Annotated in this window: 39 protein-coding genes and 16 pseudogenes (2 of these 55 cut by a window edge); 33 read left to right on the forward strand and 22 right to left on the reverse strand. The window is 58.9% G+C overall.

Annotation, left to right across the window (positions count from 1 at the left end):
* Both mddA and A7X65_RS26260 read left to right on the forward strand, forming a co-directional pair.
* Positions 1 to 153, forward strand: partial view of a methanethiol S-methyltransferase gene (gene mddA / locus A7X65_RS26255; RefSeq protein WP_347336391.1) — the 3' portion only. It extends 756 nt beyond the left edge of the window; only the last 153 of its 909 coding nucleotides appear in the window; its start codon lies beyond the left edge, outside the window; its stop codon occupies positions 151 to 153.
* Between the two features lie 513 nt (positions 154 to 666).
* Positions 667 to 1,407, forward strand: coding sequence for an outer membrane protein (locus A7X65_RS26260; protein ID WP_063690840.1), 741 nt, complete (start codon positions 667 to 669; stop codon positions 1,405 to 1,407).
* A gap of 600 nt (positions 1,408 to 2,007) precedes the next feature.
* Here the strand turns inward: A7X65_RS26260 and A7X65_RS43730 are convergent.
* Both A7X65_RS43730 and A7X65_RS43735 read right to left on the reverse strand, forming a co-directional pair.
* The gene (locus A7X65_RS43730) at positions 2,008 to 2,199 is read right to left on the reverse strand and encodes a LuxR C-terminal-related transcriptional regulator (RefSeq protein WP_347336392.1); all 192 of its coding nucleotides are present in this window, start codon (positions 2,197 to 2,199) and stop codon (positions 2,008 to 2,010) included.
* A gap of 166 nt (positions 2,200 to 2,365) precedes the next feature.
* Entirely contained in the window at positions 2,366 to 2,791 is a 426-nt protein-coding gene (locus A7X65_RS43735) for an autoinducer binding domain-containing protein (RefSeq protein ID WP_347336393.1), read from the reverse strand.
* Positions 2,792 to 4,074: 1,283 nt separating this feature from the next.
* Between A7X65_RS43735 and A7X65_RS26270 the strand changes: the two are divergent.
* From A7X65_RS26270 to A7X65_RS43620, 5 genes and pseudogenes are all read left to right on the forward strand, one after another.
* A pseudogene (locus tag A7X65_RS26270) lies at positions 4,075 to 4,816 on the forward strand (transposase); the annotation flags it as partial.
* Between the two features lie 680 nt (positions 4,817 to 5,496).
* Positions 5,497 to 5,883 carry a thiamine pyrophosphate-dependent enzyme gene (locus A7X65_RS43910; protein ID WP_082885058.1) on the forward strand — a complete coding sequence of 129 codons (387 nt, stop codon included), beginning with the start codon at positions 5,497 to 5,499 and terminating at the stop codon, positions 5,881 to 5,883.
* 508 nt (positions 5,884 to 6,391) lie between these two features.
* Positions 6,392 to 7,102 (forward strand): annotated as a pseudogene (locus A7X65_RS43915) (aldehyde dehydrogenase family protein).
* On the forward strand, positions 7,099 to 7,374 hold the full coding sequence (locus A7X65_RS43335) for an aldehyde dehydrogenase family protein (RefSeq protein ID WP_245323853.1): 276 nt from the start codon (positions 7,099 to 7,101) through the stop codon (positions 7,372 to 7,374). The pseudogene A7X65_RS43915 and the gene A7X65_RS43335 overlap by 4 nt, the downstream one beginning before the upstream one ends.
* Positions 7,370 to 7,495, forward strand: a complete 126-nt coding sequence (locus tag A7X65_RS43620; protein WP_283806178.1) for a hypothetical protein — start codon at positions 7,370 to 7,372, stop codon at positions 7,493 to 7,495. Before A7X65_RS43335 ends, A7X65_RS43620 begins: the two co-directional genes overlap by 5 nt.
* A gap of 364 nt (positions 7,496 to 7,859) precedes the next feature.
* Here the strand turns inward: A7X65_RS43620 and A7X65_RS26280 are convergent, their stop codons facing one another.
* Both A7X65_RS26280 and A7X65_RS26285 read right to left on the reverse strand, forming a co-directional pair.
* A complete protein-coding gene (locus A7X65_RS26280; protein WP_063690549.1) occupies positions 7,860 to 8,039 on the reverse strand; it encodes a cold-shock protein in 180 nt (59 codons plus the stop codon).
* Between the two features lie 704 nt (positions 8,040 to 8,743).
* Positions 8,744 to 8,959 (reverse strand): helix-turn-helix domain-containing protein, encoded by a 216-nt coding sequence (locus A7X65_RS26285; RefSeq protein ID WP_063690842.1) that lies wholly within the window; start codon positions 8,957 to 8,959, stop codon positions 8,744 to 8,746.
* Between the two features lie 560 nt (positions 8,960 to 9,519).
* On the opposite strand from A7X65_RS26285, the pseudogene A7X65_RS26290 reads away from it, so the two are divergent.
* A pseudogene (locus A7X65_RS26290) lies at positions 9,520 to 10,331 on the forward strand (isocitrate lyase/phosphoenolpyruvate mutase family protein).
* A 373-nt stretch (positions 10,332 to 10,704) separates the two neighbouring features.
* Here A7X65_RS26290 and A7X65_RS26295 read toward each other — a convergent pair.
* The 5 genes and pseudogenes from A7X65_RS26295 to A7X65_RS26310 all read right to left on the reverse strand — a co-directional run.
* A pseudogene (locus A7X65_RS26295) lies at positions 10,705 to 11,207 on the reverse strand (type IV secretion system protein); the annotation flags it as partial.
* 97 nt (positions 11,208 to 11,304) lie between these two features.
* The gene (gene trbK-alt / locus A7X65_RS42795; RefSeq protein ID WP_186467773.1) at positions 11,305 to 11,598 is read right to left on the reverse strand and encodes a putative entry exclusion protein TrbK-alt; all 294 of its coding nucleotides are present in this window, start codon (positions 11,596 to 11,598) and stop codon (positions 11,305 to 11,307) included.
* Positions 11,590 to 12,309 (reverse strand): annotated as a pseudogene (trbJ, locus tag A7X65_RS26300) (P-type conjugative transfer protein TrbJ); the annotation flags it as partial. The pseudogene trbJ and the gene trbK-alt, both read right to left, overlap by 9 nt.
* Positions 12,309 to 14,577: pseudogene (trbE, locus tag A7X65_RS26305) on the reverse strand (conjugal transfer protein TrbE); the annotation flags it as partial. The pseudogenes trbE and trbJ, both read right to left, overlap by 1 nt.
* Positions 14,559 to 14,780: pseudogene (locus A7X65_RS26310) on the reverse strand (ATPase, T2SS/T4P/T4SS family); the annotation flags it as partial. The pseudogenes trbE and A7X65_RS26310, both read right to left, overlap by 19 nt.
* Positions 14,781 to 15,844: 1,064 nt before the next feature.
* On the opposite strand from A7X65_RS26310, the gene A7X65_RS26320 reads away from it, so the two are divergent.
* The 10 genes and pseudogenes from A7X65_RS26320 (at position 15,845) to A7X65_RS42085 (ending at position 27,459) form a co-directional block, all read left to right on the forward strand.
* Positions 15,845 to 17,008, forward strand: a complete 1,164-nt coding sequence (locus A7X65_RS26320) for an HlyD family secretion protein (protein WP_082885060.1) — start codon at positions 15,845 to 15,847, stop codon at positions 17,006 to 17,008.
* Between the two features lie 29 nt (positions 17,009 to 17,037).
* Complete coding sequence (locus A7X65_RS26325) at positions 17,038 to 19,194, forward strand: peptidase domain-containing ABC transporter (protein ID WP_063690555.1); 2,157 nt, start codon at positions 17,038 to 17,040, stop codon at positions 19,192 to 19,194.
* Between the two features lie 768 nt (positions 19,195 to 19,962).
* Positions 19,963 to 20,286: pseudogene (locus A7X65_RS40905) on the forward strand (transposase); the annotation flags it as partial.
* 753 nt (positions 20,287 to 21,039) lie between these two features.
* Positions 21,040 to 21,324 carry a hypothetical protein gene (locus A7X65_RS26340; protein ID WP_063690559.1) on the forward strand — a complete coding sequence of 95 codons (285 nt, stop codon included), beginning with the start codon at positions 21,040 to 21,042 and terminating at the stop codon, positions 21,322 to 21,324.
* Between the two features lie 224 nt (positions 21,325 to 21,548).
* Entirely contained in the window at positions 21,549 to 21,737 is a 189-nt protein-coding gene (locus A7X65_RS43050; RefSeq protein WP_156528062.1) for a hypothetical protein, read from the forward strand.
* A gap of 507 nt (positions 21,738 to 22,244) precedes the next feature.
* On the forward strand, positions 22,245 to 23,297 hold the full coding sequence (locus A7X65_RS26345) for a KamA family radical SAM protein (RefSeq protein WP_145669454.1): 1,053 nt from the start codon (positions 22,245 to 22,247) through the stop codon (positions 23,295 to 23,297).
* Positions 23,298 to 23,312: 15 nt separating this feature from the next.
* Positions 23,313 to 24,914 (forward strand): gamma-glutamyltransferase family protein, encoded by a 1,602-nt coding sequence (locus A7X65_RS26350; protein WP_063690561.1) that lies wholly within the window; start codon positions 23,313 to 23,315, stop codon positions 24,912 to 24,914.
* Positions 24,911 to 25,717 (forward strand): 7TM domain-containing protein, encoded by an 807-nt coding sequence (locus A7X65_RS26355; RefSeq protein WP_063690562.1) that lies wholly within the window; start codon positions 24,911 to 24,913, stop codon positions 25,715 to 25,717. Before A7X65_RS26350 ends, A7X65_RS26355 begins: the two co-directional genes overlap by 4 nt.
* Positions 25,718 to 25,745: 28 nt before the next feature.
* Positions 25,746 to 26,786: a D-alanine--D-alanine ligase family protein gene (locus A7X65_RS26360; protein ID WP_082885079.1), complete on the forward strand. Its 1,041-nt coding sequence runs from the start codon at positions 25,746 to 25,748 to the stop codon at positions 26,784 to 26,786.
* Positions 26,787 to 26,997: 211 nt separating this feature from the next.
* Positions 26,998 to 27,459: a hypothetical protein gene (locus A7X65_RS42085; RefSeq protein WP_156528065.1), complete on the forward strand. Its 462-nt coding sequence runs from the start codon at positions 26,998 to 27,000 to the stop codon at positions 27,457 to 27,459.
* A 386-nt stretch (positions 27,460 to 27,845) separates the two neighbouring features.
* Here the strand turns inward: A7X65_RS42085 and A7X65_RS42805 are convergent, their stop codons facing one another.
* Positions 27,846 to 28,013, reverse strand: a complete 168-nt coding sequence (locus A7X65_RS42805) for a hypothetical protein (RefSeq protein WP_167358275.1) — start codon at positions 28,011 to 28,013, stop codon at positions 27,846 to 27,848.
* 251 nt (positions 28,014 to 28,264) lie between these two features.
* Here A7X65_RS42805 and A7X65_RS43625 point away from each other — a divergent pair, with 251 nt between their 5' ends.
* Complete coding sequence (locus A7X65_RS43625) at positions 28,265 to 28,681, forward strand: tyrosine-type recombinase/integrase (RefSeq protein ID WP_283806174.1); 417 nt, start codon at positions 28,265 to 28,267, stop codon at positions 28,679 to 28,681.
* Positions 28,669 to 28,911: a tyrosine-type recombinase/integrase gene (locus A7X65_RS43630; RefSeq protein WP_283806175.1), complete on the forward strand. Its 243-nt coding sequence runs from the start codon at positions 28,669 to 28,671 to the stop codon at positions 28,909 to 28,911. Before A7X65_RS43625 ends, A7X65_RS43630 begins: the two co-directional genes overlap by 13 nt.
* 972 nt (positions 28,912 to 29,883) lie before the next feature.
* Here the strand turns inward: A7X65_RS43630 and A7X65_RS26375 are convergent.
* Entirely contained in the window at positions 29,884 to 30,990 is a 1,107-nt protein-coding gene (locus tag A7X65_RS26375; RefSeq protein WP_063690564.1) for an NEL domain-containing protein, read from the reverse strand.
* A gap of 687 nt (positions 30,991 to 31,677) precedes the next feature.
* On the opposite strand from A7X65_RS26375, the pseudogene A7X65_RS40910 reads away from it, so the two are divergent.
* The 3 genes and pseudogenes from A7X65_RS40910 to A7X65_RS42090 all read left to right on the forward strand — a co-directional run.
* Positions 31,678 to 31,891, forward strand: a pseudogene (locus tag A7X65_RS40910) (IS630 family transposase); the annotation flags it as partial.
* Between the two features lie 415 nt (positions 31,892 to 32,306).
* Positions 32,307 to 34,712, forward strand: coding sequence for a DUF3141 domain-containing protein (locus A7X65_RS26380; protein WP_063690566.1), 2,406 nt, complete (start codon positions 32,307 to 32,309; stop codon positions 34,710 to 34,712).
* A gap of 266 nt (positions 34,713 to 34,978) precedes the next feature.
* On the forward strand, positions 34,979 to 36,127 hold the full coding sequence (locus A7X65_RS42090) for a hypothetical protein (protein ID WP_145669459.1): 1,149 nt from the start codon (positions 34,979 to 34,981) through the stop codon (positions 36,125 to 36,127).
* A 142-nt stretch (positions 36,128 to 36,269) separates the two neighbouring features.
* Here A7X65_RS42090 and A7X65_RS26385 read toward each other — a convergent pair.
* Both A7X65_RS26385 and A7X65_RS26390 read right to left on the reverse strand, forming a co-directional pair.
* A pseudogene (locus A7X65_RS26385) lies at positions 36,270 to 36,891 on the reverse strand (ATP-binding protein); the annotation flags it as partial.
* Positions 36,892 to 37,224: 333 nt separating this feature from the next.
* Positions 37,225 to 37,797, reverse strand: coding sequence for an IS5 family transposase (locus A7X65_RS26390; protein ID WP_245323854.1), 573 nt, complete (start codon positions 37,795 to 37,797; stop codon positions 37,225 to 37,227).
* A 156-nt stretch (positions 37,798 to 37,953) separates the two neighbouring features.
* On the opposite strand from A7X65_RS26390, the pseudogene A7X65_RS26395 reads away from it, so the two are divergent.
* Positions 37,954 to 38,991 (forward strand): annotated as a pseudogene (locus A7X65_RS26395) (IS481 family transposase).
* Between the two features lie 457 nt (positions 38,992 to 39,448).
* Here the strand turns inward: A7X65_RS26395 and A7X65_RS26400 are convergent.
* The 4 genes and pseudogenes from A7X65_RS26400 to A7X65_RS26410 all read right to left on the reverse strand — a co-directional run.
* Positions 39,449 to 39,691: a hypothetical protein gene (locus A7X65_RS26400; protein ID WP_063690568.1), complete on the reverse strand. Its 243-nt coding sequence runs from the start codon at positions 39,689 to 39,691 to the stop codon at positions 39,449 to 39,451.
* A 199-nt stretch (positions 39,692 to 39,890) separates the two neighbouring features.
* A pseudogene (locus tag A7X65_RS40915) lies at positions 39,891 to 40,160 on the reverse strand (transposase); the annotation flags it as partial.
* A pseudogene (locus A7X65_RS43920) lies at positions 40,157 to 40,693 on the reverse strand (transposase family protein); the annotation flags it as partial. The pseudogenes A7X65_RS40915 and A7X65_RS43920, both read right to left, overlap by 4 nt.
* A 190-nt stretch (positions 40,694 to 40,883) precedes the next feature.
* Positions 40,884 to 41,141 (reverse strand): annotated as a pseudogene (locus A7X65_RS26410) (transposase); the annotation flags it as partial.
* A gap of 165 nt (positions 41,142 to 41,306) precedes the next feature.
* Here A7X65_RS26410 and A7X65_RS26415 point away from each other — a divergent pair.
* A complete protein-coding gene (locus A7X65_RS26415; protein ID WP_028156488.1) occupies positions 41,307 to 41,567 on the forward strand; it encodes a SemiSWEET transporter in 261 nt (86 codons plus the stop codon).
* A 255-nt stretch (positions 41,568 to 41,822) separates the two neighbouring features.
* On the opposite strand, the pseudogene A7X65_RS40925 reads toward A7X65_RS26415, so the two are convergent.
* Both A7X65_RS40925 and A7X65_RS26425 read right to left on the reverse strand, forming a co-directional pair.
* A pseudogene (locus A7X65_RS40925) lies at positions 41,823 to 42,404 on the reverse strand (helix-turn-helix domain-containing protein); the annotation flags it as partial.
* Positions 42,405 to 42,662: 258 nt separating this feature from the next.
* A complete protein-coding gene (locus A7X65_RS26425) occupies positions 42,663 to 43,085 on the reverse strand; it encodes an efflux RND transporter periplasmic adaptor subunit (protein WP_063690575.1) in 423 nt (140 codons plus the stop codon).
* A gap of 546 nt (positions 43,086 to 43,631) precedes the next feature.
* On the opposite strand from A7X65_RS26425, the pseudogene A7X65_RS42095 reads away from it, so the two are divergent.
* Positions 43,632 to 43,812, forward strand: a pseudogene (locus A7X65_RS42095) (transposase); the annotation flags it as partial.
* On the opposite strand, the gene A7X65_RS42100 reads toward A7X65_RS42095, so the two are convergent.
* Positions 43,742 to 44,170, reverse strand: coding sequence for a hypothetical protein (locus tag A7X65_RS42100; RefSeq protein WP_145669463.1), 429 nt, complete (start codon positions 44,168 to 44,170; stop codon positions 43,742 to 43,744). The pseudogene A7X65_RS42095 and the gene A7X65_RS42100 sit on opposite strands and share 71 nt — an antisense overlap.
* Before the next feature lie 1,343 nt (positions 44,171 to 45,513).
* On the opposite strand from A7X65_RS42100, the gene cysD reads away from it, so the two are divergent.
* The 7 genes from cysD (at position 45,514) to A7X65_RS26465 (ending at position 56,296) form a co-directional block, all read left to right on the forward strand.
* Positions 45,514 to 46,434 (forward strand): sulfate adenylyltransferase subunit CysD, encoded by a 921-nt coding sequence (gene cysD, locus A7X65_RS26430; RefSeq protein WP_430643472.1) that lies wholly within the window; start codon positions 45,514 to 45,516, stop codon positions 46,432 to 46,434.
* 5 nt (positions 46,435 to 46,439) lie between these two features.
* A complete protein-coding gene (gene cysN, locus A7X65_RS26435) occupies positions 46,440 to 48,323 on the forward strand; it encodes a sulfate adenylyltransferase subunit CysN (protein ID WP_063690848.1) in 1,884 nt (627 codons plus the stop codon).
* Between the two features lie 1,174 nt (positions 48,324 to 49,497).
* Positions 49,498 to 49,938 (forward strand): hypothetical protein, encoded by a 441-nt coding sequence (locus tag A7X65_RS26445; RefSeq protein ID WP_245323859.1) that lies wholly within the window; start codon positions 49,498 to 49,500, stop codon positions 49,936 to 49,938.
* Between the two features lie 1,293 nt (positions 49,939 to 51,231).
* Complete coding sequence (locus tag A7X65_RS26450; RefSeq protein WP_063690579.1) at positions 51,232 to 52,746, forward strand: FAD-dependent oxidoreductase; 1,515 nt, start codon at positions 51,232 to 51,234, stop codon at positions 52,744 to 52,746.
* 24 nt (positions 52,747 to 52,770) lie between these two features.
* Positions 52,771 to 54,081, forward strand: coding sequence for an aminotransferase class III-fold pyridoxal phosphate-dependent enzyme (locus A7X65_RS26455; protein WP_082885063.1), 1,311 nt, complete (start codon positions 52,771 to 52,773; stop codon positions 54,079 to 54,081).
* A gap of 29 nt (positions 54,082 to 54,110) precedes the next feature.
* Positions 54,111 to 55,052: a sulfotransferase family protein gene (locus tag A7X65_RS26460; RefSeq protein ID WP_245323861.1), complete on the forward strand. Its 942-nt coding sequence runs from the start codon at positions 54,111 to 54,113 to the stop codon at positions 55,050 to 55,052.
* A complete protein-coding gene (locus A7X65_RS26465) occupies positions 55,049 to 56,296 on the forward strand; it encodes an MFS transporter (RefSeq protein ID WP_082885064.1) in 1,248 nt (415 codons plus the stop codon). Before A7X65_RS26460 ends, A7X65_RS26465 begins: the two co-directional genes overlap by 4 nt.
* 140 nt (positions 56,297 to 56,436) lie before the next feature.
* On the opposite strand, the gene A7X65_RS26470 is transcribed toward A7X65_RS26465, so the two are convergent.
* Together A7X65_RS26470 and A7X65_RS26475 are read right to left on the reverse strand one after the other, a co-directional pair.
* Complete coding sequence (locus A7X65_RS26470; RefSeq protein WP_063690586.1) at positions 56,437 to 56,946, reverse strand: hypothetical protein; 510 nt, start codon at positions 56,944 to 56,946, stop codon at positions 56,437 to 56,439.
* A 366-nt stretch (positions 56,947 to 57,312) separates the two neighbouring features.
* Positions 57,313 to 57,671 carry the 3' portion of a hypothetical protein gene (locus A7X65_RS26475; RefSeq protein ID WP_061849718.1) on the reverse strand. The gene runs 79 nt beyond the window's last position, so 359 of the gene's 438 nt are visible here — the last part of the coding sequence; its start codon lies beyond the right edge, outside the window — the gene reads right to left on this strand; the stop codon is at positions 57,313 to 57,315.

The following is a 57,671-nucleotide window of genomic DNA, read 5'->3' on the forward strand; positions in this document are numbered from 1 at the left end:
GGCGCAAAGTACGCTCATAGGGATCAGATAGATAATGGGGACCCGACCGAAATGGCCATCGCCAGCCTCAAAGTTGCACTAGAAAGCTCGCGAGCGGCCCAGCTCCGTTTCAGGCACCATCATGCCCGAAGCAACCAAAGGCAAGCACTCTGACGTTCGCCGCTGCGCACGCAGAAAAGCACCACATGAGTCCGACTCGGTACAGCGAATTGTTTCAGCGCGCGGCCGCCTTGGTACCTTAAAGCCATGATAATACAGTGCGGAGCTCTCCATGGCCCGATTGGCAATACTGCGCGGCCGCGCCCCGGTCCATTCTCTCGCAGATGAATGCGAAAGCTTCGAGGAAAGCACATTTGTGGCCGTTGCCGGTCCAAATGCACTCGTGCCGCACTCTATCCTTTATTCATAAGCAACCGCATTGGGGGCGGCCGGCGTTCATCAACGAGCTTCGACACACAGACACCTTCTGCATTGTCGGAATTTGCGCGCGCGTCTGGTACAGATCGATGCGTTCATTGCTCTCCGACAATCAAGCGTACAACCTCACGCAGCGTCAGGATCAAGTCGTTTCTTTGAGAGCGAATGTTGCGCCGCAGTTACAGCAATTCGCGTTGGCGCTGCTATCACGCGCGAGGCTGGGGGCCACTAAAGGAAATGAAGCTCGAAATGAAGAACTTGTTGCTTATGACTGCGAGCATCGTCGCAATCACCGCTGCGGCACCTGCAATCGCTGCGGATCTCGCTCCACAGCCCGTTTACACCAAGGCGCCAGCCCCACCGGTCGCGTTCGCACTCTACGACTGGAGCGGCTTCTATGCTGGTGTCAACGGCGGCTGGGGATCGAGCCATAACTCGTGGGATTTCGCAGGCACGCCCCCTGAGGGCTCCCACGACGCAAGCGGCGGCACGGTGGGTGGACAGATCGGCTATCGCTGGCAGATCGGCCAGACAGTGCTTGGCGTCGAAGGCCAGGGCAACTGGACCGATTTCAACGGCTCCAATGTCAGCACTGCTTCTCCAAGCAACAGGAACCAGACAAGGGTCGATGCGTTCGGCCTGATCACTGGCCAGATCGGATATGCCGTCAGCAACGTTCTGCTGTACGCGAAAGGGGGCACTGCGATCGTTGGCAGCAGCTATCAGGTTAACTCCGTTGCTTCAGGCACGCAGCTTGGGAGCGCGGACACCACACGTTGGGGCGGCGTCGTTGGCGCCGGATTCGAGGTCAACTTGACGCCCAACTGGACAGCTGGACTCGAGTACGACCACGTGTTCATGCCGACTAGCGACGTGAACTTCACCGCCGCCGGTGGCGGCTCGTTTGGGAACGATCGCATCCGCCAAGATTTCGACGTCGTGACCGCGCGAGTCAATTACAAATTTATCTGGCCCGTAGCTCTCAAGTAACGATCTCCTTACCTCCAAACAGCAATCGAGAGCCCCGGCCCTATGGGTCGGGGCTCCTTCTTGATTAATTCAAGAGCGCAAGGTCGCTTAGGTGCCTCCATGTTTTAGAAGTGCCAGCTCTAACGCATTTCATGTCCGTTCAGGTCGTCTCGGATTATGTGCTGAGCGACACCGAACGCGGGAGGGCGCCGCAGTGTGACCGGTCCACAACTACGTTCGAGGTGTGTCACTGCCGATCTGCGCAAAAGCTTCGGCTTCGTTGATCCAGCGCCAGTAAACAGGTCAAACGCCGCGAGGTTGGGGCTTCTTGCTAGCTTATCGCATTTAATCCCCGATGGCCTGAAGTACGGTGATCACAGCAGAGGACGTTCCGTCATGCCTGCGAGGCACGCTGCAAGGCGATCTGCAAGGTTGGATGATGTGTGACCTGGATTATCCGCGAGCGACCGATTTACTGTGAAACGCACGTTAGCGATCCTAGTCGCCGCGAAAACTACGTTGAGCTCCCTGCCGTCACTTCGCCAGCGCGCGGCTCGCTTCTTCCGCAGATCAGCTTGCGACGTTCGTGTGGCGGCGTCCTGCGAGCGGAGGCGACGCCAGTTAGGCCACCATCGGCGTTGCCAACGCAGGCTCGGCAAATTCAGTGAGCCCTAGACGAATCGCCTTTGCGAGACCATGAGTCCGGTTCGCTGTGCCGAGCTTGCGTACTGCGTTCTTCATGTGGAAATTGATCGTATTCTCGCTCACGTTCAGTATCTTCCCGATTTCCCAGGAGGATTTGCCCTCCGCCACCCATCGTAGGCAATCCTTCTCGCGCTCGGATAGGCTTACTCTGTTCGACCACTATCCGAGGGCCTCGCGATCTCCGCAAATGCAGTATGGAATTGCCAGGCCAGCGCGTTGAGATGCTTCACATTCCTCTGAGGATCGGCACAATCAAAGCGGGATGCGAATGATATCACAGATATTCGCCCTGATGGCTAAACAATGGCACGCTGACACCATTCTTCAGGCCTGCCTCTCTCGCCTCCCGTAGTACACGTTGTTCACATGCCTGCAATCGATGCCCTTTGGCGAGCTCGTCCCATAGAAACGGACCCGCAAACATCGGCGTCCGTCGGACCACCGGATCGAGGGCGTAGTACTTGCGTTCCAGATAGCGCCGGCACCACTCAGGCGGAACCTTCGTAGCTACCAGAGGCGGTGGACACCCCGGTAGACGAAGCGGCTCCGGGAAGGTGAGTGCTTTGAGAGATTGCGTTTGATCAGCGCATTCGACGAAGCTAAAGAGATTCATATGGCGCCTCACGCGAACGCGCCGAAAGGCCGTTGTGCGCCGTTCGATTTGGTCTGTTTCAGACGAGGTTCGTTGCGGTTCTGACATGCTCCAGCTCGCAACGCAGTCGCACGAATGTGGCGGTAGCTAGGGTTTGAAAGGTCCGTCGGCGCAGGTAGACATGCACGCGTTGCCGATATCGGAAAAATCGGGGCGCCGGCGTATTCCGGCCAGTATGCATTACCGTGTCCAGATTGCTTCGGTCGGCGATAAAATCGTGGCGGATCGCGCGGGAAATGCCTTCCCCTACATTTCGTCGCAAGTCGATTGGCCTTGTTGGCCTTCCCGCTACGCCCAGCAAGCACCAGCCAATTGTTCGATCGCGCGCGGGGCGAGATCGGGACTTCAAGGCTTAGGCAGGCGCCTGCGCCGCGGTACGCAGATTTTCTTGATACCCGGCTCCAGCTGCTTGTTCCCACCATCAATGACCCGGTTGCGAGCGAAGATGAGTCAGCTCTATGGCCAATCAATTCTTCCGTATCACGAACAGCGGCGCATAGCTGTTCGGCAGCGAGCCGGGGGGCGGAGCAGACGCGATCTTTGAAGCGCGCGGCCGCCCTCGAACTATTCCCGCAAGTCCACCGCTCCTCTCAGCACGAGCCGATCGAAGCCGTTCATGCTGGTCACCGCCGTGCTGCTCGCTGAGATTGGAGAGATGTTGCGCGGCGGTACGGACAAGCTCCGGAGCCCGATTGATGTAAAGAACGCTGAGCATCTGCTTCCCCGAGAACTTTGCAAGGCACGAAATGAGCACAGCAAGTGTCGTACCAGCCGCGCCCTCGGGAAAACTAAGTCGTCAAGACAAGCACTTGGAAGAGATTGATGAGTCTCAACCGAATTGAAGCACTGCGACTTAAGTCGGATTTGCGACAGCTTGTACTAGCCACGACGCCCTCGACGTGGATCAGGGCTCTCGTGATTATGGGAAGGCCACAAGATTACATGCTCGTACGAAGCGGTGAACGCGCAAACACGGCTACACGCACCCGAGCGGCCGAATATTTTACCGACTTGCGCCGGACGATGAATGCATTTCCGGCCCAGTTAGGATCTCGCAATACGATTAGCATGAAGCTCAACTTCAATGCGCCGGGCTTTCCTTACATCTGCATTTTGCGTGCCAGTCAACTGCTAGCGTTTGCAATTGATCGAGCCGACAGAGACGTACCAAGAAGTGCTTGATCAAGGCAAGCCTCGCGCCTCAGAAAATTCGGCATGCAATAGAGATCTGTTCGCAAAAACGGGCCCTATCTCGCAGGCCGTTGAAAAAGGCACTCACCATCGACCGGCGATCGTGATTCATTGGCTCCGACGGGATTCGGAGACGGTGCGTGCGCGGCGGCGACGATCGAACCGACGAGCTGTTTAGCTACGTTGATCTGGAGGCGCGGGTGCGGCGTGATCATCCGCTACGAGCGATCCCGACGGTTGTGAACGACGGACTGTCGGCGCTGGAGCGCGAGTTTGCTGCGCTCTCTATTCGCCGATTGGGCGACCGTCTATCCCGGCAAAAAAGTTGCTGCGGTCTATCCTGTTGTGGGAGTTTTATTCGCTCCGCTCGGAGCGGCATTTGATAGAGCGGGTGGATACGATGTGCTGTTCCGCTGTTCGTGGCAATCGGCGTTGACGACGCGGTCTGGGACCATTCGGTGTTCTCGAAGAACCGCGACCGGCTGCTGGAAGGCAACATCGCGGCCAAGGTGCTGCCGCAGCCCAAAGGTGAATAGGCTTCTGTCGAGCGATCATTTCTCGGTCGATGGCACGCTGATCGAGACCTGGGCCCCGATGAAGAGCGTCAAGCCGAAGGACGGCTCCGGCGAGCCGCCGGCGCCAGGCGGCGGGCGCAATGCCGATGCGGACTTTCATGGCCAGAAACGCTCGAACTACATCCATGCTTCGACCACCGATCCAGACGCCAGGCTGTACCGCAGGGGCAGAGGCAAGGAGACAAAGCTGCGCTTCATCGGACACGAGTTGATGGAGAACCGCCACGGCCTGCTGATCGACGCCCGCCTGACGCAGGACGACGGGCATGCAGAACGGGTGGCCGCGCTGCACATGATCGAGCCTCGTGGGCTGCTCTTCATTAATCTCGTGAGTGCGACATGGCGATTCCGACCGATGCCCATCGTCGAAGCTCCGGACGGCTGGTACAGTCTCTTCTCCGGAGTCCCCTGACCTGTTCGATGAAGCGGCTCGGTGGCGATCCCTGCTGCCAATGAAGGCTTTGCAGTTGCCTTAGCCGCGGGTGCGGTGCTGTCTGGTCGTGGCGCTTAAGAACTCCGGTTTCGGAAATATCATCAACCCGCTGACGTCACTCTTAATGTTCAGCGAAAGACCGGTCCTGCTCCTCCTATCCGTCCGCGGCCACCCGATGAGCCTGCCGACGAGCCACAACACACGATTATGGGAGCCTAAACAGCGGCCGTCCTAGACTGCTCTCTATTGAGTGGTGCGACTTCGATGGCACTGGTTCCGGAGTAGATCACGCAATCGCGCGCAGCGACGAATTATTTCGCAAAGGCGCGCCGTTTGCGCTGCTTTTTCGGAGTGCGCAGTTATCCAGTGGCAACGCAGTAAAACGACCGCAAGCATAACCGATAGCACCTCAGTGTCGGAGACGTCATCGAGACGATTTGCAAGCGGATCGATTCAGATGCCCTCATTGTTTCTACGTCCAGATTTATCTCTCGTGAGCTGTTCCGGGTCCGGGATGCTCCACTGAATTTCTATGTCCAGGGCGCCCTGGGACATTGTGGCGCAGTCGCGGCGGGCTCGCGCTTGCAGCGCCCGCGAAATCGATCCTGCCACTGGATGGAGATGGCAGCGCCCTAATACACATGGGCGCTCTCTCGACCATCGGCTACGGACGCCCAAACAATCTGATCCACGTGGCGCTGAACAACGAGGGCTATATTTCTACAGGTGGTCAGCTCTCGACCTCGCGAACATCATCTCCCGACGCCGTCGCCTCAGCCTGCGGGTATCGCGCGACCGCCCTTTGTAAACGGTCAGATCATGTCATAGCTGTCACGCAGCAATGCCTGAGGACGCGTGGGCCTCACTTCGTAGTTTGCAAGGTCAATCGGCAGCATTCCTCACCGCTTCCCCGCGTCACCTCCCGATATTCGCCCCTTTAGAACAAGACCACATTCCAGCGAGCGCTCCACACCCGCAAGCCAGCTACGGCAGGGTAGACGGATATGGTGCACGAAGCCACCTTATTCCAGACTTGCGGTCCTGCGCCTTGTCTGCATTGGCAGTCGCATCCAAAGCGACTTACCATCGAAGAACCGCTCCGACGGCATGGCTGCCGGCCAGTGCATCTGTCGCCCACGAAGCCGCGGCACAATCCGGCAATCTCAACGTTGCATCCTGCTTGAGCTATCCCATGCCTGATATACACCAAGACTATCATCCGATGCTCATAGCAGGTTCGCCTTCCCATTTGAACCTGATGATCGAAGTGAGGAATCCTTTCACGGGGATGCTGGTAGGCAAAGTGTCGCAGGCACGACCGGAACATGTCCTGAGCGTTTCAGGCAGCGGCGCGCACTCGCCCCCAGCTGACCCGACGCGAACGGACAGATATTCTCCTCCGGGACCGCAAACGCGGTAAGACGGGATCAAGATCACCTTGCTCGGCTCATTACGTCGGAGACTGGTCTCTGCCTGAAAGACGCGCTGCATGAAACCAAACGCGCATATGACGTCTGGTCTTTTGCTGCCAACGCAATGATTCAGAGCGAGGGCGAGATTTGTCCATGCGACGTCGACACAACGCCTCACAAGCGAGGCATCTTTTCCATGCGTAGGCCTCTTGTCGGTATGATCTCGGCAATCACTCCATTCAATATTGTCAGCCATAAACTCGCTCCGGCCATTGCGACAAACAACCGCGTGGTACTAAACCCGTCCGAGCGAGCTCCACTAACTGCCCTGGCGCTTGGCAGGATCCTGTTTGACCAGGGGCTGCCAGAGGAGATGCTCTCAACACTCACAGGAACTCCGGAGTTGCTGGAAGCTGCTATGTTCACCACCCGGACGCGGAGCTGGTAACATCTACAGGGTCAGTTTGCGTCGGGCGATACATTGCCGAACGAGCCGGATACCGGAAAGCTCATACTCGAGCTCGGAGAGAACGACCCAATCATCGTTCTTGAGGATGCTGATCCCGAACGGGCCGCGCATTTGGCTGTCCAAGGTGCAATCAAGAATTCGGGGCAACGATGCACAGCCGTCAAGCGCGCTTTAGCAGCCGAAACTATCGCGGACGATTTTACGGACCGTGCGCTCCATTATATGCGGCAGCTCATGACCGGCGACCCCAGCGACTCCTTCGTGGACGTCGGGACGTGATCAGCCAAGAGGCCGCTCAACTTATCGCTCGACGTGTTGCCGGCGCGATCGATGATCGTGCGGTCTGCTTACTCGGCAGTCGGCCTCTCGGCGCAATTTATCCACCTACGCTCCTGGATCATGTTCGAGCGACCTCCGAACTTGTTGTCGAAGAAACATTCGGCCCCGTGCTGCCAATCATCCGTTGCCCAAACGAGATCGACCAGATCATATCAATCGCGAAACGCGACCAAGTTTGGACTTTCCGCAGCAGTTTGCTCGAACAGGATTGATCATGTCCCCAGACTGATCAATGGTCTCGACGTAGGAAACGTGAACGTATGGGAAGTCCCCGGTTATCGGACCGAAATGACGCCCTTCGGGGGGGATCAAGCAATCTGGGCTCGACTATAAGGAGGGCGTTCTCGAGGCGATGCGCGGATTCACGCAGCTGAAGACGTACTCACTCCCTTGGCCGGTTTAGGCCCGCAACGGACCATGTTCCGAAATTTGATTCATGGAAGAGGGGAGCCTGCTCGCCGCCAGTCATGGCCATCAAGAGCGACGATGAAACGGAAATCGGACCAGGTAAGGCTCCCGCGGAATGACTGCCAAACAGGATTCAGTGTCAAACATGCCGGCAGTGCTCGGACGAGCGACGATCCGCATATTGTTGTAACGACGTAAGCACCCAACAATTTCTCAAAATTCCGGCATACCTGCCGTCCTTCCAGCCGTTCGCACAAGAAATCCGCCCCGGCTCTGCTTTTGCGCGGCATCAATGCGGGAGTCGCCCCTCCTTGAGCTCATAACTTACCCGAGCTCCCTCTTTCAGAGCGGTGTAACCGGCCTTTGCTACCGCGCTCAAGTGCACAAAGACATCGGCGCGACCATCCTCGGGCCTGATGAATCCGTAACCCTTGGACGAGTTGAACCACTGCACAATACCCATTGCCACTTTGGCACCTCCATAGTGAACATGTGTGATCTACGAGTTTGTTGGCCATCAAGAGCAACGGCAAAAACCATGCGGCTCCGATCCCGTCGCTTTCTATCGGGATTTCGCTCCGATATTCGAACAACAAAGATTCCGATGACGCGAAGAACTTTCGCGTGCTGCGGTGGTAATCCGGCTGAATGCACGGCACACGTCGCACCGAATGTCCTAAAACTCGAGCACCGCATGGTGGCCCGCGAAGAGCGCTCGCTAGTCTGTCAATGCTTCCTCAGAGCCGCCTGAACTCGGTTAAAAGTGCAAGCTATGGCATTCCGGAAACGTCTACTAGCAGCGCGCTTGGAAATGGGACTGCCGACGGTCATTTTCGCCACACGCTGTGCAGGCCGCTTTTGGCTGGCCAAGACCTCGGGACTTGCGCCGCTCCGATCCCCGGACTTCCCCCGGTGACTCATACGCGACCAGTAGGGAACAGACATCGGGGCCCTGCTCACCATCCAGCTTTTTGGAGAGCATGTTACGCCGACGGCCCCCGCGGGCTCGCTCGTCAGCGTTGGGCCTTGCCATTGCGATAAGCGACGACCTGCAAGCACGCGATGTTCATCGTACCGGCGCCTTTTTCATCGAGTTACAGCTGCTAGCGCGGAACGCTTAGCATTTTCGCCACAGCAATCCATGGGCTTATTGGCGCCCCCGCAAGCCGCGGCTTATATAAGGCTCAACCGTCGCGCTTTGACGACGGCCTGGGTCCGGGTGCTCGCATCGAGCTTTCGCATCGCATTCTTGATATGAAAGTTGACGGTGTTATCGCTGACGTTCAGGATGACCCCGATTGCCCAAGATGATTTCCCGTTCTCGACCCATCGCAAACACTCTACTTCCCGCTGCGATAGCACAACCACTCTCTCATCGACATCCGACATGACCTTCTCCTGGGCTTGAGAGAACAGGAACGGCATCAGCAAATGCCATACCATTCACTCGCCCAGGCGAACTCAAGCCGAATCAGAGCAAGTTCGTCGGAACTGGTGACTTTACTCTCGCGAGCCTGCCATCTCAAGCGGGCCATATCGAAGAGCTCTCGCTATCTGTCGTAAACGCAACAACAGCATTACGACAATCGTAGGCTCAATGTGTAAGTCAAATCTGTGTGAAGCGGATATCACCCCTTCACTTGCTTCTCGTCGCGCCAGAGTGGCGATCAACGCTCATGACCTAGGATGACTTGATTTCACGTCAATACGTGGCAATCATGCAAGCCCTTTACGTCCAGATAAACTACCAAAGCTGGTCATTGAGCGCTGTCAACACACACGGATATGAACAGCGACTTTGCGTCAATCAAAGCTCGGCTTTTCAAGATTTGTACATGCCGTACCAGGCACAAGCCCATCGGCTCGCCGCAAACCATCAAGCCACGCGGCGGTCGCCGGTCGAAGAGCTTCGCGCCGAGATCTGCTCGAACGGTGAGCTCTCGTTTCTGATGGAGGCGCATGATGGCCTATCGGCTCGAAACGCCGAGCGATCTGGCTTCAAGGGGCTCTGGGCGGCCAGTTTGTCGATTGCCAGCTCGCTCGGCTTTCGGGATGCCAACGAAGCGTCATGGAGCCAGCTCGTCGGGAGCGTCGAACGCATTGTTGACTCTACTGAGCTGCCCGTGCTCGTTGACGGGGATAGCTGCTTCGGCAATTTCAACAATGCGCGCCTTTCTCGCTCGCAAGCTTCGTCAGGCTGGAGCGGCGGGCGTCTGCCTCGAGGACAGCTGCTTTCCGAAGCTGAACTCGCTCATTGGAGAGCGGCATCCGCTCGCCGTTATCGATGAGTTCTTCGGCCGTCTGCGGGCTGTGAAGGATGTCGCGGCGAAACTATTATTCTCGTCGCCAGGACCGAAGCGCTGATCGCCGGGTCACGGCCTGAACGAAGCTATCGTTCGTGCCCACGCTTATGCCGACGCGGGCGGATGCTGTCCTAATTCACTCACGAAAGAGTAGCGCGGACGAGGTACTTCCGTTCGCCACCGCGTGGGAGAGCAGGCTTCCTGTTGTGATCGTTCCGACGGCATACTACCGAACACCAGTCTCCGCCTATCGATACGCGCACATCTCCACGGTCGTTTGGGCCAATCACTCCATGCAAGCTGCAGCAGCTGCAATGCGCAGTGTCTGCGACGCCATCGTAGCCCAAGAAAGCGTTGCGATCATTGCATCTCATATCGCACCGCTCACTGAGATATTCGAATTATTGAGATATGATGAACTGGACACGTCGGAGAAGCGATATCTGCAGCCTCGATAGGGCGGGACAGCAGCGCGGACACTTGAAGTCTGCTTTCCTCAAGACCTGCACAATGCGCTCCTCTCAATAGGTCCGCTGCGGTGTCACTTAACGGGCTGCGACCTGAACTCCTGCTAGACATCCTAGACATGGCAGAACATCTGTTCATACGGCTAAAGGAAGCTCCGGTCGATTCGGCACAGCGGTCGGCGACCGCTTCTTGCCTTTCTCTTTTAATCAGCAAGGTGTCCGGCACGGTCGCGGCAAGAGCGAACGGGGGCATTCAGGATGCTTGAGGGGTGATATTCTGGTCGAAACGAGCGAATGAAATGACTTTAAATACTCCCAAGCATGCGCTCATTCTTGCCGTGGGTGTGGACTCTCCTGCGGCCGCTATCAGGGTGACGAACAGCTGGATTGCCAGGATGAAGAAGGCGAGCAGCACCACGATCCAGGCGAACAACAGGACCGTGATCTGAACGAAGTTTTCGAAGAAGCTGACATAGCCCATGAGGCCCGAGATCGATTCAAGGATCGGTCGACCGGCATCCAGACCGACCTGAGCGATCTTTCCTGGCCTGAAAAAGTCCACTGAGGAAAGGCCGGCTCCGGACGCTTTCAATCCAAGTCCGGCGAAGCTCTCGAATACGATCCGTGCCAGGCTATTCCAGTTGCCGATGAGGTATGCGAACACACCGACGAACATGGTTTTTTTGGCAAGTCGGGCGATGATCTCTTCATCCGCGCCCAGGACCAGAACAGGCCGGCGAGCGCGATGTCGATCGCCGCTAACGTGGTCGCGAGGTATCCGACTTCGCCTCCCGTCAGCCCGAAGCCGGAGTCGATATATCGGGTAAAGGTCTCCAGGAATTGGTCGATGACGCCAGTACCGCTCATCGTTCACTCGTCATTGTCGGGAATGGAGGGATAGGGGGACGGCAGACGGCTCTCATCCTTGCCGCGCAAAGGCGAAGATGCGTCGCGATTAGTTTCGCTAATACCAGCCTAGGGATCCGCGGCGAGAGCCGAAGAAGTCGTGGCGCTTCTCGTCCCAGAGCATCCGGCACGCGACCAGAGCATCTTTCTGCTCGTATTGGACGGACCGACATTGCTCAAGCTTTGCGGCAGTCGGGTCAGCCGACCCTTGCGCGATAGACGCTTCGGACAAAGCATCATCTTGGTCGCCGCGCAGCCTGATTGCGCAAGCCACAACAACCAGGACAGCAAGCGTCACCGCCAATATCATCCGGAATTCGTTCGATTGTGTTCTTCGACATCGGTGAAACATCTGCACAGCTGTGGACTGGTAGCCTTGTCCCTGCGTCAGGAACCGCCTGAGCTGCTCTCTGCCCTGATCCTGGGCAGCCGCTCGTTGTGCCTGCTCCAAAGTCTGAGCACGCCCCTGCGCGGCGATTGCCGCGGTGAGATCCGCGAGCTGCTGGTTTTGAAGCGCAACTGATTGCCGGCTTGGCTTGCCTGCAGCGCACCGCTGGCGCCCTGGCTCGCACTTACGAGGGCCGACATCTGGGCACGGTTGGCGCCGAGATTGCCGACCACGGTCGCCTGCACGCGCATGACGTCCTGTAGGCCGGCCAGCCACAGCGTTCTGCCAGCGTGTTTGCGCATTTGCGATCAGCGCCTGGGCCGGCTGGCTCGAAGAAGCCGGTGCGTAGGCGGATGAGAACGCGTGGTCAATCTGCTGCACATCATAGGCGATGCGTTGCGCTTGGCCGAGCAACTGCTGGGTACGCTGGATCGGCTGCTCTAGCTGTTGCAACGAAGAATATGGCAGACTTGCCAGATTTTTGGCTTGGTTGATCAACATCAGCGCCTGGTTTTGCAGCAATGTGATCTGGTTGTTCATCTGTTGCAATTCGCGGGCTGCGGTCAACACATTTTGCGGATCGAATACGATCCACTGTGCGCTGGCCTCTCCTGGCACTTGGAGAATGGCAGCAGCAAACAAGCCCGCCGTTAAGAGCTGAGTTAGACGTCGCATCAGAGGCTCCCTGCCGTTGCAAGTTGCGGAATAAGGTCGCAGACCCAGGCGAGCTCGCGCGCCTTCCAACCCGTCACGAAATTCTCCCGGCCGTGCTCGGCTAGGACTTGGTCAAAAAGCCTTGATCGGCCTTCGAGGAGCTGGCTGTGAAAGCGAGCGCAACCTCGCCGAGGCCCAGTCGAACAGGCGATTGCCCCGCCGGGACTGGCAGTAGTAGTCGCGCTTCGGTGTTGCGCGAGCAAGAATCTCGATCTGCCGGTCATTGAGCCCAAAGCGACGATAAATTGCCGTTATCTGCGGCTCGATGGCGCGGTCGTTTGGCAGCAGGATTCGGGTCGGACAGCTTCCGATGATCGCGGGCGCAATGGGTGAGCCGTCAATGTCCGCAAGCGACTGGGGGCGCAAAGACAACCGAGGCGTTCTTCTTGCGAAGTGTCTTAAGCCATTCGCGGAGTTGCCCGGCAAAATGGGCGTCATCGAGGGCGAGCCAACCCTCATCAATGACGAGCAGGGTCGGTCGGCCGTCAAAGCGGTCCTCATTTCGATGAAACAGATAGGAAAGGACGGCAGGGGCAGCAGCGGTCCCGATCAGCCCATCGGTCTCAAACACCTGGACGGAGGAGCCGCCGAGGTGTTCGCTTTCAGCATCGAGCAAGCGATCATATGGACCGCCAAGGCAATAGGGCTGTAGCGCCCGCTTCACCATATTGGACTGAACGAGCACCGATAGTCCCGTGAGAGTGCGCTCAGGAGCGGGCGCCGAAGCGAGGGACGTGAGCGCGGACCAAATGTGCTCTCTGACCTCGGGCGTGACCTCGACCCGCTCGCGGGACAGAATCGAGGCAATCCAGTCGGCCGCCCAACCACGTTCGGAGACCTCATGGATTTTGGCGAGCGGTTGCAGCGCAACAGATTCGGACGATTCTCCGGCGACCGCACCGCCAAGATCATGCCAGTCGCCGCTCATTGCGATGGCCGCCGCCCTGATCGAGGCGCCAAAGTCGAAGGCGAAGATCTGTGCCCCAGGATAGCGGCGGAACTGCAAGGCCATCATCGCCGGGAGAACGGACTTACCGGCGCCGGTCGGCCCTAAAATAAGAGTGTGCCCGACGTCCCCGACATGCAGCGAAACCGAAACGGGGTTGATCCCTCAGCCTTCCCAAAGAACAGCGGCGGCGCCTTGAAGTGATGGTCCCTCACCTCCCCAGCCCATACGGCAGATAGTGGGACCATATGAGCCAGATTAAGCGTCGAAATCGGCGGCTGGCGGACATTGGCGTAGACGTGTCCGGGCAGGCTGCCGAGTCAGGCCTCGACCGCATTGACGGTTTCCGTCATGCAGGTGAAATCGGGGCCCTGGATCACCTTTTCGACCAGACGCAGCTTTTCGTCGGCGGCGCGCGGATTGATATCCCAGACCGTAACGGTAGCAGTGACAAAGGCTTCTCCGATCTGATCCGAGCCCAATTCCTGAAGGGCCGCATCAGCATCGATCGCCTTATTGTTCGCATCGGTATCAAGAAGAGCCGACGCCTAGTTGGTCATCACCTCTTTCAGTATCGCCGCGATCGACTTGCGCTTGGCAAACCACTGACGCCGGATTTTTGTGAGGAGCCTTGTCGCGTCGGCCTTATCGAGCATGATGGCCCGGGTCGACCAGCGATATGGGGAACGTCAAGCGGTTCAGATCGTCCAGAATTCCAGGCGTCGTAGCGCTTGGAAATCCGACCACGGTCAGAACGCGGATGTGGGCTTCACCCAGCATCGGCCCGAGCCCGCCGGTTAGCGGCTGATCGGCGAGCAAGGCATCGAGATACATGGGAATCTCGGGCACACGGACCCGGTGCTGTTTAGTCGAGATGGTGGGATGCAGGTAGGTTAGGGTGGCCTCGCCATCGAGCCAGCCGCATTCCGGCATGAACCCTTCCACAAGCTTGAGAACGTGATCGGTGCGATCGAGAAATCCGCTCAGCGTCTCGCGCGAATCTTCGCCAACCGTCCGCTGGCCGCCCTCATAGAGCAGGCGTTCTGTGGCCGCGTTGCTCTCAGCTGGCGGTAGATAGAGGAAAGTCAGATAGTAGCTCGACTCGTAGTGAGCGCCCTCCTCTTCAAATTGTGCCTTTCGCTCGGCGTCGACCAGAGCGGATGCTAAGTCGGGAAATTGTTCGGGGGGTACGCGCCCGCTGTATGGCGCTGCGCCTCCACAAACACCGCCCAGCCGGATCCGAGACGGCGCAGAGCATTGTTCAACCTACCGACAACCGCGACCCTGTCCCCCAGGCCTTCAGGAGGTCGAGAGCTTCGGCTCCGCGTACCTCCCCGATCGGAATGCGATCAGGCCGTAGTCGCAGCGAGGCGCGGACAAGATCTGATAGAGAGACCACGCCGTCCCGGGTGCGCAGCGCAACGAGGTTCGGCGCTTTACATTGAAGCTCTCTGGTATCTTCAATGAGAACCACGCGGTCTGCCGGACGACCTCCATTCCCGCATGCTCCATGCGGATCTGTTGCTTCATAAACTGCGCGACTTGCAGTCCGGCTTGCCGGCCCTGCGGCAATTTGTTCGGGACGCGATCGACAAAGAATCCGAGCTTTGGATGGAAGGGGCGCCGCGCCAACTCTTCAGTTCGGCGAATGATAACTCCCACTTCTCGCCTGCCGAGCGCCTTGGGATGAGCAAGGATGTTGTCCGAACTGCTCGGTCCTTATAGCACGACAACCGGTGAGCAATCGGGCCGTGCGAGATATGTCGTTTTGGCGTTATCTTTGTCGATTTGTCGCGTTCGCAACACGATCATTCAGAGTTTGCTACCACGCGCTCAGCCAAGTCACTGAACAAAATAAAAGACCGGCTTTTGGATTTCCCCTGTGCAACTGGCACGAACATTGAAGACGTCATTCGTGACGGCAGCGGTCGCTGACCGTCCTCATGGAAAAGGAGTCAAGAAATGAAAAGCGACATGTCCGACTATGATGTAACTGAACTGACTCTCGAAGAAGCATGTTCAACTTCGGGAGGCGACAAATGTATCATTTTTAAGCCGTCGCCGGGTGGCGGTATCACCATTGAGCCAATCCCCTGCCCCCCGCCGGGGACAGAGGTTTGATGTAAACTGACTACGAGCCTGCCAGAGACGCGATCGTAACTCGCGTTCGCTGGCAGGCTTATTCTTATGCCCTCGTAGAGGTCAGATTCGCGCGAAGGCCGATCTTGCTCGCGACCAAAAGATGACTAATCTCGACCGGCGGCGGAGGCCGAAGCCCGCCGATCGGCATCGCTGATGGTGCTTACCATCTGGAAAGAGGGGAGCCTCGAAGCCTGAGATGTGGCTGAATTAACAGTTGAAGAAGCATCTGAACCTTTCGGAGGGAGTAGTTCTCGCAACTGCACTCGCGGCTATGGCTGCGTGGCAGCTGTCATCCGCCGCACTTGCATCTGAAGCGAGTTAGATGCGCAACCGCCTGACGTCGCATGGTGCAGACTGGCAGTTTCGCTACCAAATTAACGATCGCAAACCTTGTGACATAATCGAACAATGACCAACATCTTACTTCCTCCTGAAATTGTGAGCTATACGGCCGAGAGCATCCTCTCCCGGCAATCAGGACGATCTTTTCTCATTTACAAGATCATTGTGCTTTCTGTAGTCGCCGCATTGCTGGCGTTGCCACTCATTACCGTAACGGTCTCTGTTCAAAGCGCCGGCACCATTCGTCCCACCATCGAGAAGACTCCCCTGATCGCGCCCGTCTCAGGGCGCATTTCGCGTATCCTTGCCGTTGAGAACGATGTGGTTGCCCTGGGGCAAGAGATCCTCACCCTCGATGCCGCGGTGGTTGAGGAGAAGCTCAGAGCAGTTACAGGCGAAATTCGCGCCAAGGGCGATCTAGCCCGTGACCTCGAGACCCTAATCTCCTCCGGAACAGAAGCCAAGGACCCGATCCAGCTGCTGACCGAGTCCGCCACGGCCGAGCGGCTGCATTTTCTGAACCTGCTGCGGGAGAATGAATATGCCCGCAGTAACGCCGCGGCAGAACTCGAGCGCGCCAAGCGGCTGCTCTCCGTTGCTGCAGCGCCCGCAAAGGTGGTCGACGAACGGGCTTTCGCTCTCCAGAGCATTGAGGTCAAAGGCGAGATCCTCGCCCGTCGCAAAGCCGCCGAGTGGAACCAACAGCTCTTCGACACGAACCTGCGCTTGAAGGAACTCACTGCCAGCTTGCATCAGCTCGAGAACGAACGAGATCTGACCCGGATTCGAGCTCCCGTGTCCGGTGCTCTAGAGCAATTCTCCGGCCTCACCCCTGGTGGCTACGTCCAGGCGGGGCAAACTGTCGCTCGCGTCTCGCCGGATGGCGAACTGGTGGCAGAGATCTACGTCTCCCCCAACGACATTGGCTTCGTGCGAACCGGCCAGTCAGTGCGGCTCCAGGTGGATGCCTTCAACTACAATCAATGGGGCGTTCTAGAGGCGACAGTGCTCAACGTGGCCCAGGACTTCACCCTCCACGATAAAAACCCGATCTTTAAGGTCCGCTGCGCGCTCTCTGCCAGTCATCTCACGCTCAAGAACGGGGTCATCGGTCAGTTGAAAAAAGGCATGACTGTGCGAGCCCGCTTCCTCGTGGCCGACCGCAGCCTCCTCCAACTCTTCTACAATGAGGTCGACGATTGGCTCAATCCGCTCCTTGCAGGCGGTTAATTCTTCCTCTTCAGAAAGAGTGAGCGTCAATGTCGCGTAACGTCATCAAGTACAAACAGCGCGACGCCACGGATTGCGGAGCCGCCAGTCTTGCTTCCGTCGCAGCTTTCTATGGCTACAAGCTGCCATTGTCACGCATCCGCCAGTATGCGTCGACCGGCCGCTCCGGCACCACGGTGTCGGGCCTCATGCAAGCGGCTCAACAGCTAGGCTTCATCGCCAAAGGGGTGAAGGGTGGGTTCGACAGCCTTTACAAGATTCCCAAGCCCGCCATCGCGCATTTAGTCGTTAAGGAGGTCCTACACCACTTCGTCGTCATACAGGCGATCGACCGCCGGTCGATCATCGTCATGGACCCGGCCTATGGCGAAATCCGCAAGTTGTCGCACCAAGAATTTAAGATGCAATGGACTGGCGTCTTAGTGCTTTTGGTTCCGGCAGACATATTCCAGCGCCGCGACGAGACCACCTCGTCCTTCGTCCGCTTCGCCCGTCTGCTTGCGCCACATAGGGAGCTGATGGCGCAGGCTCTCATCGGGTCACTGGTGACGACGATCCTTGGCCTCTCGACGGCTATCTACGTCCAGAAGATCGTCGATCATGTGATCGCAGCGGGCAACCACAACCTACTCAACCTGATGAGTGTCGCCATGTTGCTGATCCTGCTGCCGCAGACTCTGATCAATCTCGTCAGAAATCGGCTTCTCCTGCAAACGGGACAGAAGATCGATGTCTGCTTGATCCTCGGTTATTACAATCACGTCCTGGGCCTGCCCCAGAAGTTTTTCGACAGCATGCGTATAGGTGAAATCGTCTCCCGTATGAACGACGCAATGAGGATCAGAAGCTTCCTGAACGAAGTCTCGATCACCATGGTGGTTAACGTGCTCGTGATACTGTTCTCGTTCGGGCTGATGTTCGTCTACTCGTGGAAGATCGCCTTGGTCGTGGCGACCTCTATCCCACTATACTTGGCGGTCTATTGGACCATCAATTGGCTGAATAGGAAGCGCCAGCGCACCATTATGGAAAATGCCGCCGATCTGGAAGCGCAATTGGTTGAATCACTAGGAGCGGTCTCCACGATCAAGACATTCGGTATAGAGAGCCTGGCCAATCTTAAGATGGAGACCCGCTTCATCAAGATGCTACACTCCGTCTATAGCGCCGGCCTTATCTCGGTCTTCGGAGACAATGCCTCAACCCTCCTCTCAAGCCTATTCACCGTCGTGCTTATGTGGTTCGGTACGACGCTTGTCCTCGATCAGAGCGTCACGCCCGGCGAACTACTGTCCTGCTATACGCTGCTTGGCTATATTACCCGGCCGGTTGCCAGCCTGATCCAAACCAATCGGATCGCTCAGGATGCGTTTATCGCCGCGGATCGCCTGTTCGAGATCTTCGACCTGGAGCCGGCAAGCGGTGGCAGCATCGATGCCACCAAGTCCGAACTTGGCGATATCTGCCTGGAGAACGTCACGTTTCGCCATGGCGCGCAGCCTGAGCTTTTCCAGGATCTCAGCATCACCTTCCGCCGAGGCGAGATGACGGCCGTGGTGGGGAAAAGCGGCTCCGGCAAGAGCTCCCTTGCAGCGCTGGTGCAGAATCTCTATCCGCTTGAGCGTGGATGTATCCGGATCGGCCCGCATGACCTCCAGGACTTCTCGACTGAATCCCTGCGTAAAATTGTCGCTGCGGTACCGCAGTCGGTCGACGTGTTCTCCGGCTCGGTGATCGATAACATCGCCCTTGGTGAGTCTGAGCCGGACATCGAGAAGATCGTGAAGATCTGCGATCAAATAGGGCTGCGATCGGTGGTCGACCGCTGGCCCGGTGGCTTCCAGGCCTATCTGGGCGAGAACGGCGTACGCCTGTCCGGCGGCGAGAAGCAGCGTCTAGCCCTGGCTCGCGCCCTGTACCGGGACCCGGAAATCCTGATCCTCGACGAGGCGACCTCCTCTCTCGATTCGGTCGCCGAGGCGCTTGTCGTAGGGGCGGTTGAGGAATTGCGTCGGGCCGGTAAGATCATCATCGCCATCTCTCATCGACTGAGCACCATTTGCGAGGCCGACAAGATCGTGGTCTTGGACAATGGACGGGTTGTTGCGGAAGGAACGCATCCTGATCTGCTGGCAGCTGAAGGTGCTTACGCTCGATTGTGGCGGGCACAACTTGGAACCAGCTAATATTTCTACTGTCATTGCTGTGTGCATCACACTGTATTGAAGTCCCGGTCCCCGTCTTCGATGGCCTTCAAGATCTGATGCTGAGGAGCTAGTAATAGCGCGCGTTCTCCGGGTCGCGCTCATTCTTCGCCGTGTTCAGCCACGCGTCCAAAGTGGTGGTCGTGGTTCGAACGCACGACGATGGTTTGCAACGTAGACCGATGGCCCTCAGTCATGAAGTCGGTCGTGTCATGCATTTTGTCTTGCACGTTGCCTGCGTCGTTCGCCTACTTCTCGAAGGTGCGGTGAAACTTCTTCATTTCGTGGTGGCTGCGGCTGCGCATCGAAAACTCGTCGTGCTAGAACTGCTTTCGCGGCGCGAGTTGGTTCCAGCACGCCGCTGACGGCCCATGCGAGTTTGGTAACCCAAAGCTCTATCGCCGCCGCGCGGATGTTGCCAAACGTGATGCCCTCAAAGAAGGCCTAGCGCTGCGGCTCAACATGACCGAGCCTACCATCCGGCGGCACGGCGAAACTTTCATCGGCTACGCTGAGTGCCCGACCGAAAAATAAGTTGAGTGATATCAGCGAGTTCTTATTCCATCGGTGTTGCGAAGCATCAAAGGCATCGAGAATGTGGACTGATATCACCCGGGCACAGTTTGTCCGAGAGGAGCTGCGTTTGCCAAGCGACTTGACGGATGCGGAATGGGGCGTGCTGGAGAGGTTGCTTCCTGTGCGGGCCAAGCGCGGGCGGCGCCCGAAATGGAGCTATGGCGCGCCAGATGTCTGTGCAGCATTCGCGACCGCTTCCCCTGGCTGCGCCATATCTTTGCCGATGGCGGCTATGCCGGCGAAAAGCTCAAGGCGGTGCTGGAAAAGATCGGCCGGTGGACTGTCGAGATCATCAAGCGCTCCGATGCCGCACAGGGCTTCGAGGTGCTTCCGCGCCGCTGGGCGGTCGAACGAACCTTCGCCTGGCTCGGCCGCAACCGCAGATTGGCCAAGGACTTCGAGCGAACCATCGAAAGCGCAACTGCCTGGCTCTACCTCGCCTCTGTCCAACTCATGACAAGGCGCATCGCAGCGATAAAAGCAACAATGCAATTTTGAGTCAGGCTCTGAGAAAAACGCCGACGTTTGGCGGGAGACGTGGAGTGCACCGGCCGGACTAGCAGCGGGTGGCTGAACTATGAACTTGTGCGGGCGGAGGGCCACCCCAGCCAATGGACGCCCCGTCCGGCGCGCGTCGTGTTCCGCCCGGTCACGATCAAGGGCCTGCAAAAGTTGACATGTGCGAGGATTCCAAGATCACGGGGATTGAAGCGCGCATGAACAGTCCGTCGACAACAAAGGGGTGAGCTGACTACCAGTTGTCATAGGTTGCGGACGGCGAGAACGAAGCGCTAATTTTACTGCGGAGATGGCGCATGTTCCACGTACACAAATACGCGCGCACGCCCAAGCCGGGTAAATGGGCCTTTGCGTCGAAGCACGCGAGGTTGGAGGATGCGGAAACGGCGGCACTCAAGCTTTGCCCGCGGGGCGCTGACGTGTGGACGGAGCCAAGCATCGAACTGCGACGTGCCTTCTTCGGCCCCTTGGGGGGCGCGATTGGTCGGCAATGATCGCGCGGGAGAGACTGGAATAGAACATGAAGACTTACCGGCTCTACTTGACATCGTTCGCCGGGTCGAAGTGCCGGGCTAGCCGTCCAAGAGCATGAGACGGTCACTTGCTCACTTTTGGCTTCATCTGCGACAAAGGCGCAGTGGAAGGCCGTTTGATCGCCTACCACGTGAGCACAACACGATCCCAGTATCAAACGGTGCTCCCGAACGAACACGAAGGTGCAACCGACCTAAGATGACGGAAGCCGACCTCATCGCGATGGAAGCGACTGTGTTGCTTCATCGGGTCGCCGACTTGGAGCTCGCGTTGCGCTTTTACGAGGACCCGAGGCGCTATTATGGCCCCCATCAACCCATCGACGGCGAGCCCGACAGATACCAGCCGAAGGATGAGCCTCACCTTTGGGACGTAGCTCGCGATGGCGGGCAGATCGCGCGCGATGCGCTGGACGGCAAAGCAGTGTCAAGCGCAGTGGCCGCTGGCATGTCGGCGTTCCAAGTTAGGACGTACGGTCGTTAGGGCAGGCATGCGCTTTGACACTTCGCTGTGGGAGCGCGAACACGGAAAGAAACCAAGCGGGCGACGCAAATGGCGATTCCGGATCGTGTCAACCCGCATCACTCTGCGGGATTATGAGTTTGTCACGGATACCGCGGTGACATTCCCAGCGGCGTGCAAGATTGCTATAGAGAAGGCGCGGCTTCGCCGCTCCGATCAAGTCGTGTTGCTGCCATGAGGGACTCATGACTAACTGGACGATTGAAACGATGGTGTACTGCCGGCGCGGGAGCAAGAGCGGGCGCGCCGCTGCCGACATCTTCGTCGGAAAGCGCAATAGCGCAGATGGTGGCAAGACTTGGATCGCTGTGGGGGTGTTGGCCGAGATCGGCGATCTCTCCCGCTTTCAGAATCCGCGCGAGCTGATGGGCTAACTGAGCCTAGCTAGTCTAGCTAAGCCAGTATCTCTGTAGATCGTCCTGGAAGGACGCTGGCTGGATTATCCCGTAACTTCTTGGGCGGCTTCAGACCGCGGGAATGACATGGGAGATCCACCGGCGGGGGCCATGATGAAGCGGCACATTCCTCCGACCTCGAAGACGATTCAAGATTTCGCCGATCAGCCCGAGTGGTCAAAGTTATGGGTAATTGAAAGCTTCGCCGAGAGTAGACCGGCTCGGCACTCCCAGGCGTCACCAAGCGTCGAGACTTGTATAGTCGCGAATAGGAAAAAATACCTAGACATAAACGCGGTTGTCCGACATTACTACAACGTCGGAGTTTCACTCGAGGCGATCGCAGTATCCACTGCGCGGGGGCTAAGCTTAAACTCCGTCTAATAAGAGGATGAGAGTATCTTGATGTTTGAGTCACGGGCAGAGGGTCTTGTATCCGAGGCACGAGTACAGTCGGAAAAGAAGGTCCCCTCCGATGCTACGCTCATGAACTTCATAGAGGGTGCGCGCTTCGTCCCAGAAAATGAGTTGCAGGCGAATGACATCACGCAATATCACGTCACGAAGTTCTATCGCGAGCACATTCAAAAGAGCCGATACTACGAGCAGCTGAAACACATAGTCGAGCCTTCGCTCAAGGAGCTCGAAAGTCCCGGAAGCCTTGACACGAGCGGCGAGCACGACAACACCGTTGTGCCCGGCTTGCAACACAAATACCCGCAGACAGGACTGCTGCTCGTCACCGATCGCTGTGCATCATATTGCCGTTACTGCTTCCGCAAGCGTATTGTCGGCAAGGATTCGGACGAGATCGCCCCGGATTTCGCTGAAGTGGCTCGCTATATCGGTGCCCATCCAGAGATGAACAATGTGCTGCTCTCGGGCGGCGATCCGTTCATCCTAAGCACCACCAAGCTCGAAATGATCGTCGACCACCTGCTGCCGATTCCGCATGTGACCTCCATCCGCTTCGGGACCAAGACGGTGGCCTTCTCTCCCAAGCGGCTGGAGGATCCGACCCTCGCTGATCTGTTCCGGCGCATGCACGAGGCGGGCACGACGCCGATCATCGTCGCCCACTTCGATCACATGGGCGAAATCTCGTCCGAAGCTGAGCATTGCATCCGCGGGCTGCGCGCGCATGGCGTCCAGTTCCTCAATCAGACGGTGCTGCTCGCGAACGTGAATGACGACCCCGCTATCATTGCCGACACCTTCGCCAAGTGCCATGAGATCGGCGTGCAGCCGTACTATCTGTTCCAGGGGCGACCAGTGAAAGGTGCGTCGCACTTTCAGGTGCCGCTCGCCCGCGGCATCGAGATCGCCAAAGGGGCCAATCAGCGGCTGAGCGGGATCCAGAAAACGTTCAAGTACATCATGTCGCATTATACCGGGAAGATCGAAATTCTCGACCTCGGCGACGATGGCCGCGTGTACATGCGCTACCACCAGAACAAATATCCGGACAAGATTGGCAAGATCTTCTCCCGCCCGTATGTTGAGGACGCCTACTGGCTCGACGATTTGCCGGAAGCCTGACCCGGAGCGTTCGCGATGCTGGCCGCAGATCGAGAGCCCCGCGGCGTTGCGCCCGCGGAGGGACGCAAGCCGGTAAGCCTGGCAGCGGTGGTGACGGCCTTTCCGCTCGCCACCCAAGCCGGGCTTGCCACATTACGTGCGGGCGGCAACGCCATGGACGCGGCGGTCGCCGCCGCGTGGGCGTTGTCCGTCTGCGAACCGAGCGCGTCCGGGCTGGGTGGACAGACGTCGATGCTCGTGCGCCGTACCGACGGATCAATCCGGATCATCGACGGACAGTCGCGCGCACCCGCGGCGGCATCGCTTGAGACGATCACGGCGGTCCAGCAGCGCCGCGGTCATCGCGCCTGCACGGTTCCGTCGGCTCCCGCCACTCCCGACTGGGCGCAGCGCCAATATGGCGTGCTCAGTCGCGCCCAGGTGTTGGCGCCGGCGATCGGGAACGCGGAAGATGGCTATCCCATCACGCAGCTGCAGCATCGGCAGTGCCGATGGGTGGCCCAATGTCTGCGCGCCGGCGCGGCGGCGGAGTTGTTCCTGGCGGACGGCCGGCCGCCGCCCGTCGGCTCGACGTTCCGCCAGCCCGCATTGGCGGTCACGCTCCGCGAGCTCGTGCGTCGCGGCATCGAGGATTTCTACCAGGGCTCCATTGCCCGCCGGATCACGGCGGACATGGCGGCGTGCGGCGGGCTCATCACTGCGGCCGACCTCTCAGCCTGCGCTCCGCCGGTCGAGACAGATCCGCTGTCGGTCGAGTACGCCGGCTGCCGGATCGTCAGTGCTCCGGCGCCGAACGGCGGCCCGCAGCTCCTCATGGCGTTCAACCTGTTGAAAGAGCTCGCGGAGCACGGCTTTGCGAGATCGGAAAGCGGATGGCGCAAGGCGCTCGCCCTTGCCGTGTCGGCCGCGTTCCGCGAACGCGAGCACATGAGCTCGCAGCAGCCCGCGCTAACTTTGCGCGACCCGCTGAGTCGGGATCATGCAAGGCGGGTTGCGGCCGCGATTGCTGGCTCGCGAAAGCTCGCCTTCACGGCCGATTGCGCCGAAGAGCCCGGCGATACAACCCATCTGATGGCGTGCGACCAGCACGGCATGATCGTCAGCCTGACTCAGTCGATCCAATCTGTATTCGGCGCGAAGGTCGCGCACCGCACGCTCGGCTTTGTCTACAACAATTATCTCTGCACTTGTCCGCGCACACCCCATGCTCATGCGCTCGCGCCGCGGTGCCGGCCCCGCTCGAACATCGCGCCGACGCTAGTGTTGGGCGGCCCCGCCGCAACGCCATTGCTTGCATTGGGCGCGGCCGGCAGCCGCCGCATCATCTCGGCCATTCTCCAGGTCACGTGCGACGTGATCGATCACGGCCGTGACATCGTTTCGGCCGTCGATGCGCCGCGCGTGCACGGGCTCGTGGGCGGCAAGGTCTGGATCGAGCGGCCGGCCGCGGACGACGCCTTGCTGAGTAGCCTCCTGGCGAGCGGACGCGAGCCCGTCATCCGGTCACGCCACAGCTACGCCATGGCGGCCGTGCACGCGCTGCAGTTCTCCCCGGACGGCGGCGTGACGGGGGCGGCCGACCCCCGGCGTGACGGAACGGCGGGAACGTTCCAGTGATCGAAAAATCGACCACCCCACCCGAGTCGACGGGCGCGATAGCTACGACCGATTGGCTCTTGGTCTTCTTGTTCGCGCTTCCGGTCGGGATCGCGCTCGCCAAGATTCCGGTCTTCCCGACCGCCGCCGTGACGACAGGCCTTTTCTCGCTTGCCGACGTGCCTGCACATTTTCACGCCGCGGCCGAAAATGTGCTGCTGGTAGCGCTGGGCGCCGTGATCGTCGCGGTTTTCCGGCTAACACTCGGCGTGAGGGTCCTCAGCTTCTTTCGCCCCATCCTTCTGGCGATGGGGTTCGATATCCTGGGTATCCCGATCAGCCTCGCGTTCGTTCTAGTGGTGCTTGTGGTCATGGTCGCGCTTCGCCGGCTGCTCACGACCAATCACAACTACTCGCGCCTCGGCGTGCTGTTGAGTCTCGCCGCGGCGTGTCTGTTCGTCCCCTTGATCATCGGAAGTTGGTGGAATATCGCATGGCTGCGTGAGATTTCCCTGTTTCCTGTTATCGCGCTGTGCCTGACCTGCGAGAGCTTCGCTAAGGTGCTCGACCAGGACGGTTTGGCAGAGGCCCTCTGGCGGATGCTGATGGCGGTGATCGCGGCCGTCCTGATCGTGAGCTTGATCAAGCTGCCGGGCACGTTCAACTTCTTTCTCCGATTCCCCGAAATGGTGCTGGCGCTTGCCGGCAGCATACTGCTGATCAACAGGTATCTTGACGTTCGCTTGTTCGAAGGCATGAACCCGTTCGTTCGAGGACCCCTGGTTGAGAAGCGGATGCCGCCCCGCGGTGGTCGGAGCAAGTGATGACTTGGAATATCAATTGGAGTCTGACATGCGCATAGCTGTCGTTTGGAACAGCGATTGTTTGGGAGTGATCAACCGGTTCGGACAGGTATGTCCCGAGAAATACGGGCGCAACGCCGTCGAAAGCGTGATGGCGGCCCTGCGCGACGGAGGGCATGAAACCCTCCTTTGCGAAGGTGACAAAACCCTGCTCGCCACGCTGGAGCGGTTCATGCCGCCGGATCGCCAGGGGCGGCCGTCAGGCATCGTATTTAACATGGCCTACGGAATTCAGGGAGAGTGCCGCTACACGCATGTTCCGGCCATGCTTGAGATGGGAGGCGTTCCGTACACCGGGTCGAGCCCTCTCGGCCACGCGCTCGCCCTGGACAAGGTGATCACCAAGGAGCTCATCCGTGCCGCCGGCGTCCCGACGCCGAATTTCCAAGTCATGCGGGACGGCACCGAGGTGATCCGCGAGCTGCAGTTTCCGGTGGTGGTGAAGCCGCGTCACGAATCGACGAGCTTTGGTCTGCAGCTCGTGCGCGACCCGGCTCTGTTGAAGCCTGCCGTGGAGGCGATCGTTGCGCAATACGATCAGGACGCGCTGGTCGAAGAGTACATCGACGGCCGCGAAATCTGCGTCGCATTGCTCGGCAACGAAGGGATCGAGACCCTGCCGTTGGTAGAGCATGATTTCGCCGACCGGCCCATTCGCCTGATCACCTGGGAGGACAAGGCGCATCGCGCTGCGGCCGAACCCGAGAAAATATGTCCGGCCCTCGTGGACGAGGACCTCGCAAAGCGGCTACGCGACATTTCAGTCGCGACGTTCCGCGCGTGCTTCTGCCGCGATTATGCCCGCGTTGATATCCGCGTGGACCGCGCCGGACAGCCGTTTGTGCTGGAAATCAATTCCATGGCCGCGCTCGGGCAGGGCGCTTCGTATGTGCTCGCCGCCCGCGCGGCGGGCTTGGGCTTTCCGGCGCTAGCCAATCGCATCGTCGATGTCGCGCTGGCACGTCATGCATTATCCGACAAAGCGGTGCCCGTTCCTGCGCAGCAACTAGGGTGGAAGGCCACAGCATAGGGATATCTTAGTGCGAAAGAACCCGAGAAGCGTGTGCGCCCGCTCTTGCGAAGATGCGTGCCGTCCTCGCGCGCCAATTTGCCAAACACGGTCACATGCGGGCTCGATGCCATGTTCATCGAGCAGCCAGCCAGAGCTCGAGCTCTGGGCACGAGAAGAGCGCTGTCGGGCAGCCAAAAGGGGGCCCTCGGAGCTGTCGCCGGGCGACCGCATGAACGACAAGCGTCAGCTTTCCGTGACCAAAAGGGGCTCGGCTTCCTCCCAGAACAGGCAGAAGGTGCCTGTCGCAGTTGATGTGCCGATGGGGGGCAGCACGCCGGCAACAGCGTCGGCTCGAGCTCGCGGACCGCCGCATGCCGACTTCGTCGATGCGCAGCCTGTACGTCGGCCCAGGCGCTCCGGAGACGGCCGGCGGAGCCACATCGAGGATGGCGTGATCGCGCTCGAGCACAATCGGCTGCGCATGATGCGCTGCCGATACGCCGCTGATGATTTCAAGCGGGCTTGGCGGCATTCACGGCATTTCGCTGAAAGGCCGGAATGGCTGTTCGACCGCCTTGGCCATTGCGGGAGCCGCTATCGCGGCGTCCATCGCGACCTTGTCGCCCTCCGCTTCGAGCGAGTCCGCGGCCGTGTCGTAGTCGAGGCCGGAGAGCTTGAGCGTCTCGCCTAAGAGCTTCCTGAACCGCATCGGTGCCGGCGTCATATGCGGCCGGTCCGATCGCAGTTTCGACGCCGCTGCACAGGCATTGCTCCGCTTCCGAGGCGAGAACGCCGCGGCTGACCGAGCAGCGCACGCGGTCACCTTGCATGCCGAGGCAGGTAACGGTCATCGGGTCAAATTCGTAACCGATCGCCAGGCCCAGACCGGCGACTTTCGCCTTCGCTTGAGAGCAAGATCGAAGCTGCCCTGAGAGCGCCGGCGCACAGCGTCGGCGTCGAGACGATTTCCTGCTCGTAGGTCGTATGAGCCGTCCCCTCCATCAGAAGGACGTGGATGCAATCGCCGATGAAGCGGATCCTGCGGCCGCCGAAGTCGGAGGAGACTACCTGGTCGAACTACGACCGGATGACGTGGAAGCTGCGCACGACGTCAACCGCCTTCTTGTCGATGTTGTCAGCGACGTATTTGGTGAACCCGTCCAGATCGACGTAGACCAACACCGCCTCCATCGGCCGGGAATTGCCGCGCGTGAGGACCGAGATGTCAAAATTGCGCAGCTTCATGCCTTCTTTTACGAGTGGATGGTTCAGCAGTGAAATGCCTCTGCGCACACCGTTCGATCCTACCGCGACACATGGCGCCTGTTCCTCCGGTTTGTGGCTCAACGCTGAGACCGGCCGGCAGCCCAGCTCACACTGGGCGACCTGACAGCCTTCGAGGTCAAGGCCTTCCTGTAATACACCGAGCAAGAACGCGGAGATACGATCGGCACGCGCAACTGTCGCCTGTCCGCATTGCGTAGCTTCTCCGCTTCGTGGCTGATCGTGAGCCGACGGCTATCGAGCAATGCACCCAGGTTCTGCACGTGCCCATAGAGAAAGCACCGATCCACGCGCCGTGCTATCTGCAGCCCGCGGAAGTGAACGCCATTCTGGCCCCGCCCGATCGCTCGACGATCGAGGGGCAACGCGACCACGCGCTCTTCTCCTTCCTCTATAATGCCGGCGCGCGTATCCAGGAGGCGCTCGATGTTTGCCCGCGGGCAATCCGGTTCGAATCGCCAACCTGCGTGCGTCTTTACGGCAAGGGACGAAAGGAACCGCTGAGCCCTCTTTGGCCAGAAACCGTGTCGTTGCTAAGATCGCAGCTCATGCAACAGCCGAGGACCGACGACGAGCCCATCTTCGTTAATCGATATGGTGTCCCGCTCGGCGTCGGGTGCCGCTACTAGCGCAATACGTCGAAGCGGCAGCGAAGATCACACCGAGCCTGACTTCGAAGCTCGTAACGCCTCATAGCTTCCGTCATACGACGGCGGTGCATCTGGTGGCGGCAGGCGTTGACGTCACGGTGATCCGAAGCTGGCTCGGCCATGTCAGCCTCGACACCACAAACCACTACGCTCAGGGGAATCTGGAAACAAAACGCCTGGCGTTGGAACGCCTCGAAAGCCCGTCATGATCGGCAAAGCGGCCATCGTGGATGTGTTTCGGCGTGGGCCGATTGGATGCCATCCGGGGGCCCAGTCCAATGCCGATTGACAATCGTGGAAACAGGACCAGAGCGTTGTTGCCTGGATCGACCCCCTTTAACGACGGGGGAATAATGTGGAGGGGATCGCAGACTACCACCGGATAACACCGGAAACGTGGTGCTCCGTCACATTATGATCTGCTGCTGATTACGTTGCTTCCTTTGTGGAATCAGCACCCCGAGCCTACCGGCTCAAGGTGGGCAGCGCCGACCTCTTCAGAAATTTAACGGAACCCAAGACATTCCCCGGGGCACGGTTCTGTACGTTACGTACTGAACTATGCCCTTCGATCGCCGAATTCAGCTAACCGCCCGTGATGGTAGCTTGTGGATACCTGAATTAGACTGCGGGACGGCATGAGATCGACGAAAGCGTTCCAAAAGCTGGCTTGCATTATCCGATAAGTTTCCCTAGCGCGCGATTAGCTGCTCATCTGCGGCTCGCATCCACCGAAGCAGTTGCCCTGGACGGTCATGCCGTCAAACTAATTCGTGGGCGAGCTGCGCATATTAATGCAAAGGCGCGCCCGGGGGGCAGTTCGCGAGGCTCGCGATCGTGCATCTTGCTCGTAAAGAGAAGCAGATCACAATCGCTGACGCAGCATTTTCCTTCGTGTGCCGCCAACTCCCGATGTGATGACGAACACGCGCTGATGCTATTATGCTCTGGCCGTGCAGTCCAATCCGCGGATGGTCACTCTTGTCTCCGGTCGAAATTCGTGCGGGAGCACACCGTGCAGCCATATTCATTATCCGGCGTAGTTATGGGGCTTTGCGGATCCGGGGGCGCGGCATTTCAGGCGGCGCAATAGAAACCTGTGATGCCCGCACTCGAGCTACATCTTCCGCAAGGGGCGCCAGGAGGAGCGGGAATTAAGCCTCCTGCAGCCGAAGGCAGCTTCACAGATTGAAGCCGTGATCGTTGAGCACCTTGTCTCTGGGACCGCCCTTAATCTCGCGGGCGATTTCCTTGCGAACGGCGGCACCCAACTCCCGCTTGGCATCGTCGACGAGCTCAGCGTCAACCCCGACCAGGCCTTTGTCGGCGAGCTGTTGGTTCAGTCGGCTGTCAAACTCTTGCCCCATCGCATCAATGAGCTGCTCCTGCGACACGGCATGGTCTTCGGGTGCGATGCGACGCACAACATTGTCCCAAGGCTGCCAGTCCGTCGCCAAATAGCCGGCGAACTCCTCCGCCTCCTTATTCCGCACGGATGTTTCTGCACTGCCAACGTCCGCCTCTGTGACGCCGGAGACATCAAAGTAGCGCATGTCCGGCGCGACATGTTGCAGTGCCAGCCGATCGCGAAGCTTGTTCTGATACGCAAGATAGACCTCAATGGCGTCGATGTCTCCGACGTCGTAGACGGAGCGCAGCGAGTGAGCCTTCTCGCGCGCGATCTCCTCCAGCGCGTCCAGGCGGAACATGACGCGCCCCAGATGGACGAGATCGGGAAGACGTGCCGTGTTGTCGTAGAGGCCGTTCTCGACGTCCGCGATGAGCCGTGCGGTTTGCATGCCGTTCCAGGTTAACGTTCTGCGATCCTCGCAGCTCTGGTTGGCGTCAAGGGCCAGTTGAAAGTACTGCGCGCGCAATTGCGGGTTTTTCGCCGCCTGTCGCAGATCATTGGCCACCGACTGCCGGAATTGTTCATTATCAGAGTTGACGGACTCCAACAGCTTGTCGAGGAAAAGCGCGTATTCCCGGGCGCCCGGCTCTTCTGCAGAAACCTGCCAGGCTGCCAGCACCTCTCTGTCGCCCTCCTTCGGGCTGCCCCTGAGCCAGCCTGCGACCGCATCAGTGAGAGCTTCGGCCTGCTTGTCGTCTGTCGCGGACAGCTCGCTTTCGTCCTCGCGCGAAAGCTGGACGGTCGGACCGACGTAATCCTTAGCCCCTAGAACTATATCCAAATTCGTCAGCACTCGCTCCGTAAAGGGATTTTCGGTCAGAATTATGCTGGCATCAGCGCCCAACCGCGTCAGCAGATCCTCGGGCAGACTCGTCAACTGGTTTTCGCTGAAAATATCGACGTGGTGCGCGACATGAGTCGGAATCTAGCGCTCGCACCTTTTCTGATGCACGACCGGAGTTCATGCGACTCAGCTGCAAGCCACATTCGTTTTTCGCACTAAGTATCAACAAGTAACACTCTGCTGGGAGTCGTCGACGACGTTCGGACTTCACGGGGCACAATTGCCAAGCTGGCAAAAGAGATATCGCAATATTCGAAGTCCGAGGAGGGTCGGCACACATTTGACTGCATTAGGGCTGTGCTGAGTCGGGATGAGGGAGCAATGGAGAGGCTGCTCCCCGTCGTCGGATGCAAAGGTCGGCGGAGGAGTTGGTGGAGCGCGAGGAGACGGCGGGTCATTTCAGCTTCCTCGAGCGGCGTGATCTCTCAGCCATGATTCGTCCCGTCCCCCCGAAGATATAGTCGCAAGCATGCAACCTTTCGGCGAGCCCCCCCATTTCGTCGAAATCAAGCTTGCATATAGATTCGTCTGGACCCGCCGACAGGGAGGCGAACGATGAATGTACGGTACCGGGTCGAATTGAGCCCTGAGCGGCAAGGAGGAAGCCCCGCTGGTGGCGACCGCATGCGCCCCCCCCCGGCGGCCGGAGGCCCTGGACACTGGCGCTGCTGACCGACGTGATAATCAAACTCACTGATCGTGACGGCCTGTCGGACGAGAAACATGGTCGAGATCGAGATCGGCGTCCTCCCAAGGGCAGTGTCTCGGCCGCCGGATCGTCGATCCAAAACGCCTTAGAAACGAGATCGCAGCATGGGAGCGGCAACGAAACAACGCTCGGGCCCGTATCAACTGGATGTTCACAACAGACAAAGCTCGCGCCAAACTGCGGGGCGCCGATCCAGGCACGACCAAAGAGTCAAAATCACTGTGACGAGCTACTAGCCCCGAATTCTCGCTCAGAGCAGGCTAATCGGCGGAAGTAGCCCCTGCAAGGCCCCGCTAAGGAATGTAAAACGGCAGCTGTCCGACAAGACAGTGTTCAATCTCTGACGGTCGTGGTTCTCAACCCACCAAAAGCCGTGCAGAGAACACGAAAACAGAAGCTGCTCGGCCAATCTCCTAAGTGACCATGCGCCTGGCATGCACCTTGCACGATAAAGGGTTTGGGGACGTGGTGGAAAAGGCACCGTGCTCGCACAATTCCCCCTAAGCGCCGCTTCTCTTTAGGTCGCACTTTGACTCGCTTGCGAGCAGTTGGCCGGATGAACCAGGCCATAGATAGACAATCTGGCACCACAGCGTGAACAGCATTACGGGGCATACTCTAGAACAGAGGAGGCCAAGCCATGTCTGACTCTTTCCACCGCTCTAATGCGGCCGAGTCGATGAAAGCGCAACGTGCTGAACTTGAACTTGAACTCAACCAGAGCCCATTCAGAATCTACGCTGATCGCACAATAGAGGTGGGTACCAAGACCATCAACGTATTGCAAATGGCGTGGACACTGCGGGCCAAGCGCAGCTGTGAGATGGCTTTCTTGCACCTGTCCGAGTTTTTGGCAAGCGGCGAACGTCTGGCCAAAGATCTGTTGAACCTCCAAGAGGACGGACGGTTTGAACTTTCCTGGCGCGAATACATCCGCGACGTCGGCGAGCGCACCATATTGCTAATGGATGTTCTCCGAGAGAGCGGCGACATCTTCCTTGAACATGAGGCGGCGGGCTCTCCACCCGCCCTTTTCTACGAGTACGAGACGATTATGGACGGACGGGATCTTCCTGTAAAATCCAACTTCGTATTGCTACGCATGATCCCGCCACAAGACGTTACCGTCGATTACTCGCGTCGTCGGCCCTTTGTTATCATCCCTCCCCGTGCGGGACACACCGCGGGTGTCGGGGCCCACGCAGCGGATAGTCAGGTTGGCGTCGCATTGCGTGAAGGTCATCCCGTTTATCTGGTGTCCTTCCGCCGCGAGCCGGAGCCGTATCAGCATCTCTCTGATGTCGCCTATGCGGAAGCCGCCTTTGTTCGGGAAGTCATGCGCCGGCATCCGCGTGCCCCTCTCCCCGCAATCATTGGCAACTGCCAAGCTGGCTGGGCGACCCTCGTCATGGCCGCGACAAACCCTGACTTGACAGGCCCTATTACCATCAATGGATCACCGGTGTCAGCTGTGTCGGGGAACATCGGCGACAACACCTTCCGCTACATTGCCGGCATATTCGGCGGAGTCTGGATTCCAATGTTTCTGTGCGATCTTGGCAAGGGAATGTTCGACGGCGCAAATCTCATACACAATTTCGAATTGCTCAATCCCGAGCGACTATTCCTAAAGTACACCGACCTTTTTCGCGACGTGGATACAGCGCGCGAAAGCTTCCTTGCAACAGAGACGTGGTGGGCCAGCTTCTGTCTGCTGCACGAGAACGAGATCTGCTGGATTCTGGAAAACCTGTTCATCGGAAACCGACTTGCCAAAAACAAAGCCTATCTAGCATCAGAACGTCAGCACGTGGATCTCAAGCAGATCAGGGCACCGATCATCGTGTTTGCCAGCCATGGCGACAACGTTACGCCACCCCAGCAGGCTCTGAATTGGATTACAGATGCTTACGAGAACGAAGAGGAAATCCGCGCCCGCGGCCAACACATTATCTATATGGTGCATAATGAGGTCGGGCACCTCGGCATCTTCGTCTCGTCGAAAGTTGTCAATCGGGAGTTTAAGCAAGTCGCAACCACTCTTGAGGCGATCGAAGCGTTGATGCCCGGGCTCTACGAAATGTGCGTCACGGATATTCAGGAACATGATGGACGAAAAGACTACAGCGTAGAGCTAGTCCAACGCAGCTTCAAGGACATCCTGGCATTTAACGACAATTATCGCGACGAGCGTCCTTTCGGCGCGGTGGACCGCGCATCGCAACTTCAGGCACAGGTCTATCACACTGTTGCCCGCCCATTCGTTAGAGCTGCAGTCACGAAACTGACGGCCGAAGCCGGTCGAACTCTTCATCCGCAACGTTTGTCGCGAGCGCTACTCTCTTCGCAAAACCCGATGCTCGTCGGCCTCAAGTCCCGAGCTGGGCAGGTTCTTAGGTCTCGAGCAAAGGCCAGAGCGGATAATCCATTCTTGGTTGCGGAAGCGCTGTATGTGCAACATATCGAACGGACGATCGTCTTCTGGCGCGACATGCGCGACACGATCTATGAGCTGGTGTTCCACAGCATGTGGAATACTCCTTTGCAGGACTACTTTGGTAGTCGCTACGAGGTGAATACGAGGCAAACGACACTCGAAGAATTGCGGTCGCGCCCTGACGTTTGCTTTGCACTCAAGGCGATCACAACCGGCGGCTTCATCGAAGCGGTCGTTCGTATGATGACGCTGCTTGTCAACGATCGCGGTGGTATTCGCCGCGATCGTCTGGACCGCTGGTCACGCGTTCTAACGCAGGACGAGCCGTTCCGCTCTCTCGCGTCTGACCGCCTGAATGCAATCACTCGCCGGCAGACCATCATTGCGATCTTGGAGCCGGAACGAGCAATCGAGACGTTGCCATTGCTACTGGACGACTCTGAGGCACGACGCCGGGCCTATCTCGTCTCATGCTATATACCCGGCCCGGTTGCGGAAATGTCGCCAAGCACAACCGCCCTCTTACGGCGGTTCGCTCAAGTCCTTGACCAGCCTCCCGTCGCCGGCGATGTAACGGAAGATCCGTTGGCGGAAATGGGGCGCGAGTAACGCGCCGATGGCTTGGCGAGGCGCCACCGCGTCGAGAGGCAACGAAGCGCTGTCCGGGAGCTCGGAGTAACTGAGACATGGCGCACCTATTGACGGGAATGCTCGATCATCCTGCACGCGAACCGTATGGTGCTGGCCGGATGCCTGGGTGCTAAATCGAAGGAGGGCTGAAGAATCAAGAATGAGATTTGAGGAAGGAAGGGGCGTGTACGGACGTTCCCCCCGCCTACTTTCCGGGTACTTCTTTCGCCGCTGGAAACCGCAGAATGGAGGTTTTCCTCTCGGACCACGATACCATCCGAGCCGAGCTGATGTACTTGGGGTCCCTTGGCGCCCGACTCTCCGGCTCAAAGCCGCATAATCAACTTGTTGAGCACGTCAAACAGCAGTGGGTAGATTTCGGTATGCGCGTTCACGAGGACGTCTTGCATTTCGATCGCTGGAGCATGACTGCAGAAAACCCGAACGGTCTGGGCCTTGTGATCGACGGACGCGACGTAGCGATCTCTTCCGTCTTTCCCTACTCCGGGACCACCGGGCCCCGAGGGACCGAGAAGCAATTGCACAGATTGCGTGGCGCAATACCGCGATGCGCCAAAGCGCGCGGATGCATTGCTGTCCTCGAGGTCCGCAACCATGAGTTTCCGTTTAGTGCGGTGGTGAAGACGTGGGATCGGGCGCGTGCGTGGGGCAAGACCACTATACCGCTACTGCCCGCCACACTCGCCGGCCTCGGTCTAGCGCGTGCCCGCAGAGCTGGTGTCGAAGCGGTGATATTCGCCTGGCGTGGCATAAGCTCCCCCAACGCCCGAGGACAGAATTTACCATTCACATTGCCCTACCAGAGCATTCCAGCCGTCTTCGTAGCTGGAGAGGAGGCCGACTTTGTGCTGGACGCCGCCTCTCGGTGCAGGCAGGGGGTGCTCGTCCTTGACGCGGTGATCGAACCACCTCGGCGCTCGAGAATGCTGTGCCCCCCCCTAAAACACTGCTACGGGCCGACAGGCAACCCTGAACCCGAATTGCTCTATGCCTCCAACCCGCAGCTGAGGGCGCTCGTCGAATCAGAATGGCGCACAGCCGCGCAAGCGCCGAGAGTATCGGCCCCAAACGCGCTCATTCAGTTCGGCGAAGGCCAACCGCTCTATTTAAAAGGCATCCCCAACATCGCCCTCGTAACCGTGCCAAAGTACCTGCTAAGTACCGAACAGGGCGACTACGTCGATATCACTCTGCTGGACAGACAAGTAAACAGCTTCGCGCGGCTCCTGCAACGAATCGACGCCATGCGCACCAATGAAATTGGCACCGTCAAGCCCGTTACGCGACTCGCAAAGACGGCTGCCGCGCTGCGCGCGATTGGTATTCTAGTGGTTCATCACGGCGATTTTGACAATTTTGGTGTGGCTGGATAGGCGCGGCCGAGTTTGGCGCGAGCTTTATCTGCCATGAACATCCATTTGAGTCATTCGGCATTGGACTGGGACCTCGGATCGCCATCTCGGAGCTGGCCGGAATAGCGGAGACAAGACGAGCCCGGGTAGATTGATCGTCGTCTCGGGTTTTGAAGCGCCAGCTGTCATTGCCGGTTTCAACGATGTCGCAGTGGTGGGTCAACCGGTCGAGCAGCGCGGTGGTCATCTTGGCATCGCCGAAGACGCTCGGCGATTCGCCAAAGACGAGATTGGTGGTCAAAACGACGGAGGCGTGCTCATAAAGCCGGCTCACGAGGTGGAAGAGAAGCTGGCCCCCGACTGGGCGAAGGAAAGATATCCAAGTTCGTCCAGAACGATGAAGTCCATCTGGGGTAGATTGACGAGGTCGACGACATTATAAAATGGTCCCCGGGCGCCGGATCGGACGCAGCTCCTGGCGATTGCGATGGCAAGATGGGACTTGCCGGTTCCCGGTACCGCCCGCCAGCACGACGTTGCATTGCTGGGCGATGAAGCCGCCGCGGGCGAGATCATTGAGGAGCGTCTGATTGATCGGCGTGCCAGTCGAACTGGAAGTCGGCGATGTCCTTCGCAAGCGGCAGCTTGGCAATGGTAAGCTGGTATTTGATCGGTCGGGCCTGCTTCTCGTTGATCTCGGCGGTGAGCAGATCTCCGACAATGCGTTGGAGTTCATGCTGGCGTTTGACAGCAGTCGCCATGATCTCGTCGAAGGCAGCCTTCATACTGTAGAGCTTGAGCTCGCCCAAAGGTCGAAGATTTGGGTCCGTGCATGCGAATGATGTGGATTGCGGAGGATGACGGCGAGGCTGCTCACGCCAACCTTCTTTCCGCAGAGGCCGCGGAAGTCTTGTTGGTACAAGTGATCAGTGAGGGGATGCCGTGACCACGATCCTGTCCCATACCGCGAAAGCGTCTCCTATGAACGGTGCTCGCGCTGGATCGGGAAGTTTCGGCTTGCCGCCACCCTGATCGAGGTAACCGACGAATGCGCGAAAGGGATAAAGACCTTGCTTGAGGATTCCTCGAAGGCCCTTGATGACTTCTTAGAGCCTGACTCAAAATTGCATTGCTGTTTTTATCGCTGCGATGCGCCTTGTCATGAGTTGGACGGAAGCGAGGAAGAGCCAGGCAGTTGCGCTTTCGATGGTTCGCTCGAAATCCTTGGCCAATCTGCGGTTGCGGCCGAGCCAGGCAAAGGTTCGTTCGACCACCCAGCGGCGCGTAAGCACCTCGAAGCCCTGTGCGGCATCGGAGCGCTTGATGATCTCGACAGTCCACCGGCCGATTTTTTCCAGCACCGCCTTGAGCTTTTCGCCGGCATAACCGCCATCGGCGAAGATATGGCGCAGCCAGGGGAAGCGGTAGCGAATGCTGCACAGGACATCTGGCGCGCCATCGCGATCCTGGACGTCGGCAGCATGAACGATCGCGCCGACCAGGAGCCCTTGGGTGTCGGTGACGATGTGGCGCTTCGACCCTTGATCTTCTTTCCCGCGTCGTAGCCGCGAGGGCCGCCACCTTCCGTGGTCTTGACCGATTGGCTGTCGATCACGCCAGCCGTCGGCGAAGCCTCCCGGCCGATCGCCTTGCGCGCGAGCATCAGGAGTGCGTGGTTGATCGATTGCCACAATCCGCTGTCGCGCCACTGGTAGAAATTGTAGAAGTTTCGACTTAATCTTACAGCATGGTTCGAAACTGGCAGGGAACGGAGCTGCGGGCGAGCGGGAGCGCTGACCCGAACGGGAGCTCCCGCGCAGCCCGCAGCGTCTCACAGGAGACGTCCCATGACACAAGAGCAGAAGGTCATTCGCGCGAAGGTGGGCATGCTGGAACTGGCGAAGCAGCTTGGCAATGTCAGCCAAGCCTGTCGAATGATGGGCTATAGCCGCGATAGCTTCTATCGGTTCAAGGAACTGTACGACAAAGGCGGTGAGCTGGCGCCGGCCGAGATCAGCCGCAAGAAACCGATTCCGAAGAACCGTGTAGCGCCTGAGATCGAGGCCGAGGTGGTGGAGCTGGCGATCGAGCAAGCAGCATGGGGCCAGGTGCGGGTGAGCAACGAACTGAGACGCCAAGGTCTGTCGATCTCGCCATTTTGCGTACGCGCGGTGTGGCTGCGTCATGACCTTGCCAACGTCAAGAAACGGCTGGCAGCGCTGGAGGCCAAGATGGTCCAGGACGGCCTGGTGTTGACCGAGGCCCAACTCGTCGTGCTGGAGAACACCAAGTCCGAATAAGAGGCGCATGGCGAGCTCGAGAGCGAGTGCCCCGGCTATTGCGGCGCGCAGGATACCTTCTATGTTGGCAACATGAAGGGCGTGGGTCGGATCTATCAGCAGACCTTCATTGACACCTACAGCAAAGTGGCGTTCGCCAAGCTGTATGACCGCAAGACGCCGATCACGGCGGCAGAGCTGCTCAATGACCGCGTGGTGCCGTTCTTCGATGCGCAGGATATCCCGTTCAGCCGGATCCTGACCGACCGCGGCACAGAGTATTGCGGCAACCCGGAGCATCACGAGTACGAACTGTATCTCGCCGTCGAGGACATCGATCACACCCGCACCAAGACCAAGAGCCCGCAGACCAACGGCATTGTCGAGCGTTTTCATCGCACCGTGCTCGAAGAGGCCTACCGCGTCGCGTTCCGCAAGAAGATTTATCCGAGCGTCCTCGCGCTGCAGGGCAATCTCGATGAGTGGATTGCCGCTTACAATGAGACACGTCCACATCAGGGCCGCTGGTGTTACGGCAAGACGCCGATGCAAACCTGGCTTGACGCGCGGTCTTTGGCGAGGGAGAAATGGCTGCCGGCCGCATGAGGTCGGACATCAGATCTTTGTCGGACACCTGCCGCGCCAAAGCACCGGCTGTCAGCTCAAGTCTTTACTTTTACACGTTAGGAGTACCGGGTCTTACGGATGGCGAAGGCGCGCTCCCTCCTCCATACGTTATCCAATTCAGGATTTTGCATTTCCTCCCTGGGGCTTGTGCCGGCGTCGACAATGCGAGCGACGCTGTCCCCACCACGCGCGCTGCCAGTGAAGTTAGCGGCAGCGCGACTCGGCGCCTTAAAGTGGACCGATGAGCGCTCTCCCTACCGCGCACCGGTAACTTCAAGGGGCGGAAGAAGCTGACGGGGATCATCTTCCGGACGAACGCCCTAGAGCAACTACCAAGACAGGGCGGTGACTTGGCGATCAGTCCCCGGTCGCATGCAGCGCGGGCGCGACTCGCTGGCGAGAGTCTCGCAGGCGTCGCACCCAAATCGGTTGGCACTCACACGTCCCACTCTAGAAGCGTGCGTATGCGCGCAGTGATCTTCCTCGCCTCTTCCGGCCCGAGGCTGGGTTTCAAGTCGTCGAGTATGCCCAGCACCGCTTGAGCCTCCTTGGCATTAAACGTCGCGACTTGGCGATCTACTTGGCTCAAAGACTGATCGGCCGCACGGGCCTGATTGGCTGCAAGCACCGCAAGCGCTTGCGACCGCAGGGACGTGATGTGCCGCTCGAATGTGCGCATTCCGTTGGCCTGTGCTACCTTGTAAGGTGGCGCCGCAAGCGAAGGTGGCCAGTCCCCTCGAAGACTGTGGCTGGCCACCTTGCTCCTGAGAGGTCAAAGTCCCAAGGTGCCACCAATTTGTATCGTCGAGAAATACAGCAGAGCACCTACCTAAATTAGTAGCCGGTCGAATTGACCGCCCCGGTCTAAGAGCCTGACTCGAAATTGTTCGTTCGACCGCCCAGCGGCGCGGAAGCACCTCGAAGCCCTGTGCGGCATCGGAGCGCTTGATGATCTCGACAGTCCACCGGCCGATCTTTTCCAGCACCGCCTTGAGCTTTTCGCCGGCATAGCCGCCATCGGCGAAGATATGGCGCAGCCAGGGGAAGCGGTAGCGAATGCTGCACAGGACATCTGGCGCGCCGTCGCGATCCTGGACGTCGGCAGCGCGAACGATCGCGCCGACCAGGAGCCCTTGGGTGTCGGGAACGCCCAGTCATCGATACCCACAACAAGCAATGGATCCATCGGCATCGCCTTCCGCCGGCGGACCAGCAGCAAGGTATCGTTGCTGACAGGCAGCATGAGCCGCTTGGCGAAGCTTGCCGCCGGCCGGCCCCCGAGCGCCAACCCCAGGTGATGGACGATGTGTTCGAGCCGTGCCGTCCGACGCCGTCGCAGCGGAACGACGTCTTCTCCGAGCCGCTCGGTGAAGATCCGACGGCGACAATACGGCACCTCACATGTGAAGCGCCGCTTGAGCAATCGGAGGGGCACCTTTCTGCCCGCTGATGGCAACTCGGCCACGTGCCGGATGTATCGGCTATGGACTCGGCGCGTTGCTGTCGCGCACAAAGGGCATTGGGCCTCCGCAGCCTCTGACCGAACAGCCAGAATAATTGAATCCTCTGAATCACTTACGCCATCAAAGACCAAACCACTCGGTACTAGCGATGAAATTCGAAAGCCTGCCGCATGGCGCCGATTCTCCGTTGAAGACCCACAGTCGCCGACGCACTTCATCAGAAATGAGTCAGAGCCAATATTGCAGGCCGAATGACAGGCTCGATCCCAACGTCGTCGACCGGGAGGCGCTGGAAGCCCCGCCGTCAACGCGTTGTCCGACACATGGAAACCGCGGCGGCGCGCGCTACGCGAACAAAATAGGCGTCAAGCGCCATTCAAAAGGGCCTCGGCGCTACGCTTACCATCCAGCTGAAGAAGCTCGTCGCCGATCTCTCGCTCGACAAGGAGATGCTGCATGAGTCGCCGCGCGCGCCGTGTCGCCTGCCAGGCGGCGCTTGCCAGCTTCGAGGAACTCCTTGGACCAGCCGTAGTACATCGAGGCTGCGATGCCCTCGCGGCGGCACAGTTCGGAGATATTCTCCTCACCGCGCAGCCGTTCCAGCACAATGCGGATTTTCTCTTCCGCCGAGTAGTGCCGGCGTGTTTGGCGCCGAATGTCCTTCACAACACTCGCTCAGCTCCTTGCGGCTACAAGCGTTTTCGAGCGAAGTGGATACCGGCTCGCGTAAACGCGTCAAAGCCAGACCCTAGAGCCCTTTCCGTTCCGATCGGAACGGAAAAGAAAAGGCTTTAGCCATGATCACCACCGAATCCGTGCTATAGAGCCGACATGGAACCCTTCGCGATTAAGCTGATCGGCTTTGCTGCCGCCACCTGCACCACCGTCGCCTACGCGCCGCAGTTCATCAAGGTCTGGAAGACTCGATCGGCGCGCGACATCTCGCTTGGCATGTTCCTGGTCATGGTGCTGGGCCTGGCGCTCTGGCTCATCTACGGCCTGCTCTCTGGCGACGCGCCGCTGGTCGCCGCCAACGCCATCACGATGGTGCTTGCCGGCGGTATCTTGTTCATGAAGTTGAAGTATGGGTGAGATTGAAGCTGCGTAGAGTGGATTGGCGCGTGAACCCACCTGTGGACGCCCCGCAAGATGCAAGCGGTTTTTGAAGAAGATTGGCACGTATCGGATGCGGCCATCTGTCCGGCCTCTGATACAGCGATGGAGCTGCGGACCCGTATGGGCTCGCGGACCGAAACCAAATCATAAATGCGTGCTCAAGAAGTTGACGTAGAGCCGCGCCGCCGCATAGAAGCGGCTCATCATACGCGCCGTCTCGACTCCATCGAAACTGCCATTGTCCGTCATGACGCGCGTGACGGTGACGCCGAGGCTTTTGTAATACGCCACGGCTGCTTTGAGAAACGGAACAGCACTGTCCGCCGTCTCGTCGGGCTTGATCTCGGAGAAAGCGACGCGAAAGTGGTCGTCAATGCAGACGTGGACGAAATCCCAAGCCGCGCCGCGGCTCTCGTACGGACCACTCGGATCGCCGGTGAAGGTGTCCGACACGCTCGAAACGCCCGAGCTTTTTGATGTCGATGTGAATGATCTCGCCTGGGCTTTTGCGCTCATAGCGGGGTTCCGGCTCGGCTGGCTCCAGGATGCGGCTGACGGTGGCCGGTGAGACCTTGACCCCGGCCGCGATCTGCTTGCCGGTATGGCGCTGCCGGCGCAACACCTCGACGGCTGCGTATGTGGCAGGCGGGGTTTGGCTCGGCGTGAATGGGGTCTGGAGGAGCGATCGCGCAACCCTTCAATACCTTCTGCGCGGAACCGCTTGACCCATTTGGCCACCGTCTTCGGCGAGGTGTTGAACAGCTCAGCCGCGGCGGCTTGGGTTAGCCCGCCCCCGACGGCGCGCACGGTCATCGGAGACGCTAAAGTCTTTCTAAGGCGCCGGGCGGAGAACTGAGCCCGGCTCGAGGGACAGCGCTTTTTCCAATCTCGTCTGGGCGCCCCCCAGATGGACGGTCCTGTCGTCGGCCAAGTAGGACGCGGCCATCGCCGTGTTGGCACCTGCGAGGCAGACCATCGCGGCGACATTTCCGGGGTCGATTTCTAACGCATTGTCCAACGGTCGAGCGGAGAAATTGACGTACGGACGCGATAGACCCCGCCACATTGGGCTCAACTTTCAGATGCCCGCTCGCGACGCGAGCCATCCAGATCTTCTCCGTCAGTTCGCGCCAGTGCTCGCTCAACCGTCACCAAAATTCGATTTCCTGGCGCAACATCTGGAGTGTATCCGAGTTGCACCTCGAGAGCCGCCAGGGCTTGGCGAGCTCCCTCTAAACCTGCGGTCGCCTCATCCAAGACCTGCCGCGCCTCATTCAATCGAACGACCGCTTTCGCACCGGCATCAAACAGCTTGGTCCGTATTGACGGAGGTCGGTCCTCGAGATCTGCGCGCCGGAGCTCGGGCAGCATGTTCATGAGCGCTCGATGTGCGAGCGCTTGCACGGTTTCAGACTTCTCGGCAGCGGCAAGAGCCTCTCGGTAAAAATGTAGCGCCTCGATGACTTTCTCTTCAAGATGGAGATCGTCGCTCAATCACTCATTCTCGCTAGTTGCATCGTGAAGATAACCACCCGCTTCTTCGGTCCTACAGACGCCGCCGGCCTGTGAGCTCGCGATTAACGGGGCATTCAGCTCAACCGCTCGCACCGCTGCGCTAGTAACGCTCATGCGCAAAGTCCCGGCCGCATCAAAAGCTACAACAGTGCTGCACGCCGCTTCGATCCGTCAAATTCATTACGATGCTGCCAACGAAGTCGAATACCTCGCCCCAGTGGCCTCACCACGCATTTCAAACAAATGATGCGGGTCTCCATTTGAGAATTGAAGCATTTATACTCCTCGATGAAGGGCTCTGAGGCCATTTGCAATTTCCTGCGATCATACAACCTGTCGCTACGTGCGCTTCAAGCCGTTTGTGCTCATGCTCAGGGTGATCCTGGACCGGAACACTGGCGGGGCGATTAGGTTCAACGGGCCCGACCGTAGGCTGCAAAGATGATCTGAGGCCGGCAAAGTGGAGCATTTTCGGGCTAGCGTTTTTCGCAGCGATTCCCAGGCTGGGAGGAGCGAAGAGGAGCGATGAAGGCCACGAAGTTTTCAGACGTCCAGAAGGCGTTCTTCTCAAGCAGGGCGCCGACGGCATGTTGCGGAGATTTGCCGCAAGGCCGGTATCACCCAGGCGACCTATTTCAATTGGAAGACCAAGTATGACGGGCTGCTGCCGACAGAGATGCGGCGGCTGAAGCAGTTCGAGGACGAGAAAGATCTGTCACGCACGCGTTCGCTACGGCTATCGCACGTGCCCCGTCCTGCTCCGCCGCGAGAGCTGGCGCCACGGCCAGAACAAGACGCGGCGCGTGTTTGTCTCTCACACACTCGTGTCGGCTTTGATCTAACATCAACAAGCGTCGTGATGCCCAATAGTTGTGGTAAGGACCTGAGGTCAACGCGTCGACGAGATGGCCCGAGTATATCGGCATGAACAGGTCGGCCGCTGTCGCACCGAGGAAGCCAACCAGCACAAATGCAGCGCGGTAGGGCTGGAGCAGCCATTGGCAGAAAAAGAGCGGAATTACCGCGCAGATGGCGATAGGACGCTCGTCAGCTTGAGCGGTCATGCAGTAATCCGGTCATCCTTATCGCGCAGACCGGCTTCATCTGAACTGAACTCCCAGTCGCAAGGGCGCGATCTGACACGGGCATTCGGTCGGCACTCTTCTTCGGGCGAAGCGCTCGGCGCCAACAGTCTAAGCCGCTCCGGACTGCCTCCATGGCTTTCTGCCGAATCCTTGCAGTCTCTTGCAACGGGCAACGATCTCCCTCATTCACATCTTCGGCGCATGTGAGCGTCTGCGAGCCCAAACAGAGTCCAATAGTGTTTCAGGAAAGATCGGATTTCATGACTGCGCGCGGAAAGACCGCACACCCATCAGGTCCGACGTGGCAAGATCGATGTTGCATGCCAGTGTCCCCCGCCTCAATCAATTGCCACGGCTAGTAGTTGACTTGGGGCCCACGCGTAGCCAGACCGACCCGTGGACAGACAGTTGCGCAAAGGCTGAGCGGGTGACAAAAACTTGGCCTCGCGACAGCCATTGTTTCGCGGCTAGAGATTTTGTGTGCCAGGCGATAGAGATCGACAAATTTCGTGGCCTACAGACTTGAGAAGCAGATCGCTCACACGCCAATCTAGACTTTGAACCTCCAAAACCCGGTAACGGGTCGAGTGGCCGTGAGATCGGTTAGCTGTTCCGGCAAAAAACGTCTGCCGCCCATGAGGCCCGCTAAAAGGCGGCGCGATGGGGATTAGAGCAACGAGTGCGAGCAGGAGATTGAGACCCAGACCTCAGGAGATGCCGTCGCGATCCGCAATGTGAATGCATTCCATCCAAACAATCGATTTCACCAATTCCCGTGCTGCCAGGTAGGAAAACCGTTAGCAATTGAGCAACACGGTAGGTTTTCTGTCGGGAAAGCTACGAGGAACACGTCATTGTGGTCGCGTCAGTCTGGTCGTAGGCGGTTTTTTGCCGGCTCCTCACTAGCTCTTGATTGGCGGCAAGGACGCCTGCAAGCGCGAAAGGCATGTAGATGATCATGCCTTCCCCTTCAGCAAGATGGACCGATCGCACTGCCCCCGCCCAGGCGCAACGGCTTTGCGCCACGGTTAGCTCGTTTGATGTTGAGACATCAACAAAAAATCGAACGATCGTCAGTCAGTCTGCGATCTCCAGTCCACGGCTCGTTCCCACAATTTTGTCCCCTTTGGGGATGGCGCCGCGGATCTCTGGCTTTGAATCGACCATCGATTACATTCCGCGGCGGAGCACACAATCCTGCTTCATCGAAGCTAAGCGATCACTGACCTCGTACAAAAGCCCTGAAATATGGCGTGAACACCGGCAGGGCAACTTCGTCGCTGGGGTATATCTCGAACATGTTCAATATGGACGCGAAGGTTATGATCAGATTGGAAACGCATACGCTGCCCCGCCATTTGCGTCGGCTCGAGGCCGAGACGATTGAAATCATGCGGGAAGCTGTCGCCGCGTTCAAAAGCCCGGTGATGCTCTATTCAATTGGTAAAGATTCGAGCGTCATGCTCCACCTGGCGATGAAGGCGTTCTATCCGGCGAAGCTGCCTTTTCCGTTGATGCATATTGATACGACGTGGAAATTCCGCGAAATGATTACCTTTCGCGACGAGACGGCAAAACGCATGGGGGTCGATCTGATCGTCCACGTGAACAAGGACGGCATCGCGCGCGGTATCAATCCTATCGATTCCGGCTCCGCGCTCCATACGCAGGTTATGAAGACCGACGCGCTCAAGCAGGCCCTTGACCTGTACGGATTCGATGCGGCATTCGGCGGGGCGCGGCGGGACGAGGAGAAAAGCCGCGCCAAGGAGCGCATATTTTCGTTCCGCTCGGTAGGACACGTCTGGGACCCGCGTAACCAACGGCCCGAACTTTGGAACCTGTTCAACACCCGCATTCGTCAAGGCGAAACCATGAGAGTGTTCGCGATGTCGAATTGGACGGAGCTCGAAATCTGGGAATACATCATGTTCGAGAAGATCCCCGTCGTGCCTCTCTACTTCGCAAGATGGCGACCGGTAGTGCATCGGGACGGTACCCTGATCATGGTGGACGACGAGCGGCTCCCGCTCTTGCAGAGCGAGACCCCGCAGATGCGGAGAATCCGCTTTCGTACACTTGGGTGCTACCCCCTGAGCGGCGCCATCGAATCGGAGGCGACCACGATCGAGGACATTGTCGCCGAAATGCAGGTTGCGACAGTTTCGGAGCGCCAGGGGCGCCTCATCGACACGGATGAGACAGCTTCAATGGAGAAGAAGAAACGAGAAGGATACTTTTGATGGATATGGAAGCCAGCCCGTGCGTCGGCGAGGCTGACAGCAAGGACCAATTGCGCTTCATCACCTGTGGCTCGGTCGATGACGGAAAATCAACGTTGATTGGCCGACTCCTGCACGACAGCAAGATGATCTATCAGGACCAGCTGCGTGCGCTTGCCCGGGACAGCGCCAAGCACGGTACAACGGGCGGCGACATAGACTTTGCCCTGCTTGTCGACGGTCTCGAGGCTGAGCGCCAACAAGGTATTACCATCGATGTCGCCCATCGGTTTTTCACCACGTCGCACCGATCATTCGTAGTCGCCGATACACCAGGCCACGAACAATATACACGCAATATGGCGACCGGCGCCTCCAACGCGCAGCTCGCGATCATCTTGATCGATGCGCGCAAAGGGGTCCTTGCGCAAACCAAGCGCCACTCCTTCATCTGCTCGCTGTTGGGTATCCGGCACGTCATGCTCGCCGTGAACAAGATAGATCTCGTTGACTACCGAAAGGATATCTTTGACGGCATCGTGAACGACTATGTCTCCTTTGCTTCGGAGCTCGGCTTTGCGTCGATCACTCCACTTCCGATCTCCGCCAGGTACGGCGACAACATCACCAAGCGATCCCGCAACACCGATTGGTATCAGGGCCAGTCCCTGCTTGATCACCTCGAAACTATCCACATAGAATCCGAGACGACGGATCTACCTTTCCGTTTTCCGGTACAGTGGGTGAACCGGCCAAGTCTGGATTTCCGAGGGTATGCGGGCACGATCGCCTCCGGGAGCATCTCGGTTGGTGATGAAATAATCGTCGCAGTCTCGGGGCTGAGCTCACGCGTCAAGCGGATTGTGACCTACGATGGTGACCTTGCGGTCGCCGGAGCGGGCGAAGCCGTGACGATCACGCTCGAGGATGAGATCGACGTCAGCCGCGGCGATGTCCTGGCGAGCCCGACCCACCGGCCTGAAATCGCCCATCAGTTTGCCGCTCATCTGATCTGGATGGACCAGGAGCCAATGGTGCCGGGTCGTTCCTATGCATTCCGGATTGGCACGCAATCGATCACTTCCGGCAGCATCAGCTGCATCAAATACAAGGTCGACGTCAACACACGCAAGCAGGTCGCGGCGACCACGTTGGGTCTTAATGAGATCGGCTTCTGCAATTTGGCTACTGTCCTGCCTGCAACGTTCGATCCCTACCGTATCAACCGGCGGACGGGATCGCTCATCGTAATCGACCTCTCTACCAACCGCACTGTTGGCGCGGGGATGATCGAATTCTCGCGCCGGCGCACGACCAACATCGTCCAGCAACCGCAGTCGATTGGGAAGCGGGAGCGTTCCGCGCTCATGCATCAGAAGCCGTGCGTCATCTGGTTCACCGGCCTTTCCGGCTCTGGCAAGTCGACGATTGCCAATATCGTCGACCAGAAGCTGTTCGCAATGTCGCATCACTCGATGCTGCTGGATGGCGACAACCTGCGTCAGGGGCTCAACCGTGATCTCGAGTTCACTGAGGAAGATCGCGTTGAGAATATTCGCCGTGCTGGCGAGGCGGCACGTCTGATGCTCGAAGCCGGACTGATCGTCATCTGCTCGTTCATTTCTCCCTACAAGGCTGACCGGAACATGGTGCGCAGTCTGGTCGGGAACCGCGAATTCGTCGAGGTCTTTGTGGACACCCCGATAGAAGAATGCATCCGACGCGACCCAAAGGGTCTTTATTCCAAGGCAAAGTCAGGCCAGATCAAGAACTTCACCGGCATCGATGCGCCGTACGAAGCGCCAAGCACGCCGGAACTCCATTTGAAGGCATCAGGCGAGCGCCCAGAACACTTGGCTGACCGGGTGCTAAATTGCCTCGCCGAACGAGGATTCATCACCCTGAGGTGATCGGAGAGAGCACTCACAAGGTCTGTCGACTCTACCAGATACTCTTTGACCCCGGGGTCGGGTCTCCAACACGCATGAAGCGCTTACCGGTTTGTAGTCGAGGACTGCTTCGCGCCGTCTGCCCGCCGCGGGCTCACTCGCGTGCGGTCGTCTGGGAAATCAGAGCAATACCCGACATTGGTAACCAATGTGGGGCGCTCGCCGCACGTCTCGCGACACTCCCAGCGACCAACATTGCGGCTCAAAATGAAGTGTGAGTAGTCCCCTTCACCCGCCCACAGTGCGATGACGTTACGGTTGTTGAGCAACGGTCGAGATATGCTGGGCTGACGCTTGCCACCGCTGGGATGAGCCGCTTGATCCCGAATAAGCCCGCTTGCCAACACGAGTATGAGTTGCCGGCGCACTCGTGTGAATTTCTAAGTTGACGAATTTTTCTTCCGGAATTCCGGGTTCGCGTCGGAATTGCACGCGACCAATGCCGACCGCCTAGCCCACCAGTAAAGCTTCGGCGGCTAAAGTCGCTCTCTCGGAACGCGATTGCATTCTGATCGTTCGAGGATGCTCGAGTCGCACCTAGGGTCAGATTGCAAGATTTTAGTCACGTAGCTCGACCCTACGTTGCGCAAGGGCCAAACATCCTTTTGGCCCGTCGATTGATCGACAGTCGCGGCCACGCAGGATCAACGCTTGTTGCGGTGGATTAGACATTAACGGCCAATATCATCCATTGACAGGTCGTCGGGAAAAGACTCTCGCGTAGTCAAAACGAGGTAACCTAGATCAATTCTTCGGCACCCGCATAGCTCTGCTTTGACTTCAATCAGGGCGGCGAAGGAAAGCAAGTGAATGTCTTCCGCGGTTGCGATTCCGCCCAGAGCGTCGCGCTTATGCCCCATTAGTTTGTGATGATGGTGAGTGACCCGCATGAGGGACGCCAATCGCGCGGCCGACATCGAGATCTCCTGTTTTGGACACCGAGGGCCGTGAAAGTGAACGATTCGACGAACATCGAAGATCCCGTTTCGGCGATGCCCGACGGCAGGGTCCTGGAAGTAACGACGACCACGGGCTGCGTCATCGGATGTTCTTATTGTCCGCAGGACCGATTTGCCGTTCGGCAACGTGCCGTGTCGCATGCAAAGCATCTTCGTTTTGAAGATTTCAAGAATGTTTGGCGCGCGTACCACCAACTGTCGATATCAGCTTCGCCGGCTATTCGGAACCCTGGCTCAATCCAGCTTGCACCGATATGGTTGAGCATGCCTCCGCATCAGGCCATGGCATCAGGATCTCGACGACGCTTATAGGCATGAACGGGCGGGATCTAAAACGACTGCAAGCTCTACATTTCCGGGTTTTCTTAGTCCATGTCGTCGATGACAGCACTTACATGAACAGCCGTCTCGTCAGAGGCAAGTATGTCGATTTGGTGCGTCAACTTGTCGGCGCAGACATTTCCTCGATGCTATTCATGGTCGTGGGCAACGTCCATCCTGATCTCGTCGAGATAATCCCCGAGAAAGCACTCGTTCGCTCACGCCCCCGCTGCGTCAGGCTTCAAAAGTTCATCCTAACATCGCTTAAGCAGGGCAGCCAATCGCGGGCGCAATGACATGTGCTGACGAACGATACCATCGCAATCTTCTTCTCCCTAACGGCGACGTCACTCTGTGTTGCATGAATTTTTGAGAGACGCCACGTTTTAGGCAATCTTCTCCGCGACGAATATCAAGATCTCTTCGAAGGTCCAACTTTTTGCGAAATTGCCGATCGCATGGCCGGAAAAGAAGGTTTTCTGCTTTGCTGGATGTGTGAATCTGCCGGATCGAAAGCAGTTGAGTGCTGATGTAGGCGTTTGGGCGAACCTCCGCGAAGCTAGGCACGGACCATTGGCTGTATCGTGCTGAGCTGGCCGCAATTCTTTGCCCGGCTCGGCGCATACCAACCGCTATGTCGCAAATTCATCAGGTGATCGACTATTGAATCGGTGATTGCGAAACATCGTTGTCCGCAAAGATTGACGTCATTTTGCAGAGTAACGGAAGACGCATCGCTTTGGGACGCTCACGGACGTCCACCACGCAGAGCAAACATTTTATGCGAGCGATTTGCATTGAAGCTTTCGGTCTCTTGGACGTCCTCCCCCTATTTGAAGGGGCAGTATGCGGCACGATCGTCACGCGGAGTTAGATCTGCGCTAATCGGAGCCCAGCAGTCGCAGGTTATCGACCTGACCCTGCTCTCACCCAATTGCCCAGGCCACAACAGAGCCTGCGTGCTTTGCTCCAACGGCACCGCAGGAGAAGACGACCCACCGCCGCTTCCCGATCTTCGGGCAATAGACTTGAAGTCGGCTCGCCAAAGCCAAACACGGCCAGAAAAGGCACACTGCAGCGCTGGAACAGCGTCGCAATGCAGCGCCAACGGCCATTCCCATTGCGAGTAGACGCGTCGCACTGAGGTACAGCTCACTTTTTTGCAGAAGCTGGAATGGGGGCCGATCCGAAATCACCCGGCATTCTAGCCTCGTGGTAAGCGCGTCGCAGTCATCCGCCCTTTTGAGGTGTTGCCCCCTGCGCCACTGTTTTAGGCTTCCATTTGAGAATGAGATGAGGGTCGAAGCGTCGCTGGAACCGAGGGCGCTCATCAGCACACCGCGTGCCCAGTGCTTCCGAGATACAGGTCTCTCATCGTTCATCCGGTCGCCGCTTCAGAGGTTCTTGAACATATTCATGCGATCGCGCGCAAGGGGCTTGAATCGTACGGAGCGTCATATTGTACGAGTCGCAAGGTAGGTCGCGAGGTCTGAGTCATGGTGGGTGGCAGTTTTCAAAGCCGTTTCGACCTATCCAAATGATGGACATCGTCATGATGAATGTCTGATGTTTTTGTCGTAGGTGGGACAATGACGTCCAACGCCGTTGATGTGTGCGTAGTCGGCAGTGGTGCCAGTGGCTCGATAGTTGCCCACGAGGTGGCCCGACATGGATTCCAGGTGCTCGTCCTCGAAGCAGGCCAGGAGCTTCCTGCGGGCGCTTCATTGAAGAGTGTCCAACGTGGTTTTGGTAACGCCCTGGTGCGCTCTCCGTCCGGGACACTGACCCCGCGAGGTCGTCCCTGGACCGTATCGGCACTGGGCGGCGGCATGACGCTGTACGCTGGCATCGCGTTCCGGTGTCGCACGGTCGACTTCGATGCACGAGCGCATGTTGCCGCGGACGCACTCGATCCCGTCTGGCCTTTCGATTACGGGGAACTGCGCCCCTATTACGAGGAGCTTGAGCGGCGGATAGGGATTGCCCGATTGGCGGGCGCTGATCCACTCGAGCCGCCCAGCGATCCCGGCCTGCTGCCGCCGCACGAATATAGCCTGCAGGGCACTCTGATCGCCAATGCGGGAGGACGCCTAGGCTGGTTGCCGTTCCCGACACCGCTCGCGATCAACTCGGTCCCCTACCGCGGTCAAGCGGCCTGTGACCGGTGTGGCCCGTGCAACGAACACCTCTGTCCAAGCGGCGCGCGCGCCGATGCGCGCTCGCCATTCACGGAGCGGTCGCTGCCACGTGGCGCCCTAACGATCGCCTCAGGCAGCAAGGCTGTGCATATCGGGCTTGGCAGCGTCAGCCGTGTCGCCTCAGTGGAGTGGCTTGACACTGTCATCCAACAACGCGCTCGGGTCCGCGCCCGGTGCGTAGTACTCGCTGGCAACGCGATTCAATCTGCCGCCTTGCTGCTAAGATCTGCGCAGCCCACAGCACCTCGCGGTATCGGAAACTGCACGGGCATGGTCGGTCGCGGCATCTGCTTCAAAATCAGCGGCTACGTGTCTGGCACCATCATGGCGGATCGCTTGCCGTCGCATCCGCCCGGTGGTCCGTTCTCGACCGTTGCGATGACCGATCACTACCTCGACGCGGACGCACCATCCGGCTTAGGCGGACTTCTATACGAAGCCAGTCCGGCGGAGCGCGCGGTCAGCGGCCGGAAACTTAAGTTAAGGGTGCATTTCCTTGCGGCCGATCAGCCCATGCGCAGCAACGCCGTACGATTATCGAACAGGCGCGATCGATTAGGTCTGCAGAAGATCATTCTCGAATACAGGACTCATCCACTGGATAAGAGCCGATTGGACTATTTGTCGCATCGCGCCTCGGACTTGCTTACCGAGGCGGGCGCGAAAAAGATCAGTTACACGGCTTCCAACTATCAATTCGGTAGTGGTCATCTGCATGGCGGCTGTCGAGCAGGGACTGATCCAAAGGAATCCGTGGTGGACCGGTGGGGTCGCGTGCACGATATCGACAATCTTTATGTCGCGGACGGTGGATTCTTCCCGTACCCCGGCGGCGTCAACCCCACCTTCACCATTCAGGCAAACGCGCTGCGGATCGCTCGCAGAATCGTCACACAGCTTGCCTGACAGGCCGTGACCGGAGGATTGTTGATGTTCAATAGCACCCTCAATGCCACATTGCCCGCGACGGAGACCCACAAATCCGCACTATGCCGCGCGTTGCGGGTCACTGCATCGGAAAAATGGGACCTCAATCGGCGTTTTCCCATCGTGATGAGCCGTGCCTGTGGTGCGTATGTCTGGGATGTTGAGGGAAGACAATACGTCGATCTCACCTCCTGCAGCGGGGCTGCGCCGCTGGGAGCCGGATATGAACCGGTCCTCGATCACGTGGCCCTAGAAATGCGCCGCACCGGCGGCATCGTGCCGGGGCCGTTGTCGGAGCATCGGGTCGAGCTGGCCGAACGGCTCGCCAAGGTATTTCCGCTTGCGCAACGCTCGATATTTTTCCGCACCGGCTCCTGCGCCACGACCGCCGCGGTCCGCTTGGCTCGCGCATACACCGATGTGAACCTGGTGCTGACCAGCGGATACCACGGCTGGCACGACTGGCACTTGCAGGACCGTCCCACGATGGGCCTACCCGATCGGGACCGCGACAGTGTCGATTTCCAATATGACCTGGAGCTGCTTGAGAGGTTTGCCCGCGCGCGGCGTCTCGCCGCGGTGATCGTCACACCCGAAGTCAACTTCTTCCCACCCGAATATCACCGGGAATTGCAGAATATGGTGCACCGCTACGGTGCCCTGCTCATCCTCGACGAAGTGATGACAGGGTTCCGCTACGGCCCCGGCGGCTATCATACCGCGATCGGGCTTGCGCCCGACCTGATCACATTCAGCAAGGGGCTTGCCAATGGCATGGCACTATCGGCAGTGGCTGGCCGCGCCGACGTGCTCAACGCAGCCGAAAAGACGTACCTCGGCAACACCTATCAGCGCGAGATCACGCCATTCGCGGCCGCGCTGAGCACTATGGACGCGCTGCGCGATGGCACCGCGCTCGCCCGGATGCGCTGTGTTGGCGAGCAACTCATCAGCGGCCTTAACGAAGTGTTCGCGAGCCAAGAGGTTCAAGCGCGCGCGTTCGCATGGCCAACCATGTTCGATGTCGTGTTTGCCACCCCTGACCTTGGTCACGCCTTCTTTCAGGAGATGTGGTCGCGCGGCTTCCTCATGCAGTACGGGGGCCGGTTCATGCCGTCCGCGGCGTTATCCGATGCCGACGTGCGGGCCGCGATTGAAGCCGTCGGTCACGCCCTGCTGGCCGCCAAGAGGCGCACGGAGAGCACGGGCGGCGATCCGGATCCGATCGCCGCCGCGGTGCGGTTTGCGGGTGATCACTTCGTTGCCACGCCGGATACCGTCCGGCGTTGGTTCAACGCGTCGAGCCGCCCATGAACGCCAGCAGTCGAACGGGGGACACTCCCATGGCCGCGGCCGACGGGTTCTCTACCTCGCCAGTTCTGCTCGGCGGCGAAAACCGATCCGGTACCACATTGCTGAGCGTCGTTTTGAATTCTCATGCCGATCTGGTGGTGGGACCGGAGATCGACTTCCTGGAACCGTTGAACCTCGGCTCGCACATTCTGGAAGCGACCGATCTTCTCGACGCTAATGATCCCCGACTCACGGGCGAGACCAAAAGCTTGATCGACCCGTTCTGGTATGATGGCGCGCACTTCGTCGTGCAATGCCAGCGGTTCGGCCTGTCCTTCGATGACGTGCGCAAGCTCGTCACCAAGGTGATGGACGAGACAGCCGGGGACATCGTTTCATTCGCCGACAGATGCAGGCTGATTAATGAGATCGGTGAGTTTCGAAGGGGACAAGCAGCGGCAAGGCGCTGGGGACTGAAGCTGCAACGCAAGATCACCCAAATCGACGTCTTCGCGCAGTTGTGGCCGCATGCGCATTTCGTCCACATTGTACGGGACGGGCGCGACCTTGCCGCCTCGCATTTGAAAACGGTACCGGACTGGGGTTACCAGACCGTGGCAGACGCTGCGCAAGGCTGGCTTGAAGTCGTATCGCGGCCTCATCTCCTCGCGCCACCGGAGCGTTATCTTGAGGTGCGCTATGAGGATCTGGTCACTCACCCCCGCCCCAGCCTTAAGCAGATTTTGGATCACCTGCAGCTCCCCTGGGATGAAGCCGTTCTACGGCATGCCGAACACGAGCACGCACTGTTCGAGCGTCCGAACGGCCACCCGGCAGCGGAGTCCGCGAGCAAACCGCTGCACGCCGGCCGCCTTGGTCGCTTCAGGCAGGATCTGACGCTCACGGAAGTCGCGGAATTCGAGCGGATCGCCGGCGGCGAATTGGCGCGGTTGGGCTATCTATCGGCCTCGACCCCGGCGATCGAGGCATGAATCCCACCGATATCTCTACCCCGCCTCGCGGATTGCCGCGCGGATACTTAGCGCTGCTCGTTGGACGTACGGTGTCGGAATTGGGATCCGAAGTGACCGTTATGGCGCTGCCGCTGACGGCGATCACCCTACTGGGAGCGGGTCCTGCGCAGACGGGGTTGCTGCTCGCCTGCGGCCGGGCGCCGTACCTCATCATTGGCCTGCTTGCCGGGGTGATCGTGGATCGCCTCCCACACCGATGCATTCTTTTGACCGCCAATTTAGTGATGGCAGTAACGCTCGCAACGATACCGCTGCTCGCCAGCCTTGGCCAGCTTGGAATGGTCCAACTGTATATGGCAACCACGCTTGTCGGAACGGCTGCGGTGATCGGCGAGGTCGCCTATCTGGCGTGCGTGCCAACGGTCGTGGATCGTGCTCGACTCGTCAGAGCGCAGAGTTCTTGGCAACTCAGCAGATCTTGCGTGGTGACCGTCGGTCCATTCCTGGCAGGCTGGCTGGTCAGCGCGTTCTCTGCGCCGACCGCAATTCTAGTCGACTCGGCCTCCTTCGTAGTGGCCGCCGTCTTGCTGCCGCTGCTGCCGGCACGCGCGGCCGAACGGTCCGCAACTGGATCGAGCTCGGTCGTCGTCCAGATCGCGGAAGGACTGACGGCTGTATTTGGCAACCCGATCCTGCGGGCGGTTACGTTGGCGACTGGCAGCTTCATCTTCTGCTACAACGCCTACTCTGCGGTTTTTCTGCTTTACCTAACCCAACATATTGGTTTGGACGGCTGGACGACGGGCTTGGTTCTCAGCATCGGCGCGATAGGTGGCATCCTGGGCGCAGTCACCGCAGCCTGGGCCGGCCGTGCCATTGGCCTTGGGCCGGTCTTGATGGCCACCTTGGCGCTTAGCGCCGCAGGCATGACCCTATCTGCGCTGTTCACAGAGCCGCGATCGGTGGCACTCGTTTGCGTGGCCCTGTCCCAGTTCGTGCTGTCGTTTGGTCAAGAGATCTACAACGTGCATCAAGTCTCCGTTCGATACGCGCTAGCTCCGCCTCGGGTGCTGGGCCGCGTCAACGCGAGCATTCGGAGCTTGGTGTGGGGACTTGCGCCGATGGGCGCGCTACTTGGCGGTGCGGTCGGCGCCGGACCTGGACTGCGCACTGCGCTATTGGCCAGCAGCTTGCTCGGCGTCGCCTCCTTGCTGTGGATCTGGCTATCGCCCCTGCGCCGCACTCACAGCTTGCATCTGTGATGCCAGGGATTGAGCGGCGACTGCGTGTGAAGTCAACGCGCTCGGGGCCTCGAGCTACGGGCATACTCCCGAGAATGTTGGATTGTCGGCGGAACTGACCTGGTCCCAATCCACCATAGGAGTTGGCCAATAAAGGCGAGTCACTTCCGTTGAGCAGCTTCCGGCCAACCTGTGAACTCCATCTCAAATCGGCGAGAACCGACGGGCTTGGTCGTGAATTTCACTGTCTTTCCCGACAGAGCCGCCAAAGAGCCGGATGCGAACTTAAACACGGTCTTACCGGAAGCAGCGATGCCGACGGCCCTGTTGTCTTCCATGACCGAGGAGCCGTCCCCCTCCAAGAGCTGACCAACCGCATATCCTCCGAGCGCGCGGTGAACGTCGAGAGAGGCCAAGTACGTGCCCTTCTCACTGTCCCACTCGCTGACCGATATCGCCGTGATGCCAGCGTCCCTCAACAGCCCATCTGCGACGCGGCAGGTGTATTGAAGGCTGACAATGACGTGCCCATTCCGATCACCTACCGGCTCTCGATCGGTTCCGTCTATGGTGCAGTCGTAGCGCCGGACTGGGTCCGTGGGCGTAACTTCGGTCAGCCCGAGCAAACCGAAAGTAGAACATAGTACAATAATGCGAAACGGTGGCTTCATTTGCCGTGCTCTCGCGGACATGCCTTCGCAGACCTGTACAACTTGACGCAACGACCGATTCAAGCTTCTTCGATGTCTCGCCGCGTGGGTGCTACCCACGCCGGCCTCGGTCATTTTCGGCGATAGGGCGGCCGAGACGCACGGAGATTACTAGCTGCAGCGAAAGTTTGATGCTGCAACCAGCAGGAGAGCCTCGATCAAAGGATTTGCGCAGACTAGAGCGCGATGAGATTGGTAGGAATCGTCATCGCGCTTTGGCTTGTTGTTTGAGCATAATCTCCGCTCAAACGCCGTCCCCGTTTGTCGCGAGGGAAACGCTCTGCTTTTCAGGATCACGCTCTAAAAAGGAAAGAAAGGAGCCCGAACTTAGGCGGGATCGGACTTCTCCAGCCCCTCTTCGCGCGGCTCTACGTCCGAGCTAAGCTCCTTTGCCAGGCTGTGTCCCTTCGCCAGGCGACGGCCCAATGCTTCAACAAACGAATCATAGCGCTCGCGTCCTTTCGCCTGGGCTGCTGGTTGCGCCGTGTCAGGCAAAGGCGGGGTCGCGGTGAGCCAAAACCGGACAAACAGGGCGAGCGCTTCGTTCGAAATCGTAGCGTGGCGCTCGAGCCGCTCGAGCTGGCGGGTCAGGCGGTCCAAACGCCGGCTGAGCGCTGCCTCCATTCGCTCCGAATTGTCTGGCGATAGGAACGTAGATAGCGCCGTCTCCACAACGAGCGCCTGAG

Source organism: Bradyrhizobium stylosanthis (assembly GCF_001641335.1).
GTDB classification, from domain to species: domain Bacteria; phylum Pseudomonadota; class Alphaproteobacteria; order Rhizobiales; family Xanthobacteraceae; genus Bradyrhizobium; species Bradyrhizobium stylosanthis.

What these genes read in the sequence shown, in the direction of transcription:
- A7X65_RS26260 (WP_063690840.1), top strand. Translation starts at nt 667, where the DNA reads ATGAAGAACTTGTTGCTTATGACTGCGAGCATCGTCGCAATCACCGCT.
- A7X65_RS43735 (WP_347336393.1), bottom strand. Translation starts at nt 2,791, where the DNA reads ATGTCAGAACCGCAACGAACCTCGTCTGAAACAGACCAAATCGAACGG.
- A7X65_RS26285 (WP_063690842.1), bottom strand. Translation starts at nt 8,959, where the DNA reads ATGTCGGATGTCGATGAGAGAGTGGTTGTGCTATCGCAGCGGGAAGTA.
- trbK-alt (WP_186467773.1), bottom strand. Translation starts at nt 11,598, where the DNA reads ATGTTTCACCGATGTCGAAGAACACAATCGAACGAATTCCGGATGATA.
- A7X65_RS26320 (WP_082885060.1), top strand. Translation starts at nt 15,845, where the DNA reads ATGACCAACATCTTACTTCCTCCTGAAATTGTGAGCTATACGGCCGAG.
- A7X65_RS26325 (WP_063690555.1), top strand. Translation starts at nt 17,038, where the DNA reads ATGTCGCGTAACGTCATCAAGTACAAACAGCGCGACGCCACGGATTGC.
- A7X65_RS26340 (WP_063690559.1), top strand. Translation starts at nt 21,040, where the DNA reads ATGACGGAAGCCGACCTCATCGCGATGGAAGCGACTGTGTTGCTTCAT.
- A7X65_RS43050 (WP_156528062.1), top strand. Translation starts at nt 21,549, where the DNA reads ATGACTAACTGGACGATTGAAACGATGGTGTACTGCCGGCGCGGGAGC.
- A7X65_RS26345 (WP_145669454.1), top strand. Translation starts at nt 22,245, where the DNA reads ATGAACTTCATAGAGGGTGCGCGCTTCGTCCCAGAAAATGAGTTGCAG.
- A7X65_RS26350 (WP_063690561.1), top strand. Translation starts at nt 23,313, where the DNA reads ATGCTGGCCGCAGATCGAGAGCCCCGCGGCGTTGCGCCCGCGGAGGGA.
- A7X65_RS26360 (WP_082885079.1), top strand. Translation starts at nt 25,746, where the DNA reads ATGCGCATAGCTGTCGTTTGGAACAGCGATTGTTTGGGAGTGATCAAC.
- A7X65_RS42085 (WP_156528065.1), top strand. Translation starts at nt 26,998, where the DNA reads ATGAACGACAAGCGTCAGCTTTCCGTGACCAAAAGGGGCTCGGCTTCC.
- A7X65_RS42805 (WP_167358275.1), bottom strand. Translation starts at nt 28,013, where the DNA reads ATGAAGCTGCGCAATTTTGACATCTCGGTCCTCACGCGCGGCAATTCC.
- A7X65_RS26380 (WP_063690566.1), top strand. Translation starts at nt 32,307, where the DNA reads ATGTCTGACTCTTTCCACCGCTCTAATGCGGCCGAGTCGATGAAAGCG.
- A7X65_RS42090 (WP_145669459.1), top strand. Translation starts at nt 34,979, where the DNA reads ATGGAGGTTTTCCTCTCGGACCACGATACCATCCGAGCCGAGCTGATG.
- A7X65_RS26400 (WP_063690568.1), bottom strand. Translation starts at nt 39,691, where the DNA reads ATGCGCACATTCGAGCGGCACATCACGTCCCTGCGGTCGCAAGCGCTT.
- A7X65_RS26415 (WP_028156488.1), top strand. Translation starts at nt 41,307, where the DNA reads ATGGAACCCTTCGCGATTAAGCTGATCGGCTTTGCTGCCGCCACCTGC.
- A7X65_RS42100 (WP_145669463.1), bottom strand. Translation starts at nt 44,170, where the DNA reads ATGACCGCTCAAGCTGACGAGCGTCCTATCGCCATCTGCGCGGTAATT.
- cysD (WP_430643472.1), top strand. Translation starts at nt 45,514, where the DNA reads ATGATCAGATTGGAAACGCATACGCTGCCCCGCCATTTGCGTCGGCTC.
- cysN (WP_063690848.1), top strand. Translation starts at nt 46,440, where the DNA reads ATGGAAGCCAGCCCGTGCGTCGGCGAGGCTGACAGCAAGGACCAATTG.
- A7X65_RS26450 (WP_063690579.1), top strand. Translation starts at nt 51,232, where the DNA reads ATGACGTCCAACGCCGTTGATGTGTGCGTAGTCGGCAGTGGTGCCAGT.
- A7X65_RS26455 (WP_082885063.1), top strand. Translation starts at nt 52,771, where the DNA reads ATGTTCAATAGCACCCTCAATGCCACATTGCCCGCGACGGAGACCCAC.
- A7X65_RS26460 (WP_245323861.1), top strand. Translation starts at nt 54,111, where the DNA reads ATGGCCGCGGCCGACGGGTTCTCTACCTCGCCAGTTCTGCTCGGCGGC.
- A7X65_RS26465 (WP_082885064.1), top strand. Translation starts at nt 55,049, where the DNA reads ATGAATCCCACCGATATCTCTACCCCGCCTCGCGGATTGCCGCGCGGA.
- A7X65_RS26470 (WP_063690586.1), bottom strand. Translation starts at nt 56,946, where the DNA reads ATGAAGCCACCGTTTCGCATTATTGTACTATGTTCTACTTTCGGTTTG.